Origin of the sequence: Aeromonas sp. BIGb0405 (genome assembly GCF_024807335.1) — a bacterium.
GTDB lineage: Bacteria > Pseudomonadota > Gammaproteobacteria > Enterobacterales > Aeromonadaceae > Aeromonas > Aeromonas rivuli.
On sequence record NZ_JANUEP010000005.1, the window covers coordinates 56356 to 113088 of the forward strand.

Genomic DNA, 56733 nt, shown 5'->3' on the forward strand with positions numbered 1-56733 from the left:
ACATCAGATAGCGTCTTCGTTCTCTTCGCCGGTGCGGATGCGGATCACCCGTTCAACCTCACACACGAAGATCTTGCCATCCCCTATCTTGCCGGTGCGGGCCGTGTTCTGGATAGCCTCGATGCAGGCATCCAGCTCCTCGTCTTGCACGATCAGCTCAACCTTGACCTTGGGCAGGAAATCCACCATGTATTCGGCACCGCGATACAGCTCGGTATGACCCTTCTGGCGTCCGAAGCCTTTGACCTCGGAGACCGTCATGCCGTTGATGCCGATCTCGGCCAGGGCTTCCCGTACATCGTCCAGCTTAAATGGCTTGATGATGGCTTCAATCTTCTTCATGGTGACTCCTTACCAGTTCTGTTTGCCAAACCCGGATGTGATGGGGTAACGGCGATCCTTACCAAAATTACGGGGCGAGATACGTGGCCCCACCGCGGCCTGACGGCGCTTGTATTCGTTGATGTCCACCAGCCGGATCACCTTGCGCACCGTGGCTTCCTCAAAGCCCTCCGCCACCATGTCGGCGACCGAAGCATCTTGCTCCACATAGCGTTGCAAGATGGCATCGAGGATCTCATAGGGGGGCAAGCTGTCTTGATCCACTTGGTCAGGGGCCAGCTCTGCCGAAGGCGGCCTATCGATGACCCGCTGCGGGATCACATAATCGACGCTGTTGCGGTATTCGCAGAGTTGGAACACCAGCGTCTTGGGTACGTCCTTGAGCACATCAAAGCCGCCCGCCATGTCACCATACAGGGTGGCATAACCCACGGCCATCTCACTCTTGTTGCCGGTAGTCAGCACGATGCGGCGCCGCTTGTTGGAGAGCGCCATCAAGAGCACACCGCGGCAGCGCGCCTGCAGGTTCTCTTCCGTGGTATCTCGGGCGGTGCCCTCGAACAGGGGGGCAAGCTGAGTCATGAAGCCCTCGAACATGGGCTCGATGGAGATGATGTTGAATTCAACTCCCATTCGCTCGGCCTGCTCCTTGGCATCTTCCACGCTCATCTGGGCCGTATAGCGGAACGGCATCATCACTGCCTGTACCTTGTCATTGCCAATCGCATCGCCGGCGATAGCGAGGGTCAATGCCGAATCGATACCGCCGGACAGACCCAGCACGGCGCCCTGGAAGCCATTCTTGGTGATGTAATCACGTACCGCCAGCACCAAAGCCTGATAGACCTCGGCCAGGGGAGCCAGAGGCGCCGCAGGCTCGCGCTCCTTGCGGGGCTGACCATTGTCAAAATGAACCAGCGCCAGCTCCTCTGCGAAGGGAGCCAATCTGTGAGTCAGCTCCCCCTGGCCGTTGAACACCTTGGAACAGCCGTCGAACACCAGCTCATCCTGACCGCATACCTGATTGAGATAGACCAGCGGCAGGTCAGTCTGGCCGCAGCGCTCCGCCATCAGCTCGCGACGGATCCAGGGTTTGTCCTTGTCATAGGGCGAGGCATTGATGGTGAGCAGCAGCTCGGCACCCGCCGCCTTGACGGCCATGGCCGGACCCGGTTGCCACAGGTCTTCGCAGATAAGCAGGCCCAGTTGATGGCCTCGCAAGTTCACCACACAGGCCTCGTTGCCGGCGCTGAAGTAACGCTTCTCGTCAAAGACCCCGTAATTGGGCAAGTCTTGCTTGAAATAGCGGACGAGCAGTTCACCGTTATCGTACAAGGAAGCGGTATTGTAGAGTTTGCCATCCTCGCGCCAGGGATGGCCCAGCAAGATGGCACAGGAGCCCTGCCAGGCGGCAACGCGAGCCAGGGCCGCCTCGACCCGCATCATGAGATCGGCGCGCAGCAAGAGATCTTCCGGCGGATAGCCGGTCAGGGCCAGTTCGGAGCAGACCAGCAGATCGGCCCCTTGTGCTGAGGCTTGCTCGGCAGCGGCCAGAATTTTGTCACAGTTATCTTCGATGGCGCCTACCGTCAGGTTTAACTGGGCAAGCATCAGGGAGAGGGCTTTTGCCATGGCGATGATTCTTTCAACCGAAATGATGGGGAATGATAAAGAAAAGGCGCTGGCTGTGCCAGCTCAACCCTTGTACTTTGCCTGGCACTCTGGCGTGAAGCAGATAAGCTGTAGTCAATCAGCGGAGATTTCATCCATGGAAAGGCAGATAAAGGGGTTTACCTTGCTTGAACTGATGATAGCCGTCAGTCTGGGGGTCATTCTGCTCGGTATCGGTGCTCCCGCCCTGTCCAGCCTGGTAAATGAGAATACCCTCAAGTTTGAATCCCGCACGTTATTGAAGCACCTGCGCTTTGCTCGCAGCCAAGCCATTGACAATCAGTTCTCGGTCACTGCCTGCCTGGCCGATGCCAACGACAGTTGCGTCCTCGCCAACCCGACCCAGATGCTGATCTTTATTGATGATGATGCGAGCAATGCCTTCAATGGAGGAGAGCTGTTGCTCGCCAGGAGTCACCCCTTCCCGGGCACCATGACCATCGTCAATAACAGGCGTACCACACTGTTCAGCCCCGATGGTACCAGCCTGGGTACAAATGCAACCCTCAATCTCTGCGCTCAAGGCATGGCTCAGATTAATCTGGTCATTGCCCCATCAGGACGCTCCACTCAGGCTACCCAGAACAACATCTGTCCTTAACGCTACCTCAGCTGATTCGCATCCTGCAGCTTCGCTTCTTTCGACTGAAAGACCTCCCCCAAAGGCAGGCACTCCAACACCTTGTTCACAGGTTGAATGACACCATTGACCTCGTATCCCTTGCCCTTGAATTTTTCCTGTATTGCCATGGGGGACGCGTCCCCCATAGTGCCCTGTAACACCACTCGCTGGCCGCTGGCCAACTCGACATAACACTTCATATCGGCAGCCAGCGCTCCTACCGGCATGCTCAGACCAAGCGCCACCATCCAAGAGAGAAGCCTCATTGTGTTTCTCCTTCATACAGGTAGATTTTCTTGGGCGACATATCCATCTCGGCTTCTTCCGCCCCCTGGACACATTCGCCAGCTCCGGTACAGCGCTCTGGTTCGCCGCTGCCATCATCTTTCAGGATAACTTCATCGCCAGTACCACCTCCAATGATCCGAATTTTGGCGTCATCCCCTGCATGCACCACCAGATCATCGGCCACCTTGTTTTGCACTTCGACATACCTTTCTGGCGTCTTATTGCCATCCAGGTCGACCACATATTTAAATGAGGTGCCGTAGTGCATATCCACCATGTACTGACGAGCGGCCCCGATGGATTGAATGGTGCATTGCTGGAAAGACTGAACTTGTGGCAAGAAGGAAGTGAAGTAGAGTTTTCCCTGCAGAACCACACCGGCACCCATGGATTTCTCGCCCGGCTCATTGAGCCAATTTACCCACCCCTTGGCACTGGTGATCCCCGCTTTAACTGTCAGTATGCCGTCATCTGTGGTCTGTGCTGACAAGGGATCGTTCGTCACATCATAAAGATTGGAGACGAGAATGGGAGCAGGCACGGCACTAGTAGAACTTCGCACGGCCACATCATAGTCACGCAGCATAAAGTAACCATTGTGGACCGTTGACTCCGATGAGGGACGGTTACGGTCACCACTGCCGATCAACACAGCATCGAAGGGACGATCCTGATAGGAGTATCTAGGGTCTCCTCCCACAACGGTACGGGTGACCTGCTTATTGATGGTTCGCACTACGATAGGTTGAGTAAAGAAACGACGATCATCGGCCTGGACATTGTCGGACCCCAAGTTTGCCAATTTGATCACACTGAGCCGGCTGAGGGTCAACGCCGCCTGTGGGTTGTTGGCATCGGTGAATATATCCATACGCCAGATATTACCGCCGGTGTCGCCCACATAGACTCTATCTATCTTGCCATCACCGTCACTATCCAGTGTGGCAACAGAGCCAGGCATACTATCGTCCATACCTGACACCTGAAGGTTTTTAGTCGACGTCACACCAGGTGTGGCACTGAATAGCAAGTTGCCATTGGTCGAGTCCACGATATAAATCCCGCGCCCCAGGCTATCGCCACTTCCCAAGCCCAGCTCGTCCTTATTCACGTCATATCCACCTGCAAAAATCAGCACTGGATCCGTGACCCCTGGAATAAAGGCAACCTCCGGCACAGACCATGTCAACCCTAATCCGCCAAAGCCTGCTGTTTGAGCATTAATATTCCATTTCAGACTTGGCGTATCTGGTGAGGATATATCGAACGCATAATAGGCATTACCACCACTGCGCAGTCCGGTGAAAAGCCAGACAAAATCCCCCTCCGATGATTTCAGAACACCATTTCTATTGGCATCTTTTATCAAGGCCACAGGGGAAGAATCAACACCATAAATATGCTCTGCCGATTCAGCGTTGATTCGCAGGGCTTGCTGGTTTCTCATAAATTCATAAGGGATGGTCGCCCAGCTTTCATCTACTGTTCTCCCCATATCTTTAAACATGTGCAGGAAGCCGGCATTTGTACCAAACAGAATCCTTAAGTCAGGGGCATCGCTAGGATTACCGGATTGGGGGCCATAGTTCAAAACCAAAGGACGAGAGTGGAGGGGGTCACCCATAATATGGCTTCGAATAAGGGTCGATGAATCAAAATCCTCATCATCGACATCAGACCCTTTGGACCAGTTAATTAACTTATCTAACTCAGTAGTATCACTGACCTCCATAAAGCTCATCAATGCAGCTTCACTACCCGCTTGCGCTACCAGATTAGCTTTAGTGAGCGAATCCAGCCTGCCTTGTCCTTTATTGATGACATAAAGGTTTCGATTGCTCTTGGCCGCTAACATCTCCTGAGCCCCACCCTCGGCGACTTTGTTACCATCTCTTCCAGATGACCAGAAGGTTTGTGCACTATCAATAATAGTTCCATCCGCTTTAATGGCTGGCAGCCCTCTACTGTCCACCACATAGCCATCGGCAGAAAACTCCAGTTTTTTGAGATTACCACGCCATCTGGGGCCATCATCTGGTTCGAACATGGCATAGTAAATATTGTTCAGACTTCGGGTACGGTCAAAGTTATTACTGGCGATAGCCGGTGACACTAAAGATGTATTTATACGAAGGATGGCCAACAAAGATGATTTAAGTGCATCCGTTAATGCTGACGCATTGGTCGCGGGATAGTACTCACCACCACCTCTTCTCGCTGCCTCGGCCAGTAAATTCCCCGCACCGGTAATCGCCTCATCACCAAACCCAACAGTAAAGGTCGTTACTGTTTGAGTTCCGGGTGACACACTATTAACATCCTTGTGCTTCATATAACCAGCCAAAGCAGCTAAATAACTACTCCTTCTGTTATTCCCTGAACCATAAGAAACAGTAGAGCCATAAGCCGCTTTCTCGTCGGCTGTGAGTGTGTTTACCAACCCCTGAACGAAAGTATCTGAAGAGGTATCTTGGGTCGGTTCACCGTCGGTGATATAAATAACATAACCATTATTTGAACAGTTATCATAGGGTGCCTCATAGGTTCCCTCTGGATTCTCGGCAGACTTATCTCGAGTTCCTCCTTGCAAGCCATATACGACTGACTTACCACCAAAAAACTGATATGCCTCACGCAACGTTTCACACAAAGGTGTATTGGTACTAGCTGTCAATTCTTCCACTCTATCCAGCAAATCTTGCTCACCCGTTTTACCATTTGCCAAGGTTATCTCGTTCCCTAGGATATCCCGTAAAATACGGCCACCATTGTTATCACTATCATCATTTCGATTGAACACCGCCAGACCGAAATCAACACCGGGCGTGGATGATATCAGCCCACTCACCGCATCTTTGGCAATGCGCAGCCTCGATTGAATAGAAAAACCTGTGGGCCCATAATACCAGCGAATATAATTGGCAGAATAGAGTAGCACGCTAGTGTTGCTGGCGTTATCATAGTTATTTATATTTGTGGTATAAAACCAAGTTCCGCTATTATTACCTGTTTTATCAACTGGATATCCACTCCCAACGGACCAGCTCCCTGTGTAAGGATTTGCAGGGTTACTGGCAAGAACGTCCTGTTTGCAGTCGACCAAATATATACTGCTTTCCCGATAACTACTGATTGAATTCCAATCACCTCGACCACGTCCAGGCGGGGTGCCGTTGTTGACCTCGTATGTCCAAACTTGCGATTGAAAATAGCCTATGTTAGCCAATGGTGTTTTTGATGTAGCGCAAGCATTTATCTTATCGGAAAAACGCTTGGTGCTGGTTATTTCTGGCACCGAACCATCTGTCGAAAAATATATATATTTTTTACTGCTATTTGTATCTGGATCACTGGAGAGAGGGGGGTAGGTTGTCGCTGGATTATAAGACTCTTTCACCTGCTCCATGGTTTCGCTCATGCTGCCGGAATTATCAAATATCAGCAGCACCTTGGGTCTGAAGTCACCAGCTTTATTGAAGTCATAGATAAACAGTTCGGTATCATCCGCCCTGACGGTCGTTGCACACAGCACCAGACAGCTCCAGCACAATGCCACTCCAGCTTTGCGTAACCACATATCTTTGCTCCTATTTGGTGAGCAGTGGTTGCTCAACCCCGACAGTCCAATCCATTGGTCGAGCATGCTTGCCATAATTCAGCTCCGCTTGCATCTCAACATATTTACAAGCGGGGATCACATTCTGGCTGCTGGCATCGAACTTGCGCTTGCACACGGTTTCGGCGCGATCGATCAAGGCAACGGATGCCGAGACATTGCTGCTGTTTACATTGACGGCCGCACTGGCGCCCATATTAGCGATCAGAGTCGAGACATTGTTACTTCGCATGGCAGCCTCAATGACTCCCTCCAACTGATGTTCGGCCTGGCGCAAGCTGGCGGCAGAGCCCGCCATCTTGAGATCTTGGCCTGATGACTGCATGACCACCACGGCAATCAGGGTCAACGGCAGCAGGATAAAGAGTGCAACAATCAACGCCACACCACGCTGGGTTTTCATGCCCCTCCCCCTAAGATCATCGCCGGGTTACGCAAGGAGACACTCGTCTCCAACAACAGCCGACGAAAGCCATCGCCATTCCCTTGTACGCTGACGCTGCCAACCTGATAGATATTGTTATTTACATAATTGGTCGAAGCGCGCAGCGATCGCACCAGAATAAAGACTCTGGCGGCAATAACACGCCCCTCACTCCACTCTTGGTCAGTCACATTATTGGTCGCTACATATCGCTCAATAGTTCCGTCCGGTACCAAGCTATCATCGACCCCAAACAGCACACTCAGCCTCTCGATCCCTTCGGCCATGGCACCACCAATGAGAAGTGACCCACCATTTGCAGTCAGGTAGCGCTTTCTCAGCTCTGGATTACCTGTCGCTGTATTTGGGGAGAGATAGTAGACAAAATGCTGGTATTCCCATAGCTGACGCGCTGGCATGGCCGCATCACTAGGCACAGCCTCACCCCCTTTAAACATCTGGGCCGCTTGGGTGGTTGTCGCAAGGTAGAAACGGTTTCCCGTGGCAACCCCATCAGCTAGAGGGCGCCCGATCAGTCTCTTGATGCTGATCACATCTGTATTGGCCATACGTGACGCTGCAGGTATGCAGGCAAAGGCGCCACCTGTGATCACTTTACTGTTATCAACCCTAGTCACCCAGAGTGGGCGGATTGAGCCTGCACTAGCTGGCAAACTGCCGCGTCCCAACTCATCCAAGCAGTCATCTGAACCCGCAATCGCAGCACCACTGCTAAGGGTCACCCCTTGCCCAACCGTCATGGGCAGACCAGTATAATCTCCCCAGAAGCCAGCCCACTTTAGATCCTGAGTCAACAAGCGCATTGCCACCCGGCCATTTTCCTGCAGTTCACTCTGGTCAAAGGAGTCTTCGGTAGTGGATCGAGACACCACAAAGATACTCAGTCCGCCGCCCACCAGAAACACGCCAATCACCATGGCGATCAGCCACTCAATCAACGTGAATCCCCCGGACTTCATAGCGTCGTCGTCAGGACAAACTGACGCCTTTGGTTATCTGCCACATCATCCACCCCACAGTCGTCCCGAACATCGGCCACGGCACTGGCTCCATCGGACAGCGCCTCCTTGCCACGCCAGAAGATACCGACAGTGAGACTATTGTTAGCACCCCGTATTACGCAGCCTACAGGGACCTGCAAGGAAGAGGCTGCCCCCGATACCCCGGCGCCCAATAGCGACTGTTGCCAGTAAAAGAGGTCTAGGTTGCGCAAGTCGCTGCGGCTGCACGCGGCCATGGTGCCATCAGCGTTGGCGCATCCAGGCAGGGCCTGATTAGTGCTTCCGGAGATCAGGTCAACTGTTTGACCCGACCAGCTATCTTTGTTGATCCTCACCCTCTCGACCAGATCGTTGGCGAGCCAGCTGGCAATAGTGCGTTGACGGGATTCGTAACTGGAGAATTTGGCAGTGGCCTGCATGGCAACCAGCCCCAGCAGACCAAAGGAGAGCACCACGGCGGCGATCATCACTTCCAGCAGACTAAAGCCATGCTGGAGTTGCCGCCTCCTCAGAGGTGTGGTGGCTAACATTGTCTCTTACCAGCATTCATCGTTTTGATTCCCGGCCAAATTTTCTGCCTGTGTGGCTCCATCTTGATCGAGGGAAAAGATAATACAGTCGCTGTCTTGCCCCTGAGCACCTGATGCCGTCGCAAACAGAATGTAGCTATTTGCTGCGGCAGAGATCACCAGATGGTAGTAGCCGGAATCAGAAACGTCAGGCATGTTGAGAGGTCCTGCCGCCGATGCGTAGCTGTTAAAGTCCATAAAATAGGTTTCTTGCCGGTTAGCGGCATCCAACAGCATCTTTTTGGCTTCAACACGGTGGCTAGACAGCACATAGCGCTGATAAGAGGGGTAACCAATTGCACCGAGGATCGCCACTATGGCGACCACGATCATCAGTTCAATGAGAGAAAAACCTCGAAAAGACCCAATCATGACCCATCCTTGGCGATTGAATATTTCTTAGTCTAACGCCAGATTTGTCATTGCAACAAACCTGGCGTCAGTATCTTCACACTTTGTTCTTAAGCCTGATCAGGGCTAACTAAATAATTCTAAGTTCAGGGGGAACTTCGAACACCACATTCTCTTCGCGGCCCGGGTGTTCGGCTACGATTTTGCCCCCCAGCTCACGCAGCCGGGCGATGACATTCTTCACCAGTACCTCAGGCGCCGAGGCACCCGCCGTCACACCTATGGTCTTGACCCCCTCCAACCAGACTGGCTCTATCATGGTAGCGTCGTCGATCAGGTAGGCACGGGCCCCCACTTTCTCGGCCAGCTCACGCAAACGGTTGGAGTTGGAGGAGTTGCGCGAACCGACCACCAGCATGGCATCCACCAGCCCGGCCATTTCCCGTACCGCATCCTGGCGGTTCTGGGTGGCGTAGCAGATATCGTCCTTGCGCGGCCCCTGGATCTTGGGGAACTGCTTGCGCAGGGCATCGATGACATCCGAGGTCTCATCCACGCTCAGGGTGGTCTGGGTGACAAAGCAGAGATCGTCCGGGTTCTTCACCTTGAGTTTGGCTACATCGTCCGGCGTCTCCACCAGGTACATGCCGCCCTCAGGGTTTTCATACTGCCCCATGGTGCCGATCACCTCAGGATGGCCTGCGTGGCCAATCAACACGGCTTCTGAGCCCTTGCGGCTGGCACGGTGGACTTCCATGTGCACCTTGGTCACCAGCGGACAGGTGGCATCGAATACCTTGAGGGCACGGGACTTGGCCATCTCGCGCACTGTCTTGGCCACGCCATGAGCGGAGAAGATGACGATGCTGTCATCGGGCACCTCATCGAGCTCCTCGACGAACACGGCTCCCGCATCTTTCAGCTTGTTCACCACGTAGCGGTTGTGTACCACCTCGTGACGCACATAGATGGGGGCACCGAATTTTTCCAGCGCACTCTCGACGATGCTGATCGCACGATCGACACCGGCACAGAAGCCACGGGGATTAGCCAGTAGAATATCCATCAGATCACCTCACTCATGCTGAGGGCACCATCGACATCAACGCGACAAAAGCCACGGGGGTTAGCCAGTAGAATATCCACTATCCATGCACCTCTTCCACGTCATCGACGGCCAGGATCTCCACCTCGAAGGTGACGGTATGACCGGCCAGAGGGTGGTTGAAATCGACCGTGACCGACATGCCTTCCACCGCCCGCACTATGCCGGGCAGCTCGCCGCCATTGGGCTGGTCGAAGACGATGATGGCGCCGACGGTGGGCTCCACATCCGCACCGAATTTGGCTCGGTCCAGATGGTAGATGTTGTCCGGGTTGGACAAACCAAATGCCTGCTCCGGCGCCAAGGTGAAGCTCTTGGCCTCCCCTTGCCGCAGGCCCAGCAAACACTGCTCGAAGGTATCGGTCAGGCTGCCATCCCCCATCGTCAGACGGGCCGGTTTGCCGTGCAACTGAGTGCTGTCGGCGACGGAGCCATCTTCCAGCTTGATGGTGAAGTGGAACAGCACAGTGCTGTCATGGCTGATGAGCTTGCTCATACCGACTCCTTGCCGTGCTTGTTCGCCGCCTTTTCGCTTCGAAAACCTTCCAGCACTATCATGGTCGCACCGATGAAGATGAAGCTGTCGGCCAGGTTGAACGCAGGCCAGTGGGAACGCTGCCAGTAGAAATCGAGGAAATCGACTACATGGCCCAGCACCAACCGATCGAACACGTTACCAAGGGCCCCGCCGATGATGAGCGAATAGGCGATACCGCTCCAGCGCATGGTCACCGGCTGCTTGCGCAGCCAATGTATCAGCAGGCCACAGATAGCGAAGGCCAACAGGGCGAAGAACCAACGCTGCCAGCCCCCCTGCTCGGCCAGGAAGCTAAATGCCGCGCCCTTGTTGTAGACATGCACCAGATTGAAGAAGGGGGCGATCTCCACCCCCGGGTAGCCAAACGGCAGCATCTTGACCACAGCCAACTTGGTCGCCTGGTCAAGGATGAAGGCCACAACCGCCAGCCACAGCCAGCGCAGGCCACTCTTTTCATGAGTCATCTTCATCAAGCAAATTGACGAGCTTCGCCGTCACCCTCAACGTTGCTGACGCAGCGGCCACAGATCTCTTCGTGACCTGCTATGGCGCCCACGTCTTCCACATGGTGCCAGCAGCGATCGCACTTGGCGGCCGCAGACTGGGCTACATTCAGCCACAAATCGTCACGCTCGGTCGCAACGCTGCCTTCCGGCATGCTGTCTGCCAGGACTACGTTGGCCTTGGAGGTAAGCAGCACGAAACGCAGCTCGTCGCTCAGGGCATTGAGACGCTCGGCCAGAGCCGGCTTGGCGAACAGGGTCAGCTCGGCCTGCAAAGAACCGCCGATACGCTTCTCACCACGGGCGGCTTCCAGGGCCTTGTTCACCTCACCGCGCACGGTCAGGATCTCGGCCCAGAACTCATCCCCCATCTGCTCACCGGCAGCCAGGCCATAGAGGCCGTCATACCACTCTTCGGTGAACACGAACTCGGTCCGCTCACCCGGCAGCAGCGCCCAGATCTCATCGGCGGTGAAGCTCATGATGGGCGCCATCCAGCGCACCATGGCCTCGGCGATGTGATACAGCGCGCTCTGGCAGGAGCGACGGGCCAGACCATCAGCCTTGGCGGTGTATTGACGGTCCTTGATCACATCCAGATAGAAGGAGCCCATCTCGATGGAACAGAACTGCATCAGCTTCTGAGTCACCCCATGGAAGTTGTAGGACTCATACGCTTCGATGATCTCGGCTTGGACAGCCTGAGCACGGCCCACGGCCCAGCGATCCACCACCACCATGTCGGCAGGTGCCACCATGTCGGTTGCCGGGTTGAAGCCGCTGAGGTTGGCCAGCAGGAAGCGAGCTGTGTTGCGGATGCGGCGATAGGCATCGGCACTGCGCTTGAGGATCTCGTCGGAGACGGTCATCTCGCCGGTGTAGTCGGTGCTGGCTACCCACAGACGCAGTATGTCGGCACCCAGTTTGTTCATCACATCTTGCGGGCTGACCACGTTACCGATGGACTTGGACATCTTGCGACCCTGACCATCGACGGTGAAGCCGTGGGTCAGAACCTGGTTGTAGGGCGCCTTGTTATTCATGGCCACCCCTATCATCAGGGAAGACATGAACCAGCCACGGTGCTGATCCGAGCCTTCCAGATAGAGGTCGGCGGAGTGGCCGTTGAACTCGGGGCGTGCAGCGACCACAGAGGAGTGGGTCGAGCCCGAATCAAACCAGACATCCAGGGTGTCAGGCACCTTGTCGTAGTTGTCGGCGTCGGCTCCGAGCAGCTCGGCCTTGTCCAGATCCCACCAGGCCTGGATGCCTTCTTGCTCGACCCGCTTGGCAACTTCGTGCATCAGGCGCACGGACTCCGGGTGCAGCTGCTGGGTCTCTTTGTGGACGAACAGGGAGATGGGCACACCCCAGGTACGCTGACGGGAGATACACCAGTCCGGGCGATTCTCGACCATGGCCTGGATGCGGTTCTTGCCCCAGGCCGGTACCCAGCCGCTCTGACCCTGCTGCGCGATGCCATCTTGTTCGATGCGCTCAATCTCGGCCAGCGCCTGCTTGCGCAGCCCTTTCTGTTCCATGCTGATGAACCACTGGGGGGTGGCACGGAAGATGATTGGGGTCTTGTGACGCCAGCAATGCGGATAGGAGTGATTGAACATCTTGTGATGGAGCAAGGCACCATGAGTCTTGAGCACTTCGACCACTGCGGTATTGGCCTTGAACACATGCTGACCGGCGAACAGCTGGGTATCCGGCAGGTAGACGCCGTTGCTGCCAACCGGGTTAGCCACTTCCAGACCGTACTTCTGGCCGACCACGAAGTCTTCCTGACCGTGACCAGGTGCCGTGTGCACGGCGCCGGTACCGGCATCCAGGGTGACATGATCACCCAGTACTATGGGCACATCAAAGTTGTAGAACGGGTGCTTGAAGCGCAGCAGATCGAGGGCTGCGCCCTTGGCATAGCCCAGATTGTGGAACTTCTCGATACCGGCTCTGTCCATCACGTCCTTGACCAGATCGGCGGCCAGGATCAGGCGCTCCGGGTGCTCACCTTCAACCTGGACCAGGGCATAGTCCAGATCCGCATGCAGCGCGACGGCACGGTTGGCCGGTAGGGTCCAGGGGGTGGTCGTCCAGATAACGACGGCGAGCGCGCCACGACCAAAATGACCCTCGGCACAGTCGAACTTGGCCGCCACGTCAGCCTCATCGACGGCCCTGAAACGCACATCGATGGAGGGGGAGTCCTTGTCGTAATACTCCACTTCGGCTTCAGCCAGGGCGGAGCCACAGTCGGTACACCAGTGCACTGGCTTGGAGCCCTTGTGCAGGTGGCCGTTGTCGACGATCTTGGCCAGGGAGCGGATGATGTTGGCTTCGGTGCCAAAGTCCATGGTCAGGTAGGGTTTCTCCCAATCCCCCAACACGCCCAGACGGACGAAGTCGGTCTTCTGGGCCTCAATCTGGGTCTTGGCGTACTTGCGACACTCGGCGCGGAATTCGGCAGCGGAAACCTTGACGCCAGGCTTGCCAACCTTGCCTTCCACTTTCAGCTCGATGGGCAGACCATGGCAGTCCCAACCCGGCACATAGGGGGAGTCAAAACCGGACAGCCCCTTGGACTTGATGATGATGTCTTTGAGGATCTTGTTGACCGAGTGACCGATGTGAATGCTGCCGTTCGCATAGGGAGGGCCGTCATGCAGGATAAATGAAGGCTTGCCCGCTTTGGCGCGGCGAATCGCCCCGTAGAGATCCTGATCGTACCAACGCTTGAGCATACCGGGTTCGCGCTTGGCCAGATCGCCACGCATCGGGAACTCGGTTTCCGGAAGATTCAGGGTGTGTTTATAGTCGCTCATCAGTCCTGGGTTCCCTTCTTTTCTAAAAGAGTGCTGGGTAAATTGAATAACGGCAGCCCAAACCAGGCTCGGGCTGCCTGGGCATCTCGTTCGATCTGCTCTTTCAAGGCGGAGAAAGAGGCAAATTTTTGCTCTTCGCGCAGTTTGTGGCGAAGCAGCACCTTGACCTGTTGACCGTAGAGATCGCCAGAAAAATCAAATAAATGTACTTCCAATCTGGCCTGCGAGCCGCTCAACGTCGGCCTCACACCCACATTGGCGACACCGGGGAATAGATTGCCGGAACATACCACTTCCACCGCAAACACGCCACCGACCGGGCTGACCCGGCGCTTGAGGGCAAGGTTGGCCGTCGGGAAGCCGATGGTGCGCCCCAGCTTGTCACCATGAGCCACCCGGCCAGTGATAGCATAGGGACGACCGAGCATCAGTTCCACCTCGGCCATGCGCCCCGCGCTGAGGGCTTCCCGCACTAGGGTGCTGCTGACCCGCTGGCGGGCAAGCTGGAAGCTCTGGGTGCTGACCACCTCGAAACCGTGACGGCGTCCGGCTTGTTGCAGCAGTTGAAAATCCCCTTCCCGGCCCTTGCCGAAGCGAAAATCATCCCCCACCACCAGGTAGCGAACCCCCAGTTTCTCGACCAGCAGCTGCTTGATAAAGGTGTCGGCTGACTGGGCGGCAAACTCGCGGCTAAAGTGCACGCAAAGCAGGCGGTCTATGCGCAGCGCCGCCAGCGCCTCCACCTTCTCTCGCAGGCGGGAAAGGCGGGCGGGTGCGTCATCCCCTGCAAACAGCTCCAGAGGCTGAGGCTCAAACAGCATGACGCAAGCTGGCAGCCCAAGCGCCGCAGCCTTCTCCTGCAAGCGCGTCAACACAGCCTGGTGACCCTGATGGACCCCATCAAAGTTGCCAATGGTCAACACACAGCCCTGGTGACGGGGCTTGAGATTGTGAATACCGCGGATAAGCTCCATCAGTGCCTTGTGTTCTGCTGCTGTCGAAATCGCCGGATTATATATCAGGCGGCGGTCTGGATCAGCCCTCGCGGCTGGATTTCAGGTGTCGTGGCCGAATTCCGAGCACAAGCAGGCAGATCCCGTAGACGCCGCCCCCTATCAGCAGCAGCAGCGTCAGCTCCCAACTGGCCTTGGCCATGCTCCAGGCTCCCCATTGAGCGAGATCCGGTGACAGGTAGCCAAGCAGCCCCCCCATCATCAGGGTCGCCGCCAATAACTTGAGGCAGAAGAACCCAGTCTGACGGGATGGGCGATAGACGCTCTGTTGATACAAGCCTTTGAATAACAAGGCGGCATTCAGGGTCCCGGCACAGGCAGTGGCCAGCGCCAATCCCACATAGCCGAGGGGGTAGATGAAAATGAGGTTGCACACCATGTTGGTCACCATCGCCATGATGCCGATCCGCACCGGAGTCTTGGTGTCCTGGCGGGCGTAGTAACCGGGAGCCAGCACCTTGATCAACATCAGTGACAACAGACCCGTGGTAGAGGCCAGCAGACTGGCACTGGACATGGCCACCTCATGCAGACCGAACTCACCACGCATGAACAGCACCCGCAGTATGGGCTCACGGAGCATGGCAATCCCGATCATGGCGGGCAGGCCGAGCAGCATCACCATGCGCACCCCCCAATCCATGGTGCGGGAAAAATCGGCAGGATCTGAATCCACATGTTTTTTGGCCAAGGCAGGCAAGATGACGGTGCTGATGGCCACCGCAAACAGCCCGAGCGGAAATTCCAGCAGCCGATCCGAGTAGTAGAGATAACTGATGGCACCGGTGGCCAGGAAGGAAGCGAGCATGGTGTTGATCAGCAAGTTGATCTGGCTGACCGAGACGCCAAACAGCGCCGGGATCATCAGGGTACGGATCTTGACCACCCCGGGGTGATGCCAGCCCCACTTTGGCCATACCAACATGTTGATTTGGCGAAGGAAAGGATACTGGAATAGAAACTGTACCAAGCCGCCCAAGAAGACCCCGATGGCCAGGGAGAGCTCGGGCCTCTCCATCAGCGGCGCTATCCACCAGGCCGACGCTATCATGGTGATGTTGAGAAAGACGGGGGTAAAAGAGGAGACGGCGAAGCGGCCGAAGGTGTTGAGTATGGCCCCCGCCATGGCGGTAAAGGTGATAAACCAGAGGTAAGGGAAGGTTATCTTGAGCATCAAACTGGCCAGCTCGAACTTCTCGGCGGCCGGACCACCATGTAACCAGTCCCAGAACCAGCCCCAGCCAAACAGCGCCGTCAGCACACCGGAGCCCAGCACACCGAGCAGAGTCACTATGGTCACTATGCCGCCAAGGGTCCCCGCCACCGCCGCCAGCAGCTCGCGTACCTCTCGCTCATCGCCATTTTTTTTGTACTCGGTCATGACGGGGACGAACGCCTGGTTGAAAGCACCTTCGGCAAAGAGCCGCCGCAGGAAGTTGGGAATACGATTGGCAAAGAAGAAGACGTCGGCAGCCGCGCCGGCACCGAGCAGATTGGCGATAACCACATCGCGAACCAAGCCCATCACACGGGATACCAGTGTCATTGAGGACACTATCATACCGGATTTGATCAATTTCTTACTCAAGACGAGGCCTCTGGAACTGTCAGAATGGAAAGAATGCTGCTAGAATCGGCCGACAGTTTAACCGCCTCCCAACTGACACACCACCGGGGGGCGGTGTTTATTTGCACAAATCATTTGACAATATGTGGTTGAGAAGGCATATTTCCGGGCCTTTTCAATACACTCGCTAAGACAGTTTTAGGAGTTTTACCTTGGCTAATATCAAATCTGCTAAGAAGCGCGCGATTCAGTCAGAGAAACGTCGTCAACACAACGCCAGCCGTCGTTCAATGACCCGTACCTATCTGAAGAAAGTAATTGCTGCCATCGCTTCTGGCGACAAAGCTGCTGCCGTTGCTGCTTTCGCTACCGCTCAGCCGATCATGGATCGCATGGCTACCAAAGGCCTGATCCACAAGAACAAAGCTGCTCGTCACAAGAGCCGCCTGTCTGCCCAGATCAAAGCTATGGCTTAATCAGCTTCGGCTGAATAAAGCAAAAAAACCGGCCTCTGTGCCGGTTTTTTATTTATCTGTCGTGCAGTAAAGTGTGTGCAACAAACCTATCATCTCGCGCACCTCATGGCTGCGCAGCGAATAATAGACCGTCTGGGCCTCTTTTCGCGTCTCCACCAACTCATCCCGCCGCAGTACAGCCAGGTGTTGTGACAACGCAGACTGGCTCAAGCCAAGTACTTCATTCAATTCGCCCACCGACAACTCCTTGTCTAGCAGCTGACAAAGAATGAACAGCCTTCTCTCGTTGGCCAGCGCCTTGAGCAAGGCTACCGCCCTGCCTGCATTCGCCTCCATCTCCTCCAGTACCATGGCGCTCTCCTCTGACGTCAATGGCGATAATAGCTTGATTGGCCTCAATTTAAAACGACAGGGTCGCTGGCTGTATGGTGGAAAAGTTCTCCTGCCCGGCAAACAGGAAAGAGAAGTCACTCTCGCATACCCGCTTGACCGCCGGGTGCTGGATCATCCGCTCGGCAAAGATGACGTAATACTCCTCCATCAAGTCCTGGGTCTCGCCGATCAGCATGACCCCCTCCCCTTCCAGTATCTCTTCCCGGTAGATGGTGGGCGCCATAAAGATACCCTGGTTGAAGAAACCGAACGCTTTCATCAACGCCGCGTCATCGAATTCGCCCAAAATGCTGGGGGAGATGCCTTGCTGCTCGAACCACTGGGTCAATTGACGCCCCATGGCGGTACGGCGACCCGGAATGAGCAACTTGCGCTCCTCCAGACAGGCGGGAAAGGGTTTCTCAGGCAGTGGTGCCTTGCAGAAGAAGCTGACCCCACAGCCGCCGAGCCGCTTGGAGAGCAGGCCGGCATGCTGGCTGGAGTCCACAGGACAGTCGGAGAGGATCATGTCGAGCTTGTGCTCGCTCAATTGCTCGAGCAGCAACTCGTGGGTCGATTCGAAACAACGCAGATGGATGGAGCCATCATTGGGAATGACGGAGAGCAGTACCCGGCTAGCCAGGCGCTTGGAGAGCGCATCGGCGATACCGACGTCGAACAGTATCTGGCTCTCCTTGCGGTAGTTGACGATATCCAGCATCTCGTAGGAGAGGCTGAACATCTTGTCGGCATAACGAAACACCAGCTGGCCCAGCTCGGTGGCCTCCAGAGAGCGTCCCTTGCGTTTGAGCAGCTTGCCCCCCAGTCGATGCTCCAGCAGCTTGATCTGGCCTGTGACCGTCTGGGGAGTGAGGAAGAGTGCCTCCGCCGCCTGCGTGACGGAGCCCTTCTTCTGAGTCATCCAAAAATAGTAGAGGTGGTTGTAATTAAGGTGTGACATCCGATGGGGTTTCCGCGCTGCGCGGACTCCGGTAGCAGCTGAGTTCAACCGCCAGAATGTCATACATGTCGCTGACCGAGTCAACCTTGTTTGCCGCGAACTGGTTAATCAGGGTCTGTTTCAACTTGACGGCATCGGGTCGGCGCTGGTCACAGTAGCGTTTGTTGTCATGCTTGAGTCGCTCACCGACCCGGCTGCGCAGCGCTCGCTCCTGGAAGGTTTCCCCAAAGCGGGCGCGGGCCTGTTGATCGCCCATGCCCAGGGCGCCATCCACTACGCCATCGAGATAGGCAGAGCAGTCAGGCGAAACGGCATCCTGCTTGCATTGTTCCAACCCGCTGGCCCATGCCATGGTCGGCCCAAGCAGCATCAACATCACCACTATCTTCCTCATAACCCCTCCGTACTCTGATTGGCGATCCCCTTGGGCAGGGACAAGCGCAGGGCGACATAGCCCACCACGGCGGCCAGGGTAGAGCCGACCAGTATGCCCAGACGCGAGTAGCTGCCGTAATCCATGCCGCCGTGCTCGAATGCCAGGGAGGCAATGAACATCGACATGGTAAAGCCTATGCCGCACAGAATGCTGACCGCAAAGATCTGGCGGAAGTTAACCCCAGGTGGCAGCTGAGCGATGCCCAGACGCACCGACAGCCAGCTGATGGTGAATACGCCCAATGGCTTGCCCACGAACAGACCCAGCATGATGCCCATTGGCACAGGGCTCAGCAAGGTATCCAACCCTATGCCATCGAGGGAGACACCAGCATTGGCAAAGGCAAACAACGGCAAGATCAGATAAGCACTCCAGGGATGGAGCTGATGTTCCAGGTGCTTGAGCGGCGAGACATGGCGCTCCCCCTTGAGGGGGATCAGGAAACCAACCACTACCCCGGCAAGGGTCGCATGGACACCTGACTTGAGCACGGCAACCCAGAGCACCAAACCGACCAGCATGTAGAGGGAGATGCGATCCACTCCCCGGCGATTCATCCACACCAGGATCAGCGTGGCCACCAGACCCACCGCCAGCGCCGTCAGTGACAGCTGCTGGGTGTAGAAAAGGGCAATGATGATGATAACCCCCAAGTCATCCATGATGGCCAGCGCCAGCAGGAACACCTTGAGGCTGGTCGGTACCCGCTTGCCGAGCAGCGCCATGACACCGAGGGCAAAGGCGATGTCGGTAGCCGCCGGTATGGCCCAACCTGCCCGGGTCACGTCGTCCGAATAGTTGAAGAAAGAGTAAAGCAGGGCAGGCACCAACATGCCCCCCACTGCAGCAATGGCCGGGAAGGTCGCCTGCTCCCTGGAAGAGAGTGCCCCTTCCATCATCTCCCGCTTCACCTCCAGACCGACCAGCAGGAAGAAGATGGCCATGAAGCCATCGTTGATCCAGAGCAGCAGGGGCTTGTGGATATCCAGTGCAGAAATACGCACCTGAACCGGGGTGTTGAGAAAGGCTTGATAGGCATCAGCCAAACTGGAGTTGGCGAGCAAGATAGCAACCAGTGCCGCCAGGATAAGAATAATCCCCGAAGCGGACTCCAGTTTCAGAAAGCGTTTTAATACATCACTCATGGTCAAGCTATCCCCCAAAAATCCTATTGGATTCAGTCTAGACAGGGATGGGAACAATGAAAAATCGTTTCTTACAGCCTAAACCAACGGAAAAACCGAAGGCAAAATCTTAATGAGCGGCTATAAGCATATATCAAGCCACTGGGCACTAGGTCGAACCGGCACTCTATCAATGAATAGTTACCTTCATATTTGCATATTTTGCATATAAAGAAGAGATGAAAAAGGCGCCCGTAGGCGCCTGAGTATTAGATGGCGACGGGCGCCTTGATGCCAGGATGGGGATCGTATCCCAGGATCTCGAAATCCTCGAACTGGTAGTCGAAGATGGAGCCCGGCTTGCGTTTGATTGCCAGTTGCGGCAGGGCGCGAGGTTCCCGGGAGAGTTGCAGCGCAGTCTGCTCCATGTGATTGGAGTAAAGATGTACGTCGCCGCCGGTCCAGACGAAGTCGCCTACCGCAAGATCGCACTGCTGGGCCATCATGTGGGTCAACAGGGCATAGCTGGCAATATTGAACGGCAGACCCAGGAACACATCACAGCTGCGCTGGTAGAGCTGGCAGGAGAGCTTGCCGTCCGCCACATAGAACTGGAAGAAGGCGTGACAGGGGGCGAGCGCCATCTTGTCCAGCTCACCCACGTTCCAGGCCGAAACGATGATGCGGCGAGAGTCCGGGTTGTGCTTGATGTCATCGATGGCCTTCTGGATCTGATCGACCACGGTGCCATCGGCCGCCGGCCAGGATCGCCACTGAGCACCATAGACAGGGCCCAGATCGCCATGCTCATCGGCCCACTCATCCCAGATGCTGACGCCATGTTCCTTGAGATAGGCAGTATTGGTATCGCCATTGAGGAACCAGAGCAGCTCGTGAATGATGGAGCGCAGGTGGCACTTCTTAGTCGTGACCAAAGGGAAACCCTCGGCCAGATTGAAGCGCATCTGATGACCGAACAGAGACACAGTCCCCGTACCGGTACGATCAGATTTGACCGTGCCCTCATCCAGAATTTTCTGCATCAGGTCTAGATAGGCCCTCATTTGGCCTCCTTGGGGGCATTACCAAACAGGCGAGGCTGCTTGTAAGCGGCCCAGACCATGAGGGCACCGGCCAGTATCATGGGGGTAGAGAGGATCTGTCCCATGCTGATCTCCTGGAAATAGAGACCAAGCTGGGCATCCGGCTGGCGGACAAACTCCACCAGGAAGCGGAACAGACCGTAGCAGAACAGGAAGAGGCCCGAGATGGCACCACGGGGCGGCTGCTTGCGCCAGAACAGATTGAGGATGATGAACAGCACCACCCCTTCCAGGGCAAACTGGTAGAGCTGGGATGGGTGGCGCGGCTCGGGGCCAGCCTCCGGGAAGATGATGGCCCAGGGCACATCGGTGACCCGGCCCCACAGCTCGCCGTTCAAGAAGTTGCCGATGCGGCCAACGCCCAGTCCGAACGGGATCAGCGGCGCCACAAAATCTGCCACCGTGAAGAAGTGACGCTTGGTCTTGTGGGCAAACCAGACCATGGCGGTGATGACACCAATCAGGCCACCGTGGAACGACATACCGCCGGTCCAGATCTTGAACAGATAGAGGGGATCGGCCAGGAAGAGGTCGAAATTATAGAAGAGTACGTAACCGACTCGTCCCCCCAGGATCACCCCGAGGAAACCGTAGAACAGCAGATCCGAGACCTCATCACGAGTCCAGCCACTGTTGGGACTGTCGGCGCGGCGGCCAGCCAGCCACATGGCGAAGGCAAAACCGAACAGGTACATGAGGCCATACCAGCGTACCGACAACGGCCCCAGGCTGAATGCGACGGGATCAATCTGTGAGAAAACCCAATATCCATCGTGCTGCATAAGCGTCTCTGTCAAACGAAAAGCCGCATTTTGCGATGAATCTCGCAGGGGGACAAGGTTTGATGTTAATCAGTTAAGGCTTATGACCGGCTCGCAGCAGACCACCCAGGCCCTGTTCTTCCAGATAGCGGGCGAACAGACCGCGCAGCACATGGGGGTTGTCATGTTTGAGCCCCTCGGCCAACAGGCTGCTCAGCTCGCTCAGCCTTGATTGGCGCAACACATACTTGATGCGGGCTATGTTGTGGGTGTTCATGCTGAAGCGGCGATAGCCCATGGCCAGCAGCAGCAGCACGCCGACCGGATCCCCAGCCAGCTCGCCGCAGACCGACACCGGCTTCTTGTATTGATGGGACGCATCGACCAGCAGTTGCAGGGCCCGGATCACCGCCGGGTGGAAGGCGTCATAGATGTTGGCCACCCGGGCATTGTTGCGATCTACCGCCAGCAGATACTGAGTCAGATCGTTGCTGCCCACGGACCAGAAGTCGATGAGGGGGGCCATCTCCGGCAGGATGTAAAGGGCGGAAGGCACCTCTATCATGGCGCCAAGGCTGGGATAATTGATGGTGGCGCCGCGGGTGGCCGCCTCTTCCGAGACTTCCCGCCAGGCCTGATCAAGCAGACGACGGGAGGCTTTTATCTCCCCCACGCTACTGATCATCGGCAGCATGATGGTGAGGTTGTCCAAGCCTTCGCTGGCGCGCAGCATCGCCTTGAGCTGCACCAGGAAGAGCTCAGGGTGATCCAGGGTGAGCCGGATCCCCCGCCAGCCGAGGAAGGGGTTCTCCTCAACGATGGGGAAGTAAGGCAGGGGTTTATCGCCGCCGACATCCAGGGTGCGCATGCAGACGGGACGGTCGCGATAGGTTTCGAGAATGCCGCGATATCGCGCCGTCTGCTCCATCTCCGAGGGGAAACTGTCTTGCAGCATGAAGGGGATCTCGGTGCGATAGAGTCCCACCCCGTCGGCCAGCTGATTGAGGGATATCTCGGTGTCGGCGCTGAGGCCGGCGTTGAGCAGCAAGGAGACCTTGACGCCATCCGCCGTCTCGGACGGCAGGCTATCGACGCTGCGCACCAGGGTATCGAGGGCCCGCTCCTCATCGAGCAACTGGCGATATTCGGTCAGCAGCAGGGCGCTGGGTTCGATGAAGAGATCGCCGCTGTAGCCGTCCAGAATGAGCGGACGACCGCCAATGTCACCGAGGGGCAGCTCGACCCCCATGATGGCGGTAATGCCCATGGCCCGTGCCAATATGGCGGCGTGGGAGTTGGTTCCCCCCTTGAGCGACACCACCCCGCTCAGAAACTCTCGCGGGATCTCGGCCAATATGGTGGCGGTCACCTCATCAGCCACCAGGATAACGGGTTCACCTATGGTGAAATGTTCGGGTTCATTCTGCACCAGACGGCTGATGAGCCGCTGGGCTATGTCCTTCACATCGGTGGAGCGCTCCCGCAGATAGGGATCTTTCATGCTCCGGAACTGATCGATCAGCCGATCGCTGACCAGCTTGACCGCCGAGACCGCAGTCCAGTGCTCCTTGCTGACCTTATGACGGATCGGCTTGATGTAGCTGGGATCATCGAGCAGATGCAGATAGATGTCGAAAATGGCGACCGAATCCTGGCTGTAGCTCTCGCGAAAGCGCAGCGCCAGACTCTCCAGATCGTGACGCACCTCTTCGACCGCCTCATCGAGACGGACCAACTGAGCCTGGTGATCCTCATCCTTGCGTGGATTGATGGTGTTGAGCGCCTTGCGCGGGCGCCAGACCCAGGCCTTGGCGATAGCAATGCCACTGGCGCCAGCGATGCCGCGCAGTGGTTTGCTCCAGTCGGTTTTCTGCAACCAGCCCTTGGTCTGGGCATGGGCGATCCGTGCCGCCAGTTGGGCGGCCAGCGTCACGAGGAAGGACTCCTCGCTCTCATCAAACAGCCGGCTCTCTTTTTGCTGCACAACCAGGATGCCCACCACTTGGCGCTGATGCATGATGGGAGCGCCGAGGAAGGAGCGAAATGCCTCCTCGGCCACATCGGGCAGAAACTTGAAACTAGGGTGGGAGGGGGCATCGGCCAGGTTGATCAGCTCTTCGCGCTGACCCACCAAACCGACGATACCCTGTTCGAACGGCAGCGTGGTCTTGCCTACCGCAGCCTGTGCCAGGCCGTCAGTGGCCGCCAGCCGGTAGCAGCGAGCCTCGGGTTCGGAGACGTAAACAGAACAGCAGGATACCTGCATGGCGAGCCGGGTCTGGCCCACCAATGCTTCCAGTGCCTGTTCGAGGGTGTTGGCCTGGGCCATGCTCTCGACGATACGCCTCAATTCCGTCAGCAAATACTCTGCTCCTTAGCGAGAACGGTGGCGCCGTCCTTCCTTCTTGTTACTCACCTGCTGCACCACTGGCATAGCCAGCGGAGCAAACTCCTTCATCACCCTGCGATACACCTCCCGTTTAAAGGAGACGACCTGCCGCACCGGATACCAGAAACTGACCCAGCGCCAGTCATCAAACTCAGGATGACCATAACAGCCAAATTGAATGTGCGACTCGCAACCAGCATTCAACTGCAGCAGAAACCATTTCTGTTTTTGGCCAACACAGACCGGTGAACTGTCCCAACGGACAAGACGTTTGGGTAAGCGATATTTGAGCCAGTTACGGCTGATAGCCAGTATGGTCACATCCTCGGGCTTGAGGCCAATCTCCTCATACAATTCCCGAAACATGGCCTGCTCTGGTGTCTCACCCTCATCCACTCCCCCCTGGGGAAACTGCCAGGAGTGCTGTCCATAGCGCTTAGCCCACAGAACTTGTCCTTCGCGGTTACAGATCACGATGCCGACATTGGGACGAAACCCGTCACCATCTATCACGTGACCACCTTATAAAGGCTGAATCTATAAGGAGATTGTTCCACATTCACCCCTTGGCAGCAAACGGCGGTTACATCCCGCAAATCATGAATAACTTTCAATTTCAACCCAAGTTATAAACAAACTCAGGGTTCCTCATCCAGGAGTTGCTCACGCTAACTGTGTATAACACTGTGAGCAAACGGGTATACCCCCACATACTAGCAAACGAGATCCCGAACGAACAGTCATATCCACCTTGGAACAGTTAAGAATAACTTCTTTAAATACATATAAATAACCATAAACAACTGGATCAAGATCCATGACTTTATCGCCTCAGGATCCCGGATCCAGATTGTGAACAAGTCTGGGTGCTCAAAGATCCATCAAGAGGAAATTATCCACAAGGCCTGAGCTCTTTCTCATCAGGATCCCGGCTGAAAAAGCGGTCAGATCACATTTTTTTTCTCCCAAAGTGGGAACTGATCCCCATGGGGATCAGTTATCCAAGTTTTCTGTGGATAACTATGTGTAACAAGCAGGGCAAACCCTTGGACAAGTTCAAGGCCTGAGGATCCTGATAACAACAAAGCCAGATTTCCTCATCAAAATCATTTAAAATCATGGTGATAAGTAGCAGCGTCCCATTAAGAGTCCCCCACTTTTCCCGTTCAGCCCACTGCTGATAAAATCAGCAGATCCAGATCTGGGGCGCGGATCCCAACCCTTTCAACCACAGGAGAAGCTATGCCTATGCCCATGCCACCCCAGTCAGAGCAGGAGCTGCTGACCCGTGCTCATGCCATCGCCGGGTTCACCCTGGCCCAACTGGCAGCTGAGGCCGGCATCAAGGTGCCCCGGGATCTGCGTCGGGACAAGGGCTGGGTAGGTCAACTCATCGAGTGGCAGTTGGGCGCCAGTGCTGGCAGCAGACCGGAGCAGGATTTCCCCGAACTGGGCATAGAGCTCAAGACAATACCGGTGGATCCCAGAGGCAAGCCGCTGGAAACGACCTTCGTCTGCGTGGCGCCGCTGGTTGGCATCAGTGGCCAGCACTGGGAGGCATCGAATGTGCGCAACAAGCTCTCCCGGGTGCTCTGGATCCCGGTCGAAGGCAGTCGCGATATCCCGATAGGAGAGCGCCGGGTTGGCATGCCGTTGTTGTGGATCCCCAGTGCCGAGGAGGATGCCTTGCTGCGCCAGGACTGGGAGGAGCTGATGGACATGATAGTGCTGGGAGAGGTCGAACAGATCAGCGCCCGTCACGGCCAAGTGATGCAACTGCGCCCCAAGGCCGCCAACAACAAGGCACTGACCCGCGCCATTGGTAGAGCTGGCCAGCCGATCATGACCCTGCCCAGGGGCTTCTATCTCAAGATCCCCTTCACCCACGCCCTGCTGATGCGCCATTTCGCCTTGCCCGAATGAGACTTTATCTATCGTCTTGTCATGAATTGGTATAAAAATAACCAGCCTGGTTTCTTCATAGCCAATGACAAGGAGGCGTCATGCCTATCAACAAGCAGTTCCTCAAGTCCCGTCCGGAAGTCAAGGTCACCTTCGAAGTGGAGAAAGCCGCCGCAGAGGGGGCTGAGCAGGTGTTACTGCTGGGGGAGTTCAACCAGTGGCAACCGATCGAGCTCAAGCGCATGAAAAGCGGCGAGTTCAAGGCGACCCTCAATCTGCCCACCGATGGCCCCAGCCACTTCGAGTACTGTTATCAGCTGGTTCACTCCGATGGAGAGAGCCGCTACGACAACGACTGGGCGGCGGATGCCTATGTGCCAGGCCCGTTCGGGCGTGACAACTCGGTGGTGCGAGTCAGCGCCTAGGCCGCACCCCAGCAACAAAAAAGGCTCGCCATTGGCGAGCCTTTTCACTATCCGTCGATAAATCGACACCAATTCGAATCGAATTAGTTGAGCTTCTCTTTGATACGAGCAGCTTTGCCGGACAGGTTGCGCAGGTAGTACAGTTTGGCGCGGCGAACATCACCACGACGCTTCAGTTCTACACTGTGGATCAGCGGAGAGTGAGTCTGGAATACACGCTCAACACCTTCGCCGTTGGAGATCTTGCGAACGGTGAAAGCAGAGTGCAGACCGCGGTTACGCTTGGCAATAACGATGCCTTCGAAAGCCTGCAGACGCTCTTTGCCACCTTCTTTAACACGCACTTGAACACGTACGGTATCGCCCTGGGCAAAAGCCGGGATGTCGCTACGCAGTTGCTCTTGTTCAAGCTGCTGAATAATCTTGCTCATTGTCTTTCCTTACCTAGGATAAACTGAAAACTCTACTAAACGTTGTCACGCACTTCGCGGACATACTCGGCAAGAAGTGACTCTTGCTCGTCAGTCAGAGCTAGGTTGTTAATAAGTTCCGGCCTACGTTGCCAGGTTCGTCCGAGCGATTGCTTGAGCCGCCAGCGTCGAATCACTTCGTGATTGCCGCTTGTCAGCGCCTCCGGCACCGCCAATCCATCCAACACCTCTGGCCGAGTGTAGTGGGGATGATCCAGCAAGCCATCCGTAAAAGAGTCCTGCTCGGCACTGGCCTGATCCCCCAATACCCCTGGAACCAGACGCGAAACCGCATCGATCAGGGTCATGGCAGGCAACTCGCCACCACTTAGCACGTAATCGCCGATAGACCACTCTTCGTCGACTTCGGTTTGTATCACGCGCTCATCGACACCTTCGTATCGACCTGCGATCAGAATAAGCTTCTGATCCCTTGCCAGCTCGGTTACGCCCGCTTGAGTCAGCTTGCGTCCCTGAGGGGAGAGATAGATGACTTTCGCCCCGTCTCCCGCCGCTTGCTTGGCCGCATGAATCGCATCACGCAGCGGCTGAACCATCATTAACATGCCGGGCCCACCACCATAAGGACGATCATCGACCGTACGGTGTTTGTCGTGGGTAAAGTCCCGGGGGTTCCAGCACTCAATCTGCAGCAGGCCACTCTTGACGGCCCGACCCGTTACCCCGTGTTCGGTAATGGCTCGGAACATTTCCGGGAAGAGGCTAATCACCCCAATCCACATAAGAAACCTCCGATACTCTGTTACCGCGGGAAACTAGAAACCAGGATCCCAATCAACTTCGATTGTGCGAGCAGTCAGGTCAATATGCTTGACCACCTGCTCTTCCAGGAACGGAATCAACCGCTCCTTTGCGCCAAAGGCATCTTTTACATTGGCCTCAACCACCAACACATCGTTGGAGCCGGTTTCCATCAATTCGGTCACCTTGCCAAGGTCATATCCTGTGGTGGTCTTTACTGCACAACCTATGAGGTCGCGCCAGTAGAACTCACCATCGGGCAGACTCGGCAACTGATCGGCGGGTACGCCAATCTCGACATTGGTCAATGCCAGGGCATCCTCGCGCACATCGATACCATCGAGTTTGCAGATCAGACCCTTGTTGTGACGCTTCCAGGCCGAAACCTTGATTTCACGCCACACCCCGTTCTGATTGATCAGCCAGGGTTTGTAATCGAAAATCGCTTCGGCAACATCGGTGAAGGAGTTCACTTTCAGCCAGCCCTTGATGCCGTAGACGGTACCCAGGGTGCCCAGAACTATAGGTTTATCCACCTTAACTCCCTACCGTTTGACTGATTAAGCAGCTTTAGCAGCGTCTTTGATCAGCTTGGCAACACGGTCAGAAACAGTGGCACCAGTACCAACCCAATGCTCGATACGAGCCAGGTCCAGATTCAGCTTGTCAGCGGAACCAGAAGCAACCGGGTTGAAGAAACCAACACGCTCGATGAAACGACCGTCACGAGCGTTACGGCTGTCAGCAACTACTACCTGGTAAAACGGACGCTTTTTCGCGCCACCACGTTGTAAACGAATGGTTACCATATCGTCCTCATTAACATCTAATGAACAGGGCCCGCAAACACGCGAACCCTAGCTTAAAATAAGCCGCGTAATACTACTTGAATTCATGCTAATTGCAACTGAACCAGCCAATTTTTGCGCAGCTTGCAGACAAAAGAGGCTCCCTCGAGAGGAGCCTCTTGCAACAGAGGGGATGATACCGATTAGAAGGGGCCGCGGCCACCGCCACCGAAGCCCGGCGGCAGCATGTTCTTCATCTGGCCCATCATCTTGCGCATGCCGCCCTTGCCGGACATCTTCTTCATCATGCGCTGCATCTCGGTGAACTGCTTGAGCAGCTTGTTCACGTCCTGCACCTGCATGCCAGAGCCTGCGGCGATGCGGCGCTTGCGGGATCCCTTGATGAGATCGGGATGAGCTCGCTCCTTCGGGGTCATGGAGCTGATGATGGCCTCCATGCGAATGGTGAGCTTGTCATCCATCTGATCTTTCACGTTGTCCGGCAGACCAGACATGCCCGGCAGCTTGTCGAGCATGCCCATCATGCCGCCCATGTTGCGCATCTGGGCCAGCTGCTCGCGAAAGTCCTCCAGATCGAAGCCCTTGCCACTCTTGACCTTGCTGGCCAGCTTGGCCGCTTTCTCTTTGTCGACGGTGCGTTCCACCTCCTCGATGAGGGAGAGCACATCGCCCATGCCAAGAATGCGCGACGCCAGACGATCGGGGTGGAAGGGCTCGAGCGCGTCGATCTTCTCCCCCATGCCGATGAACTTGACCGGCTTGCCGGTGATGTGACGCACGGACAGCGCGGCACCACCACGGGCATCGCCATCGGCCTTGGTGAGGATGACGCCGGTCAGCGGCAGCGCCTCATTGAACGCCTTGGCCGTATTGGCGGCATCCTGACCGGTCATGGCATCGACCACGAACAGGGTCTCAACCGGCTTGATGCTGGCATGGAGATCCCGGATCTCGTCCATCATGGCGCCGTCGACGTGCAGGCGACCGGCGGTATCCACGATCACCACGTCATAGAATTTTTTGCGGGCCTGATCGATGGCGGCAGTGGCAATGGCCAGCGGCTTCTGGGTCGCGTCGCTCGGGAAGAAGTCGACGCCGACGTCCCCGGCCAGGGTCTCCAACTGCTTGATGGCGGCGGGGCGATAGACGTCCGCACTGACCACCAGTACCTTTTTCTTGCTGCGCTCTTTCAGGAGCTTGGCGAGCTTGGCCACTGTCGTGGTTTTACCGGCGCCCTGCAGACCGGCCATCAATATGATGGCTGGCGGCTGGGCAGCCAGGTTGAGCTGCTCGTTGGCCTCGCCCATGACGGAGACTAACTCCCCATGCACTATCTTGATGAAGGCTTGGCCCGGGCTCAGGGACTTGGCCACTTCCTGGCCAACGGCTCTCTCTTTGACCCGCGCCACGAAATCGCGCACCACGGGCAGCGCCACGTCCGCTTCGAGCAGCGCCATGCGCACCTCGCGCAGAGTCTCTTTGATGTTCTCTTCGGTCAGTCGCCCACGGCCACTGACGTTGCGCAGGGTGCGCGAGAGTCGTTCTGTCAAATTCTCAAACATGACGCTTTCCGGTTCTTGGCATGGTAAATGGCGGCATTATACCTCAGCCATTGCCTGAGGACGATTATTCGCCGCAGCGACTGCGACGACCTGCTCCCTATATATGGGCAGATTGCCGATTGCACAACTGGCGAGCACCTCACCCGCAGGGTATACTGCCTCTCTTGTTCACCTAACTGCTTGTTCAACAACGACCTGGTTATGATCGTGATCTCTGTTCTGGCCCTGGCGTTTTACCTGCTGGCCATCATCGCCTCTCTGCATCTGTTGCTGAGCGCCAAGCCTGCGGGGCAGCACAAGCTGTTCGCCTGCGTGGCGTTCGCCCTGCTCGCCCACGGCATCACCCTGGGTGCCGAGGTGACTCAGACCAACTCGGGCCAGAATCTCAGCATGTTGAACGTGGCCTCGCTGGTGAGCCTCATCATCAGTACCTTCATGACCTGCGCCGCTCGCCGCTTCAACGGCTGGATCCTGCTGCCCGTAGTCTATGGTTTTTCCGCGCTGCTGCTCACGGCAAGCGCCCTGATCCCGAGTCGCTACATCACCCATCTGGAAGCCCATCCCCAGTTGCTGCTGCACATCGGCCTGGCGCTGATGGCCTATTCGGTGCTGATGATAGCCTGCCTGTTTGCCTTGCAGCTGGCCTGCCTCGACCGCCAGCTCAAGTCCCGCAAGCTCAGCCAGCTGCCGGCCATGCCGCCACTGATGACGGTGGAGAAACGGCTGTTCCAGCTCATCTCCGCCGGTCTGTTCCTGCTCACCCTCTCCATCGCCTCCGGCCTCTTCTTCCTGGAAGACATGTTCGCCCAGGGCAAGTCCCACAAGGCAGTGCTCTCCATTCTGGCCTGGTGCGTCTATGCGTTTCTGCTCTGGGGTCATCATACCCGTGGCTGGCGCGGCCGCCGGGTCATCAGTCTGAGCCTGATAGGTTCAGCGATACTGACCCTCGCCTATTTTGGCAGCCGCTTCGTCAAAGAAGTTCTGCTCAACTGAATCACTCATAAACCAGCACCTGTTAGGAGCCCTTTTTGGACAGCATATCAACGAGCACGTTATTGATTGTTCTCGTTATTCTGATCTTACTATCCGCGTTTTTCTCGAGTTCCGAAACCGGCCTGATGTCGATCAACCGTTACAAGTTGCGCCATCTGGCACAGACCAAGCACAAGGCTGCCCGTCGGGTAGAGCGCTTGCTGGCGCGTCCGGATCGCCTCATCGGCCTCATTCTCATCGGCAACAACCTGGTCAACATCCTGGCATCGGCCATCGCCACCATCGTCTGTATCCGGCTATTTGGTGACTTCGGGGTAGCCATTGCCACGTTCGGCCTGACCATAGTGGTGCTGATCTTCGGCGAAGTGACGCCCAAGACCCTGGCGGCCATGTACCCGGAGAAGATTGCTTATCCGGCGTCCTGGATCCTCAAGGGGCTGATGGTGCCCCTCTACCCCTTCGTCTGGCTGATCAATGGCATCACCAGCAGCCTGCTCAAGCTGCTCAAGATTGCTCCCAAGCAGCGCGACTCCCTCAACACGGAGGAGCTGCGCACCATAGTCAACGAGGCGGGCAGCATGATCCCCCAACGTCACCAGGACATGCTGCTCAGCATCCTGGATCTCGACAAGATGACGGTGGAGAACATCATGGTGCCGCGCAACGAGATCTATGCCATCGATATCAATGACGACTGGAAAACCATACTCCGTCAGCTGGTGCACTGCGCCCACACCAAGATCCTGCTCTACCGGGGCAGCATAGATGATGCGGTCGGTTTCCTGCATGCCCGCGATGCCCTGCGCCTCATCGCCAAGGATCAGTTCAACAAATCGAGCCTGCTGCGGGCGGTCAAGGAGATCTATTTCATCCCGGAGGGGACTCCTCTCAATGTCCAGCTTGCCAAGTTCCAGCGCAACAAGGAGCGGATCGGCCTCATCGTCGACGAATATGGCGACATTCAGGGATTGATCACCCTGGACGACATACTCGAGGAGATTGTCGGTGACTTCACCACCTCCATGACGCCCACGCCGAGTGACGAAGTCCACCCTCAGCCAGACGGCTCCTTCCTGGTCGAGGGCTCGGTCAGCATCCGCGAGCTCAACAAGGAGATGAACTGGCACCTGCCGACCGACGGCCCCCGCACCCTCAACGGCGTCATCCTGGAGTATCTCGAAGAGATCCCCCAGCCCAACATCAGCATACGGCTGGCGGGTTATCCCATCGAGATCCTCGAGGTAGAGCAGAACATGGTCACCATGGCGCGCATCATGCCGCAGTTCTACCGCAGCACCGCATCGGACGAGGATGACGACGACTGATGCCAGCCGCGCCCTGACTGCCAAAATGAAGAAGGGCTGCCCGCGGGCAGCCCTTCTTCATTTTGGAGAGCAACTCAGAAGTCGTTATCGTCGGCGGGGATGTTGAGGGTCGGGATCAACTGGCCGAACACCTGCTCCAACTCGTCGCGGTTGGCCAGCAAGTCCTGCAGGCTATAGCCATCCATCACGGCCAAGAAAGCATTCATGGCATCCTTCAACGCTCCCTTGAGCAGGCAAACCGAGATGATATGGCAGACGGGCGAATGACAGTCGATGCCATCCAGGTTCCCTTCCAGCTCGCGGATCACTTGACCGATGTTGATGGTATCGGGGGCACAGGCCAGCCGTATGCCGCCATGCTTGCCCCGCTGGGATTGCAGATAACCCAGTTTCACCAGCTGATTGACCACCTTCACCATGTGGTTGCGGGAGACGCCATACAAGGCAGATACCTTGGCGACACTCGACAACTCACCCTCCGGCAGCGTTGCCAGATAGAGCAAGGCTCTTAATCCAAAATCCGTATAACTTGTCAGTCTCATAATGCCTGTTTAGCGCAAAGCGAAAGAGGGAGGGTTGATCCTCATCAAATAAACATCTAGGATGCCACTTATAAAATGACATTCTGAATGCTCAATTAGAGAGGTCCTATGTTAGATCAAGCCACCATCGCCGTCATCAAAAGCACCATTCCCCTGCTCGAATCGGCCGGGCCTGCCCTGACCGAGCACTTTTACCAGCGCATGTTTCGCGATAACCCCGAACTCAAGGATGTATTCAACCTGGCTCATCAGCGCAGTGGCGGCCAACCGCTGGCACTGTTCAATGCCGTGGCGGCCTATGCCCGAAACATCGACAACCTGGGTGCCCTCGCTGGCGCCGTGGAACGCATTGCTCACAAACACACGGGTTTCCTGATCCAGCCAGCACAATATCACATTGTGGGTAGTCATCTGCTGGCCACCCTCAAAGAATTGGGCGGTGAAGCGGTCACCGAGGAGATACTGACCGCCTGGGGCAAGGCTTACGGGGTGCTGGCCAATATCTTCATCGGCCGGGAGAGCGAGATCTACCAGGAGAAGGCCGAGCAGCCCGGTGGCTGGCAAGGGGGCCGCCCCTTCGTCATCACACACAAGCAAGCCGAGAGCGACACCATCACCTCCTTTGTCCTGACGCCTGTCGATGGGCTGCCCGTCCTCGACTTCCAGCCAGGTCAATACCTCAGCCTCAAGCTGGCGCACCCTGACCTGAGCTATCAGGAGATCCGCCAATATTCTCTCTCCGATGCGCCCAACGGGCACAGTTACCGCATCAGCGTCAAACGCGAGTCCCGGGGACAAGTCTCCAATCTGCTCCATGACAAGCTGCAGCAAGGGGATCGATTGGAGGTGATGCCGCCGGCGGGGGACTTCGTACTGACGGCCAGGCCCGATCAGGCCGTGGTACTCATCTCGGCCGGTGTGGGCCAGACTCCCATGCTCAGCATGCTCAATCAGCTGCTGGCGATGGGCCATGGCGCCGACATCCGCTGGCTCCACGCCTGCGAGCAGGGCGCGCTGCATGGCTTCAAACAGGATATTCACACCAAGTCTCGCCAACATGAGCGACTGCTCAGCCGGGTCTGGTATCGCGCCCCGACCGAGCAGGATCAACAGGGGGAGGACTATGACTTCACCGGCACCATGGTATTGGCGCAGGTGCAGGAGTTGTTGCCCGTTGACGCTCATTACTACTGCTGTGGCCCCCTGCCCTTCATGGCCAGTATCAAGCAGCAGTTGCTGGCCCTCGGGGTGAGTGGCGAGCGCCTTCATTACGAAGTATTTGGCCCTCATCAAGATCTATAACAACCGGCTATCCATACCAATGAAGGGGAAACAGCCTGCACGGCACGGCGGCTGACCTCCCCATAACAAGAGGGCCCCTGCTGCAAACAGGGGCCCTCTTCTCATCACTGGGAAAAAGGCGTCAACCCATGGCCTTGGCCCGCGCCACGGCATTGGCGGGCATGCGACCGGCAAGACGCGACAGCAGGCTGGCCGCCCGACCATGGAGCGCCTTGTCGCCAATCACGGCCCCGTGCAGCAAATGGTAGGCTTCTTCATAATCGAGAGGGCTGCCGAGTCCCGCCAGCAACATTTCGACCCACTCCAACTGCGCCTTGAGCAGACCCTGGCTCGCCGCCTCCCGCATCAGGGTCTCGGCACGCAGCAGATCCTTCTGCACCAATATCCCCTTCCAGTAGTAGCGGCCCAGTTGTTCCAGCGCGGGCGCCAGGCCTTGATCCGCCGCAGCCCACAGGTACTTGACCCCCTGCTCGGCATCGGGCTTCACGCACACGCCCCAGGCCAGCATGTCCCCCCACAGAAACTGGTAGGAGGGGATCTTCATCACATTGGCCCGCGCCTCTATGTCCTGAGTCAACTGGCACCTGTCCTGCTTGACCTGTTTGAGGTGACGGCCCTGTTCAATCCAGTCGAGCAGCTCGTCCTGACGATAGAGGGGGACAACCTGCAGGGGTGCCACCGAGACCGGGGGCAGCTGGACCGCAGGATCCACCACTTCGACCAGGGTAGCGGGCGCCGCCGACACCTGGCCTGCGGGTGTCGGCCACTGGGGCAGGCCCGCACCGGGCAGAGCGGATGGCGTGGCAGCCTTGGCCTGGGTGGCCGGCAACCCTGGGTTGGATGCCGCGGCGATCTCGGCAGACTGCACCGCCCCCTTGACTGGTTCAGGCACCGGCGCAGGTACAGATGCGGCCGCCAACATGGGATCGGCCACACCGGTGTCAATGGGTTCTGCATCAGCCTGAGCGGCCAGCAAACACGTAAAGATAATGAGGGGGAAGAGGTTCATCATGGGTTCTCCTGCTGCTCTCCTGTATCGGCCACAGGAGCAATCCCTTAAGTCAGGATGAAATCCGGATGGAAAATGGCCGCAGCCAGGATGACAAAAGGGGAGCCTGAGCTCCCCTTTTCAACCGTCATGCGTCTTACTTGACGAAGTCGACACCCAGCTGGATGTCGGCTTTCAGGGTGGCCAGCATGCCATCCATCGCTTCCTGCTCGAAGGCACTCAGCTTGCCGTAGTCCAGTATGGTCTCGACGCCGTGCTTGCCCAGCAGTATGGGTTGTGCGAAGAAGCTGGCGTGCTCGCCATTGCCTTCCACGTAGGCGCACTCGATGACGTTGGCTTCGCCCTGCAGACCCTTGATGAGGGAGAGGCCGAAGCGGCAAGCCGCCTGACCCATGGAGAGGGTCGCTGAACCGCCACCGGCTTTGGCTTCAACCACTTCGGTACCGGCATTCTGGATGCGCTTGGTCATGGCAGCCACTTCCTCGGCAGAGAAGTTGGCACCCTCAATCTGGGATAGCAGCGGCAAGATGGTCACGCCGCTGTGGCCGCCAATGACGTTGACGCGTACTTTATCAACGTTCAGCCCCTTGGCCTCGGCCACGAAGGTCTCGGCACGGATCACGTCCAGGGTGGTGATCCCGAACAGGCGACGCTTGTCATAGACACCGGCTTTCTTCAACACTTCGGCGGCGATGGCGACCGTGGTGTTGACCGGGTTGGTGATGATGCCGATCAGCGCCTGCGGGCAGGATGCGGCACACTTCTCGACCAGGTTCTTGACGATACCGGCGTTGATGTTGAACAGATCGGAGCGATCCATGCCGGGCTTGCGCGCCACACCGGCGGAGATCAGCACGACATCGGCGCCAACCAGAGCCGGGCTCGGGTCTTCGCCACAAAATCCTTTTACTTTCACGTCAGTCGGGATGTGGCTCAGATCGACGGCAACACCCGGGGTCACGGGGGCAATGTCATACAGGCTCAATTCGGAACCAGCAGGCAGGCGATTCTTCAGCAACAGGGCAAGGGCTTGGCCTATCCCACCGGCGGCACCCAGAACGGCAACTTTCATGATCAACTCCATGTTTAAGCAGGTTTAAGGTTGTTTCTTGTTGTGCGCCCAACCTTAAAGGATCCCCCCCTAAAAAACAATCTGATAACAGTTGCGATAACAGGTTCTGTGAGCTACGGAACAGCCAGCGCCGAAAGCGGGGGGGAAATGTGAAAAGTGGAAGGAGAAGCACAGATTTTCTGTGTTTCTCCTTCCATCAGAGGGTCAATATCTGGTGTTTAGCCTTGGAAAGCCAGGGCTCGGCGCTCGCACCAGCGAAAGCCAATTGTTAACAAACCATTCATGCAGAGGTAGAGGGCCCCCGCCACGGTAAACACCGCCAGGGTGTCATAGGTCTGGGCATTGAGACGCTGGGCCAGCCCCATGATATCCATGATGGTGATGGTGCTGGCAAGGGAGCTCCCCTTGAGGACCAGGATCACCTCGTTGGAGTAGGCAGGAACCAGGCGACGGGCGGCGTGACGCACCTTCATCCACAGGGTTTGGCCCGGCGTGAAACCCAGGGCACGACAGGCTTCCACCTCCCCCGCCGGAATCGCCTCCAACGCCCCCTTGAACAGGCGGGTCGAATAGGCGGCCGTATTGAAGCCAAGGGCCAACACGGCGCAGAACCAGGGTTGCTTGAGCAGGGGCCAGAGTGGCCCGCTCTTGAGCCACTCGAACTGGCCGGGCCCGTAATAGATAAGGAAAATCTGGATCAGCAGAGGGGTACCGGTGAACACCAGCACCCACAGTTGCACCAGCTGAGTCGCCAGCGGGATACGGCGCTCCAACACCCAGGTCATCAGGGCCGCCATGGCCACCCCGAGCAGCAGGCTCAGGGCGGTCAGCTGCAAGGTGGTACCAAGTCCACCGAGCAGAGTCATCAGATAGTCTTGCATCCCTAACCTCCGTAGCGCCGGCTATAACGGGACGCCTGCTTGAGCCCGAATTCACTGACCAGGCTGATCGCCAAATAGATGAGGGCCGCCGTGGCGTACCAGGTGAAGGGCTGGTAGGTACTGGCCGACGCCATCTGTGCCTGACGCATCATCTCGTTCACCCCGATGAGGGAGACCAGGGCGGTATCCTTGAGCAGCACCAGCCACTGATTGCCCAGCCCGGGCAGGGCGTGACGCCATGCCTGAGGCAGCACGATGCGAAAGAAGGTCCGCCCCCGTCCCAATCCCAGCGCCTCGGCGGCCTGCCGCTGACCGATCGGCACCGCATTGAGGGCGCCGCGCAGGGTCTGGCAGGCATAGCTGGCAAACAACAAAGAGAGTGCCAGCACACCACAAGCGAAGGGGCTGAACTCCACATACTCTCCGGTGATGAGGAACAGCACCTGGGTCGAGCCAAAGTAGATGAACAGCACCACCAGCAGCTCGGGCAGGCCGCGGATCAGGGTGGTGAGGGTGGCAACGGGCCAGCCGAGCCAGGGCTTGCCGCTGAGTTCAGCCACGCTGAATGCCAGCGCCAGCACCATACCCCCAACCAGAGAGGCCAGGGCCAGCCCCAGGGTCATCCAGGTTGCGTCGAGCAGCAGACTCAGCATGGCTTACTGCGCGAAGTACTTGTCAAAGATCTGCTGATAGGTGCCATTGGCCTTGATCTCGGCCAGCCCCTTGTTCAGCTGAGCCAGCAGCTCTTTATTGCCTTTGGCCACGGCGATGCCAAAACCCGTGCCGAAGTACTTGGCATCGGTCACAGGCTTGCCCATCACCACATACTCTTTGTGCTGTTTGAGCCAATCGGCGGCCACGGCGGTATCGGCAAAGACGGCATCGGTACGACCGTTCATCATGTCGAGGAAGGCGCTCTGATAGCTGGCGTAAGGCACGGTGAGCAGGCCCTTGCTGACCCAGTTATCCACCAGATAGGACTGATGGGAACTGCCGTTCTGGACGCCGACCGTCTTGTCGACCAGCTCTTCCGGGCCCTTGAAGGCATCCTTCTTGGCCACGAATACGGCGGAGTTCTCGTAATAAATGTCGGAGAAATCGACCTGGGCGGCACGCTCCGGGGTCACGTCCATGGCGGCGATGGCGGCATCGAAGCGATGGAACTTGAGGCTGGGGATCAGGCTGTCAAACGCCTGGTTATGGAAGCTGCACTCCAGCTTGGCCTGCGCGCAGATGGCGCGGGCCAAGTCGATGTCGAAGCCCTGAAACTCGTTCTTGTCATCCAGATACTCGAACGGGGCATACGTTGCCTCGGTGACAAATTTGATCTCTTTGGCCACAACGGTCGTGCTCAGCAGTCCCATGGCCACGGCCAGCAATATGCTCTTTTTCATGTGATTGTCCTTGTCAAAATGAAGGGATTCAGTGATTCAGAAACTCGGCAAAACGACGGGTTCGGGGTGAGGTGAAGATCTCGGCGGAGCCGGATTCCACAATCTGACCCCGCTCCAGGTAGATCACCTGGCTGGCCACCTTGCGGGCGAAATCGACCTCGTGGGTCACCACCACCTGGGTGATCCCGGTCTTTGCGAGACCACGAATGATCTGGGCGACCTCCTTGGTTATCTCGGGATCCAGCGCCGCCGTCGGCTCATCAAACAGCAGGACCTCGGGGTCCATCATCAGGGTACGGGCGATGGCCACACGCTGCTGCTGACCACCGGAGAGCCGGGCCGGCCAGGCGTCACGCTTGTCGGCGAGCTGCAACTGGGCCAGCAGGTAGCCGGCCTTGTCGATGGCCGCCTGCTTGCCCATGCCGAGCACCTTGATGGGCGCCTCGATGAGGTTTTCCAGCACGGTGAGATGGGGCCAGAGGTTGTATTGCTGGAACACCATGCCGACTTTGCGACGCAGCGCCTGGGCTTCGCGGGCAAAGTCCCCCTTGGAGAGGGCCGACGGGAAAGAAAATTCACTCTTGCCGATGCGCAAAGTACCGGCATCCGGGGTATCGAGCAGGTTGAGCATGCGCAGCAACGAGCTCTTGCCCGCACCGCTTGGGCCCAGCAATACCAAGGTCTCGCCGGGATTGGTGCAAAAGGAGACCTGTTGCAGAACCTGCTGTTTGTGCCAGGACTTGTCGATAGCGTTTAATTCAATACCCATACAACCCGATTGAATAAGTTTTCAAAATTTCGTCCTGATTTTAATCTCAACATGGGTATATGCAAGCTAAACTTGCATCGATATGCAGTACAAACCGCAGTTCCTTGCCAAAAAAGGCATATGAATGCAAAATGGCCATGCTGAACAGCTGCCGCCTGCGTACCACAGGCCGCCACCCTCCCTCATTCGTGAGTCCAAGATGAAGCATAACGACAAGCAAGAAAAACTGGCGAAGGCCTTTAAAGCCTTGCTGAAAGAAGAAAGATTTGGCTCCCAGGCAGAGATAGTCACGGCCCTGCAAGAGATGGGTTTTGAAAACATCAACCAGTCCAAGGTATCGCGCATGCTGAGCCGTTTCGGCGCCGTTCGCACCCGCAATGCCAAGATGGAGATGGTCTACTGCCTGCCGGTCGAACTCGGCGTGCCCACCACCTCCAGCCCCCTCAAGAATCTGGTACTGGATGTCGACCACAACGGCGCTCTGGTGGTCATCCACACCAGCCCCGGTGCCGCCCAGCTGATCGCCCGCCTGCTCGACTCCCTCGGCAAGGCCGAAGGGATCCTCGGCACCATCGCCGGGGATGACACCATCTTCATCACCCCGACCAGCGATACCGATATCGAAGAGCTATACCTCTCCGCCCTCGAGCTGTTCGAACAGACCCCTTAATCGCTCTGGCTCCGCTACGGCTGGGCTCCCTGAACGAACAATGGAACGAAAAATCCCGGCCTCGGCCGGGATTTTTGTTCATGCCTTGCCGGGATGCTCCTCGATGGGCTTATTGTCCCTGGCCCTGCAGGAACTCGACCGAGGGAGCGAAGAAGGCAGCCCCGGTCACAGCGCGGGTGAAGCGCAGCAGGTGATCGAAGTGGCCACCCTCGCCCTTGTACATGCTGGCCAGCATGGCATTGAAGTGCAGCGGGGTGCGGCAACAGGAGATGAAGTAGAGCCCCTGCTCACGCATGGTGCCCCAGGGCATGCTCTGGCGCAGTATCTCCATGGACTCCCCCTTGGGGGTCTTGAGATTGACCCTCTTTATATGAGCCGTGAGCGGCTTGGCGGCAGACTCATACTCCAGGTTGTCGACCTTGGTGCGGCCTATGATGTCCTCTTGCTCTTTGAGTGACAGCCGCTCCCAGTCGCTCATGGCATGTAGCCAGCGCTGCACATGGACATAAGAGCCACCCGCAAACTCGCCACCGGCCAGCAGCGCCACTTCTCCCCTGTGTTCATCCTGAGGATTCTCGGTGCCATCGACGAAACCGGTCAAGTCACGGCAATCCTGATTGCGGAAACCCCGCACCTCTTCCACCAGCTCAACCTGGCCACCCAGCAGCGCCATCAGCCGTTGACCGGCATGATGCAGCACATCGACCCGGTCGGCGCGCAGTTGCACGAAGAGATCGAAGGGGGTGTGGGGCGCCTGCTGGCCATTGGCCTCCTGGGCAAGGAAACTGCGAAACTGGGGAGGGCGCGCCATGGGATAGAGACCATCCCAGGTTTCGGATCCCACCGCCAGCAGACCAGAGAAGCCGGCGTCCGGAAAGTCGGCGGTGACGGATTGCCACAGCGTTGGCACCTTGGCGAGGCGGCGAACCAATTCGGCACTGTCACCGACCCGGTTGAACATCAGATAGAGGGCATGCAGATTAGGCTCTGCGCAGATCCCGGTTTGGGCATTCATTCATCTCTCCCATGTGTGAGCATTGGTCGATCATAAAGTCGCCTGATTATAAAGCAATGGCCGATGGGATCCTTGATGTGACCCGGCACCTTGGCTCATCAGAGCGCGAACAGTACCAGAGGGTGTGGCGCCACCTGCACCCTGGCCTGCGCGGGGATCAGGGGTTCGCTGATACTGGCCTCCAGTGTCAACTCGCCACAGGCCAGCTGCACCCGGCAGTGATGGCCGAGAAACTGCTGATCCACCACCCTGAGCGGCCCCTCTTCATCCCCAATAAGCTGCAGCTGCTGGGGTCTGAGCATGAGTTGACGCCGCTCTCCCTGGGCCAGACCATGGGGCTCGCTACCGCGGATCAGGCCAATGGCGGTCTGTACGCTATCGGCATCCACCACCTCGGCGGCCAGGTAGTTGACGCCACCGAGGAACTCGGCCACGAAGGGATTCTGCGGGCGACGATAGAGCTGCTCCGGCTCGCCCACCTGCTCGATGTGACCGGCACGAAACAGCGCCAGCCGATCGGCGAAGGCAAACGCCTCCTCCTTGCTGTGACTGACAAAAACGGCCCCTATCCCCTGCCCCTTGAGCAAGGCACGGATCTCCAGGATCAACTTCATCCTCACCTGGGTATCAATGTTGGAGAAGGGCTCGTCGAGCAGCATGAGACGCGGCTTGCACACCAGCGCCCGGGCGATGGCGACACGCTGTTGCTGGCCGCCGGAGAGTTGATGAGGGTAGCGTTCCCCCAGCCCTTGCAGGTTCACCAGCTGGAGCGACTCCTCCACGGTCTGGCGGCGCTCGCTGCGCGCTTGCCTTCCCAGGCCGAAGCCGATGTTCTCGGCCACGGTCAGATGGGGAAAGAGGGCGTAATCCTGAAAGATCATGCCAATGTTGCGCGCCTCGGGAGGAACGCTCACCCCGGGGCCCTCCAGCAGATGCTCCCCGAGCCGGATCTCGCCCTCTGCCAGGGGCAGCAGGCCGGCGATGGCCTTGAGCAGCGTGGTCTTGCCGCAGCCACTGGCCCCCAGCAAGCAAACTATCTCGTTGTCAGCCACTGACAAGGAGAGCTGCTCCAACACGTTATGACCGTTATAACGGCAGCTCACTTTCTCTATTTGCAAGCAAGACACGACTCAAATCCTCTTGTGTGAGAGTGGCCAGGGCACCTCATTCAAATTGGCTCAATGGCCCTGGCTATCCAGGCTGCGGTTGACCCAGATGAGCGGCAGCAAGCCCACCAGTACGATGACGATGGCGCCAAGCGCCCCGCGCTCCAGCATCTCGTCCGAGACGAACTGATAGACATGGGTCGCCAGGGTCTCGAAGTTGAACGGCCGCAGCAGCAAGGCGGCGGGCAGCTCCTTCATGGATTCGATAAAGACCAGCATGGCGCCGGCGAACAGGCCCCGTCGCACCAAGGGCAAATGCACCCGTCTGAGCATACCGCCCGCTCCCTGCCCCAGGGAGCGGGCCGCCATGTCGAGACTGGGGGAGACCTTGCCGAGGCTGCTCTCCACCGAACCGATGGCAATGGCGACGAAACGCACCAGATAGCCGAACACGATGGCGGTGAGCGTGCCGGTCAGCAGCAGGCCTGGCCCCTGAAGCCCAAGCCACTCGGCCAGATCGTTGATGCCAAAATCCAGGGCCGTGAGTGGCACCAGCACACCGATGGCCAGCACTGTCCCCGGCATGGCATAGCCCAGGGCGGCAAGACGCAGGGGGATCAGACTCTTGACCCCACCATCGAGACGGCGGAAGAAACCGAGCAGCAGGGCCACCCCCATGGCAAGCAGCGCCGTCAGGGCCGAGATGAGCAGACTGTTGCCGGCGAAGCGCACAAACTCCGGAGTCCATGACAGTGCAAAATAGCGCACCCCATAGTCGAGCAGTATGGCGAATGGCAAGGCAAAACCGGCCAGTACCAGGCCCCAGCACCAGAGCCCGGCCAACCAGCGCAGCCCTCCCTTGAGCGGGTAGCGCAGCGGCGGCTCATGGCCCATGGATTTCTGGAAGACCTGCTGACGACTCCGGGAGCGGCGCTCAAAGGCGATCAGCAAGACAACCGCCAGCAGCATCAGGCAGGAGAGCTTGGCCGCCGTGGCCAGGCTGCCATAGCCGAGCCAGGTATCATACACGGCGGTGGTCAGGGTATTGATGGCAAAGAAATGCACGGTCGCAAAGTCAGCCAGGGTCTCCATGGCCACCAGGGAGACGGCCACCATGATGGCGGGTCTGGCCAAAGGCAGACTGATGCGGCGAAAACTCTGCCAGGGCGAACTGCCGAGCAGCCGACTGGAGTGGATCAGGCTGACCGACTGCTCCAGGAAGGAGGCTCGCGCCAGCAGATAGACATAGGGGAACAACACCAGGGCCAACACCCAGGCAGCCCCGCCGAGGGAGCGGATAGCCGGGAACCAGTAGTCGCCAGGCCCCTGCCAGTCGAACAGGGTGCGTAGCCCCGCCTGCACCGGACCGGAGTAATCAAACAAGTCCGTATAGACGTAGGCAACGATGTAGGAAGGCATGGCCATGGGCAGCATCAGCGCCCACTGCAAGGCCCGGCGACCCGGCACCTGGCACATGGCGACCAGCCAGGCGGTCGGTACCCCGAACAGCAGGCTGAGCGAGACGACGCCCAGCACCAGCAGCAGGGTATTGACGAGGTAGGTGGAGAGAACGGTATCGGCCAGATGGACGAACAGATCCCCATCCGCCGAGAGCGCAGAAAACAGCAGTGCCAGAACGGGCAAAACCAGCAGCAGGGCACAGGCCCAGCCGCTGGCTATCCAACCAAATTTTTTCATGAGTCCACAAAAATGGATGGGGCCCCTGGCCCCATCTGATTACAGATCGAACTTGACTTCGTCGAGCAGCTGCAGCGCATCCTTACGGTGCTTGGCATAGTCGCTGACCGGCAGGGCATCGACCTTGAAGCTGCCCCAGGATTTGACCATGGCGGACGGCTCAACACCCGGCTTGACCGGATACTCGGCATTCACCTCGGCATACATGTGCTGAGCCTGATCACCGGAGAGGAACTCCATCAACTGCTGCGCTTGCACCTTGTTTTTGGCGTACTTGGTCATGGCCACACCGCTCACGTTGACGTGGGCGCCACGATTGGTCTGATTCGGGAAGTTGATCTCGACCGCCTCAGCCCAGGCCTTCTGCTCCGGATCCTTGAGCATGGCGCCCAGGTAGTAGCTGTTGCCCAGGGAGACATCACAGATGCCATCCTTGATCGCCTTGACCTGATCCCGATCGTTACCCTGAGGCGTGCGCGCCAAGTTGGCCTTGACCCCTTCCAGCCAGGTCTTGGTATCCGCCATGCCGTGATGAACGATCATGGAGGAGATCAGGGCGACATTGTACTCATGCTTGCCGCTGCGGGTACAAATTTTGCCTTTGAATTCTGGCTTGACCAGATCTTCGTAGCTGATCTCGGCAAGTTTGCCCAGACGCTCTTTGCTGGAGTAGATGGCCCGCACGCGAGTGGTCAGGGCAAACCAGCGATTATCCGGGTCGCGGTAGGCGGCCGGGATATTCTCCTGCAGCAGCTTGCTGTCTACCGGTTGCACCAGATCCTTGTCGACCAGATCGGTCAAACGGCTGATGTCCACGGTCAGCATCAGATCCGCCGGGGAGAGTTTGCCTTCACGCTCCAGGCGCTCGTTGAGCCCCTCTTTGGCAAAGACCACATTGACCTTGATCCCTGACTCCTTTTCGAACTGCTGGATGATGGGCTTGATCAGCTCATCCTGACGGTTCGAATAGACATTTACTTCCTGTGCAGCCATGGCGGCGGGAGCAGAAATGGCCGTCAATGCCAGCGCCAATAGTGTCTTCTTGATCATGGAGTCAATTCCTTGGGATGAACGCGAATAGTGAGAATTATTGTTGTTTGCATTCTGCCTGAGGAAATTGCCATATCGCAAGCCGATTACCGCATCCGCATCACAAATTTACTCAACGATAAATAAAAGGGCCGGATGGAATCCCATCCGGCCCTTTCAGCTGAGTTAACCGTCAATTAATGGCTGCTTTTCACCGTCACAAACTCCGGATAAGCATCCACACCACACTCGTGCAGATCGACACCCATCATCTCTTCCTCTTCGCTGACCCGGATCCCCAGGGTCGCCTTGAGCAGGAGCCATACCACCAGAGATGCGAGGAACACCCAACCGAAGATGACAGCCGCACCGAGCAACTGAGCGCCAAAGGTGGTTGCTTCATTGCTGAAGGGTACGACCATCAGGCCGAAGAAACCGCAGACGCCGTGCACCGACAAGGCGCCGACCGGATCATCAATCTTCAGCTTGTCGAAGCTGACGATGGCATAAACCACCAGGCCACCGGCCAGGACACCGATCAGGCTGGCAAAGAGCGGGCTGGGTGAGGCAGGGTCGGCCGTGATGGCGACCAGACCGGCCAGCGCACCGTTCAATACCATGGTCAGGTCAGCCTTGCCCCAAGTCAGCTTGGTCACCAGCAGGGCGCCCAGGGCGCCGGTGGCGGCAGCGGCGTTGGTGTTGACGAACACCTTACCGATGGCACTGGCGTTGGCCGCATCGGACAACATCAATTGCGAACCACCGTTGAAGCCGAACCAACCCATCCAGAGGATCAGGGTGCCCAGGGTCGCCAACGGCAGGTTGGAGCCGGGGATGGGGTAGATCTCGCCATTCTTGCCATATTTGCCACGACGCGCCCCCAGTACCAGTACGGCGGCCAGGGCGGCGGCGGCACCCGCGAGGTGCACGATGCCAGAGCCGGCAAAGTCGGAGAAACCAGCCTCTTTCAAAAAGCCGCCACCCCAGGTCCAGTAACCCTCAACCGGGTAGATGACCCCAGTCATCACCACGCAGAACAGCAAGAAAGACCAGAGTTTCATCCGCTCGGCCACGGCGCCGGAGACGATGGAGGTCGCCGTTGCCACGAACACCACCTGGAAGAAGAAATCAGACTCGAGCGAGTGACTTGCCCCCTCGGCCTGAGTACCGAGCAAGGTGCCAACACTCGGCAGCCAACCACCGGCACCGTTGTCGACGTACATGATGTTGTAACCGATCAGCAGGTACATCACGCAGGCGATGGTATAGAGCAGGACGTTCTTGGTCAGTATCTCCGTGGTGTTCTTGGCGCGCACCAGGCCCGCTTCCAACATGGCGAAACCGGCGGTCATCCACATGACCAGGACCCCGGACATCAACAGATAAAAGGTATCCAGCGCAAAACGCAGCTCACTGACACTCTTGGCTAACTCTTCCATGACAATCTCCTAACAGCTTCCCTAATTCCAATGACTCACAGCGCTTCGTCGTCTGTCTCGCCGGTGCGGATCCGCACCGCCTGCTGCAGCTCATAGACGAAAATCTTGCCATCCCCAATCTTGCCGGTGTAGGCCGCCTTGCAGATCGCCTCGATCACGCTCTCCACGTTGTCGCTGATGGTGGCAATCTCCAGCTTGACCTTGGGCAGGAAGTCGACCTGATACTCGGCGCCACGGTATAATTCGGTATGTCCCTTCTGACGGCCGAACCCTTTGACCTCGGAGACGGTCAATCCCTCGACGCCGAGATTGGCAATGGCTTCACGCACATCGTCCAACTTGAAGGGCTTGATAATCGCAGTAATCAATTTCATCTGGTTGCTCCCAATCCATGGTGTGTCGATATAGTGCAATCAATTCTTGTGCCAAGAATTTTTATTGTTATATTTCAATAAGATAAAATAAACATGGCCTAACCCCTCTCCGCAGACTCTCCAAGGGGGAGCAGAGCGCCCCACGATGAGGCACCATCCTTAAACAAGGTTAAAAAATGCACCAAATTGGTTCAGTCACTCCATGCTAGTCATCTCGGAACACGTCACCCTGCCCTGGCATGAGTTGCAGTTTCAGGCGATGCGCGCCCAGGGCGCCGGGGGGCAACACGTCAACAAGACAGACTCGGCGGTCTGGTTGCGCTTCGATTACCGAGGCTCCCCCAGCCTGCCAGAACTCTATAAAGAGGGGCTGGACAGGCTCAGTGACAGCCGGGTACATGACGGCTTCATCCTGATCCGGGTCGAGACCCATCGCAGCCAGGACATGAACCGCAAGGAGGCCATGAGCCGACTGGTGGAACTGCTGACCAAGGCCGCCTGGCGACCCAAGGCCCGCCGAGCCACCAAGCCGACCAAGGGCTCCCAGCGCCGCCGAGTCGAAGCCAAGAAGCGCAAGGGCGACATCAAATCCGGACGAGGCAAGATAGCCCTGGATTGACACCGGCTGGCTGAGTGAGGAGTGATCTCCCTTCCAAAAGAGAGGGCTTTGCGGCGAAAAGATGAACATCAGATGAAGGCCACTCTCAGAAGTGCTTCAGAAGAGCGGGGGCATGATGAGTGCGTACCTGGATGGACATCACCCATGCACGTGCACCCATGTGACACTTCCAATCTGTTTTCTCGCGCCTCTTCCCTGGGGCGCTTTTTTTGTGCCCTCTTCCCTGGCTAACCCGCCTCATGACATGGGCAACATCCGGGAACAAAAAGGCCCGCCGAGGCGGGCCATGACCGGAAGGTGCTAACTTCGGGGGTCAATCAGATAGCGAGGAACAGACCTGCCAGGGCGGCGCTCATCAGGTTGGCGAGCACCCCGGCCAGTATGGCCCGCATGCCGTAGCGAGAGATGAACGCCTTGCGCTCCGGCACCATGGATCCCAGGCCGCCGATCAGGATCGCCATGGAAGAGATGTTGGCGAAACCGCACAGGGCGAAGGTGACGATGGCCTTGCTCGACGGGTCCAGGGTCTGATCCTGCACCAGCGCGATGAACGCCACGAATTCGTTGATGACGACCTTGGTGCCAATCAGAGCGCCAGCAGCCTGAGCCTGATCCCAGGGCACACCGATGAGCCAGGAGACAGGGGCAAACAGCCAGCCCAGGATCAACTGGAAGCTCAGCTCCCAACCCAGCAAGCCACCGGCCCAGCCAAGCAAGCCGTTGAGCAGGGCTATCACACCGACGAAGGCCAGCAGCGTGGCCCCCACGGCGACCGCAATATTCAGACCTGACATGGCGCCATCGGCGGCGGCTTCAATCACGTTGGTCGCACGAGGGATCTCCACATCCTGATGATGATCCTGTTCATCCGCTGCCGGCGGCACCAATATCTTGGCCATGGCCAGACCGGCCGGGGCAGACATGAAGGCCGCCGCGATCAGGTACTTGAGCTCCACTCCCAGGCTGGCATACCCCACCAGGGTGCCGCCCGCCACGGAAGCGAGGCCACCGCTCATCACCGCGAAGAATTGCGAGTCGGACATCTTGGCAAGGTAAGGTTTGACCACCAGCGGAGCCTCGACCATGCCGACGAAGATATTGGCGGTGGCTGAGAGGCTCTCGGCCCGGCCAGTGCCGAGCAGCTTTTGCAGACCGCCGCCGAGCAGGGCGATGATCCTGGTCATCAAGCCGATGTGATAGAGGATGGCGATCAGCGCCGAGAAGAAGATGATGACCGGCAGCACATTGAAGGCAAAGATGAAGCCGAGTTTGAACTTGGCCAGGTCCCCAAACAGGAAGGCGATCCCCTCCTGGCCGTAACCGATGACGCTGCTCACGCTGTCACTGACGGCATTCAATACCCGCTGACCGGCGGGAAGCCAGAGCACCAAGGCGGCGAATACGATCTGCAGGGTGAGGGCGCCGCCCACTGTTCTCAGTGGGATACGACGGCGATTGTCAGAGCAGAGGGTGGCGAGCGCCAGTATGCAGAGCATGCCGAGCAGGGCTATCATGGGGACTCCATCGGGGGGATTTCAGATGGGCGCGGATTCTGCACCCCTCCCCTGATGACTGCAAGCTGGCAAGGTTATCAGTCTGTTACCAACCACCTCTGCGCCAACCACCCGGATCCAAGCACTTGATTCCCCTCGTCTTATTTCGCTCCCACCCACAACTGTTTACTCATGGAAACAATCATTCCTCCAGGCCGGACAATGCTTGTCCCAACCAGGGCGCCAGACGCTGTTGCCAATAGGGTGGCGTACCGAATCCCTCTTTGAGGAAATCGATGAAGAGGCGGATCTTGGGATCCAGATGTTCTCGGCGGGCATACACGGCATGGACCGCCATCTTCTGGCTCGGACGCCACTCGGGCAGCAGCGGGATCAGGGCGCCGGATTGCAGCTCCTTGTCGAGCAGATAGTTGGCGATATAGGCCACCCCCAGCCCGGCCAGCGCGGCGTCGCGTACCGCCTCCGCCAGATCGACCCTGTAGTTGCCCGCCACCTGCACGCTCTGGCGCTCCTTCTCCTTGCGAAAGTGCCACTCCTGATAGCGCCGCTCCCGGCTCTGATAGGTGATGCAATTGTGGTCTAGCAGATCTCGCGGCGTGAGCGGCGTGCCGTGGCCGAGCAGGTAATCGGGGGAGGCCGCCAACACGAAGCCGATATCGGCCAGGCGCTGGCCTATCAGCCCCTGGGGCTTGTCTTCATAGGTGGTGATCCAGAGATCCAGTCCCTCATCCACCAGATTGGTTCGGTGATCGAACAGGGAAACTTCCAGCTCCAACTCGGGATAGCGCTGCTGGAAGGCCTTGAGGCGGGGGATCACATGCAATCGGCCAAACGACTGACCCACCCCTAGATGCAGTACGCCACTCACCTTGCCGCGCCTGTCCGCCACCATGGACTCCGCTTCCTGCGCCTGGGCCACCAGGGCGCGGCAGTGGCGGGCATACTCCTGCCCCAATTCGGTCAGGGCGAAACGGCGGGTGGTGCGCTGCACCAGTTGGGCACCGAGATCGGCCTCAAGCTGGGCCAGCTGCTTGCTGATGTGGGACTTGGAGACGCCGAGCCGCCGGGCGGCGGCCGAGATGCCCTGTTCGCGGACCAGGGCATCGAAGATCAACATTTGCGGGAGTCGGTGCAGCACGATATGACCTGAACAAGGGAGCGGGGCACCATTATTCCAGAGCTGCCGCTCAGGGGGTAGCGGCGAGTGCCTGCCGTAGCTGCGCGAGCAGAGGATCCTCATCCGGGCGCTGACGCGATCCATAACTCGCCAACAGCTGGCCATCCCGCCCGATCAGATACTTGTGAAAATTCCAGGCTGGCGCCTCGTTGGCCGCCAGCGCCAGTCCCTTGAACAGAGTGATAGCCTGATCGCCACGCACCGAGACCCGGTTGAACATGGGGAAAGTGACCCCATAGTCCCGCTGGCAAACTGCGGCCGTCTCCCCCTCCTCCCCCGCTTCTTGCTGGAAATCATTGGAAGGGAAGCCGAGGATCAGCAACCCCTGGTCACGATACTCTTGGTTGAGTGCCTCCAACCCCTTGAACTGTTTGGTGTAACCGCAATAGGAGGCGGTATTGACCACCAGCACCACCTTGCCTTGGGTGAGCTGGCACAGGTTGTGGCGCTGGGTGCTGTTGAGCTCGCGCTGCTCCCCGGAAAAATAGTCGGGGCAGCCAGCCAGGGCAGAGTGACCCCAGAGCAGCAATATGAGTGCGATTCCCTTCATGCTCTTCTCCTTTTTTCATCTGACCCCGGGCTGCTCACCAAGAGCGGGCCAGTGGTTATGGTCAGCCTCTGAACTCTCTACGCTGCAGGCGGGGCTTTGGCTCAATCCACCCATGACTCAGCGTAGTGCCATGCCGGTCAGCCAGCCGTGCCCCCCGAAGATCAGTACGACTGTGGCCACCAGGCCCAGACCCAGGCTAGTCAGCGTCCCCTGCCAGCTTGCCTCGGGACGCGCCACCCTGCCCCAGTCACGGATCGATATCCAGACGATGCTGACCAGCGCCCAGAGCCCCAGGCCGCCAAACAGGATCAGAGAGCGGGCCTCGGCATTGACCAGCAGGTGAGCGCCACTCCAGATCAGGACACCGAGCAGCTGGGGATGGCGCAGCCAGCGCCGGAAATGGTTCGCCCCCAGGCCCGAGCAGAGCAGGATCATCGCCAGGGGCATCAGCCCCTGTACGGCCGCCGGCCCCCAGGAGGGCGGGAAGTAGAGCGGCATCGGGTAGAGGCTGCGCCAACCGGCCACGATGCAGCCGATAGCGACCAGCAGCAGCAGGGAAAACATCCCCTTATAACGACTCTCCCCCAAACGCGCCCTGAGCCGAACCCTGTGGGCCTGGGCAAAGCAGGGGTAGAGATGCACCAGGGCGAACAGCAGCACTCCCAGCATCAGCAATAGCATGGCGACCTCCTTGAATGTCTGGGAACACTATGACGCAAACGGGCCTGATGACCTATAGAAACAGCCGTCGGCTCCGTGGGGGATTGAGAAGGAAAAGGGCGGATAAAAAGATGCCGGCCAGGGGCCGGCATTGAAAATGTGCCGCATCCGAGGATGCTGCAACGGGATCAGAGCTTCAGTTGGTAAAGAGCCGCCACGTTACGGGAGGTCAGCATCAGATTGGTACTGGCGGTTTCCAGCGCCTCCGGCAGCGACATGGCCCGGTTGACCACGGCGAAGACGGCATCTATGCCATGTTCGTGGACCACGCCACAGTCATCGGTCAGGCAACCGGCGATGCCGATCACCGGCTTGCCAAACTGCTTGGCGCAGCGCGCCACCCCCATGGGGGTCTTGCCATGTATGGTCTGGCTGTCGATGCGACCCTCGCCGGTGATGACGAGATCCGCATCTTGCAGCACGCTGGCCAGATCCAGGGCCTCTATGACGATCTGGATGCCCGGCTTGAGCTCGGCGCCCAGCAGACCCACCAGCGCGGCGCCCATGCCACCGGCGGCACCTGCCCCCGGGATATCCTTCACCTGGCAACCCAGGGCCGCCTCGATGCAATCCGCGTAGTGGCTCAGGTTATTGTCCAGTTGCACCACCATCTCGTAGTTGGCGCCCTTCTGGGGACCAAACACGGCCGAGGCCCCCTTGGGACCGCAGAGCGGGTTGTTCACATCGCAGGCCACCTCTATGGTGAGATCCGCCAAACGCGCATCCAGCCCACTCAAGTCGATCGTCGCCAGCTCGGCGAGGGCGGCGCCCCCGAAGCCAATGGCGCTGCCGTCTGCCTTGAGCAGTTTGCCGCCCAGCGCCTGGATCATGCCAGCGCCGCCATCATTGGTGGCGCTGCCCCCTATGCCGAGGATGAGGTGAGTCACCCCCAGATCCAGGGCGGCCAGGATCAACTCACCGGTACCGACGCTGGAGGTCAGCAGGGGGTTGCGCTGCTCGGGCGCCACCAGATGCAGGCCGGAAGCGGCTGCCATCTCGATGACGGCGCGCTTGCCATCCCCCAGCAGGCCGAGGAATCCCTCGACCTTGTTACCGAGCGGGGCCGTCACTTCGGCGGTCACTATGCGACCGTCGGTGGCATCGACCAGGGAACGCACCGTGCCCTCGCCACCATCGGCCATGGGCAACTTGACATAGGTCGCATCGGGCAACACCTGTTTGAAACCCGCCTCGATGGCGTCGGCCACTTCCATGGCACTCAGGCTTTCCTTGAAGGAGTCAGGGGCAATTACAATTTTCATATCAATTCCTTAGGCAACACCAAGTACGCCAAACATCAGGGTAGAGACAACTGCAATGGTCAAACCGACTGCCGTTTCGTAAGGGATAAGCTTCAAGCGCTCGCTGATGCCCATGTGGACGCTGCCGCCCGTTGCATGGAAGAAGGAGCCATGGGGCATGTGGTCGAACACTGTGGCACCGGCGTGGATCATGGCGGCACCCGCCAAGCCACTGATGCCGAGTTCGAGCAGGGTCGAACTGAAGACGTTGGAGGCGACCACAGTCCCGGCGGTGGTCGAGGCGGTCGCCAGGGACATCAGGGCACCGGAGATGGGGGCCAGCAGGTAGGAGGGCAGACCCGAGGCAGTCAGGCCGCTGATCAGTACATCCTTCAGCCCCGAGTTGGCGATGATGCCTGCCAGGGTACCCGTACCGAGCAGCATGATGGCCACAGGTGCCATGCGGGCCAGACCCGAGACGGCAAACTGGTTCACCTTGCTGAATTTACCCATCATCAGGGCGCCGACCAGGCCACCCAGGGGCAGGGCGATGAGGGGATCCACCACTATGCCAGCCACGGGACGCAGGGCCAGCAGCAGTATGGCCACCAGGGGCGCACTGATGGCGGCGGCAAAGCCGGGCAGAGCAGCCTTGTCGACGCTGACCACTTCCTCGGCGGTGACCTTGGTACCCTTGTTGTTCAGACGCTTGGCCAGCCAGTAGGCCATGACCAGACCGAAGATACCGGGGATGATGCCAGCCGCCATGACGGAGGTCAGGGGCAGATGGAAGGCGTCCGCCGCCGCGATGGCGTTGGGATTGGGGGACATGACGTTACCTGCCTTGCCACCGCCTATCATGGCGAGCAGTATCGCTGGCTTGGAGAGGTCGGCGCGCTGGGCAATGGCCAGCGCGATAGGCGCCACTGTGATGACGGCGACGTCCACGAAGACGCCGACCGCGGTCAGGATCAGGGTCGCCAGGGCCAGGGCCAGCAGGGCCCGGGTCTCTCCCAGTTTCTTGATGATGGTCTCGGCGATGGTGGTGGCCGCCCCCGATTCAATCAGGACGCCAGCCAGCACACCGGCGGCCAGGATGCGCATCACCGCTGTGGTGATCCCCTGGGCGCCGCCTATCATCAGGGCAACGGTCTGGGTCAGGTCGGCGCCGCCGATCAGACCCCCCGCCAGGGCTCCCACTATCATGCCGTAGGCGGGCGGGACCCTCTTCAGGATGAGAAAGATGGCGATGGCGAGCGCCGCTAGGGCGCCGATGGCGGTAACTGGGATCATGACAGGCACCTTTTTATGTGTGGGGTTCAGGTGTCGTCATTATCGGGAAATCAACCGGAAATACTTTGTAAAAAAAGACAAAGACAACGGTTTTACATTGGTCTTATTTGTACATTACGACAAATTCACTCTCCGAGACTGAAACCGAGATAGAGTAAAAACTTATCATCTAACTTGTTGATATTTAAACCTGTTATCTGCTCGATCCGGGTCAGCCGATAGCGCAGGGTATTAGGATGAATGAACAACAATTCCGCCGTACGATGCAGATCACAATCCTGCAAGAAATATTGGCGCAGCGTCTTGTACAGGACTCCCTTGCTGTCCTGTTTCGCCAGGGCGCGCAGGGGTGCCAGCAGCTGAGTCGCCTGCCAGGAGTCCGCCAGACTACCGAGCAGTACCGGCAGGCGGTAATCCTCGAAGAAGTAGACCTGCTTGCGCGGCGCCTGCCGGCGACCCCGGCGCAGGGTATCCCGGGCAGTCTGGTAGGAGAGCACCAGACCCTCGATGCCAGGGAAGTAATCCCCCACCCCGATGCGCACCTTGAAGTCCGGGATCCGCGCCAGTAGCTGCTTGATGCGGGTCCGCTCCTGACTCGATTGCCAGACCCCATCGTTCAGTTGAGCGGGCTTGAGCACCACTATCTCGTCCAGACCATTGATGGCCACCAGGTTGTCCCGCTCCGGGTATTCGAGCAGCTGCACCAGCTCCCGTAGCCGGGCAGGATCGGCCTCTTCCAGGCTCAACACGGCCACCACCCTGGGCTTGGCCAGGTCCAGCGCGAGAAAATGGGCCGCCTGTTGCAACTGATCCACCCGCCCCTCCCCCCGAATGAGTTGCAGCACCAGCTCCTCCTTGTGGCGCTTGTCCCACTGCAGCTGCTCGGTGAGGGCGGCCTGTTCGAGGATCAGCTCAGCCGTCATCCGCACCAGCTCGGCATAAGCACGAACGATGTCCGGGTCACCGGAGATACCGATGACACCGATGAGCGCCCCCTGATAGGCGATGGGCAGGTTGATGCCAGGCCTCACCCCCTTGAGCTGCTGGGCGGTCGCCTCGCTGATCTCCACCACCCTGTTGTCGGTCAGGGCCAGCACGGCCCCTTCGTGGCGCTGATGCAGACGCTCCGGGTTACCGGAGGCAATGATCAAGCCCTGTTCGTCCATGACGTTGACGGAAAAAGAGAGAATTTTCATGGCCCGGGTCACGATCTGGCGGGCGAGCTGCTCATTCAATTGCACGGTAGGCTCCTGTGGATGGCTCCCCCGGAAGGATGGTCTGGCTGCATCCATTGTCACATCATCAAGACAAGCGAGGGGGGGATCGCTAGAATAGGCCACTTTACTCGATGTGAGCCTCGAGGTGGTGTCCCAATTCGGGCACCTGTCTGGTCTCCATCCGAGCGCCAAGCTGACGAGAACCTCTTTTATGGACTATGAATTTCGACGCGATCCCTTCGGTGGCTATCGCGCCCGCTTCTCCATGGGCCATGAGGCCATAGGCCAGTGGCTGATCGACGAAGTGGGCAAGGATGAAGAGAAGCTCGACGAGCTCTTCGGCGTCATCGACCAGCTCTCCAATCGCACCCTGATGGAGTACAAGATGCTGGGCGGCGACTACTCGCTGCTGCTGACGATAGAGGAAGCCGAGGTCAAGGCCAATGTCCTCAACATAGCGCTGGATGAGGATCTCGACGACCTGGCCTACTACGATGATGAACAGCTGGCCATGTGCGGGCTGGAAGATTTTGCCCAGGTGCTCAGCTCCTGGCGCGCCTTTATCCGTAACGAGGATATGGGCTGAACAAACCGATCAAGGGCGAGCGTGCCCTTCGTAACCCAACAGGATTGACTATGTCTATTTACGATTTTGATGACGAATTGCCGGAAGAAGAAGATCAGGAAGAGAGTGGCAAGAAGCCTGCCGCTCCTGCCAAGAAGAAGGGCAAGCAGGTCATGAACACCCAGGTGAACCTGAGCCCCCGTGATGCCAGCCGCCTCAATGGCATGCATATCGAAGCCATCTCCACCCTGGACGATGTCAGCCTGCCGAAGAACGTCATCTTCAAGGCGGGCCTCATCGCCCTGGGCGAGCTGGCGCCGACCAAGCGGGCCGATATCATAGCCCGTGTGATTGCCGAGTCCGGCCGCTAAGCCGCGCCCTGCCTTCACCCATAAAAAGACCGGCTCAGGCCGGTTTTTTTATGGGTAGCCGTGCCCCCTGTCTCTCCCCCTGTAACCAAAACCCCTCTGCCCCGGTCTGTGTTATTGATTGCCAGGACCACCAGAGGAGTTCCCCATGCCCGGTATTTCCCCCTGTTTTGCCCTGATATTGTGCACCCTCTCGGCCACCGCCGGTGCCGCCAGCCTGATCGTTGAGAACGGCCTGCCCTCTCCCCTTATTGGCTGGCCCGAAAAATCGTTTCAGGGGCACACCCGCTACAGCGACGTCGAGGAAGCAGGGAGCATAGTGCTGCGGGCCGAGGCCGATGGCAGTGCCTCCGGCAAGTTTCTGGATCACACCATCGATCTGAACAAGACCCCTATTCTGAGCTGGCGCTGGAAGGTGGCCACCGTCGCCGACGGGAATGCTGACGAGCGCAGCAAGGCGGGGGATGACTACCCGGCTCGCCTCTATCTGGTGGTCAAACGCGGCCTGTTCGGCCTCTCCAGCAAGGCCATCAACTATGTGTGGTCTGCCCATCAGCCCCTGGGCAGTCATTGGCCCAATGCCTTCACCGAGCAAGCCATCATGCTGAGCGTGGAGAGCGGCCCGGCTCATGCGGGGCAATGGGTCAGCTACCGCCGTGATGTCCGCGCCGACCTCGCCCGTCTGCTGGGGGAGCCGATCGACCAGATAGACTCCATCGCCATCATGACAGACAGCGACAACGGGGGCGGCCTGGCCCGAGCCTGGTACGGAGACATCCGCTTCTCGGCCAGATAGGCAGGCCAGCTCGGACGAGCGCCACGCCATTCACCCCATCTTTA

60 protein-coding genes (1 of these 60 only partly in view) are annotated in these 56733 nt (G+C 58.1%); 12 read left to right on the forward strand and 48 right to left on the reverse strand.

Annotated features, from left to right (window positions below; genetic code table 11):
* The 3 genes in view from M2366_RS13220 to M2366_RS13230 are tightly spaced (at most 9 nt apart) and all read right to left on the reverse strand, a layout consistent with a single transcriptional unit that may run on beyond the window.
* On the reverse strand, window positions 1-4 hold the 5' portion of the coding sequence (locus tag M2366_RS13220; RefSeq protein WP_042044188.1) for a transglycosylase SLT domain-containing protein. 593 nt of this gene lie to the left of the window's left edge; the window shows 4 of its 597 coding nt (coding positions 1-4); it begins with the start codon at window positions 2-4; the stop codon falls past the left edge of the window.
* Window positions 4-342, reverse strand: a complete 339-nt coding sequence (gene glnB, locus M2366_RS13225) for a nitrogen regulatory protein P-II (protein ID WP_005895417.1) — start codon at window positions 340-342, stop codon at window positions 4-6. Before glnB ends, M2366_RS13220 begins: the two co-directional genes overlap by 1 nt.
* Before the next feature lie 9 nt (window positions 343-351).
* A complete protein-coding gene (locus M2366_RS13230; protein WP_259269928.1) occupies window positions 352-1974 on the reverse strand; it encodes an NAD+ synthase in 1623 nt (540 codons plus the stop codon).
* Between M2366_RS13230 and M2366_RS13235 the strand changes: the two genes are divergently transcribed.
* Entirely contained in the window at window positions 1973-2614 is a 642-nt protein-coding gene (locus M2366_RS13235; RefSeq protein ID WP_259269929.1) for a GspH/FimT family pseudopilin, read from the forward strand. The genes M2366_RS13230 and M2366_RS13235 overlap by 2 nt on opposite strands.
* Window positions 2615-2616: 2 nt before the next feature.
* Here M2366_RS13235 and M2366_RS13240 read toward each other — a convergent pair whose 3' ends face one another.
* From M2366_RS13240 to murJ, 12 genes are all read right to left on the reverse strand, one after another.
* Complete coding sequence (locus M2366_RS13240) at window positions 2617-2901, reverse strand: TapY2 family type IVa secretion system protein (protein WP_259237019.1); 285 nt, start codon at window positions 2899-2901, stop codon at window positions 2617-2619.
* Entirely contained in the window at window positions 2898-6500 is a 3603-nt protein-coding gene (locus tag M2366_RS13245) for a PilC/PilY family type IV pilus protein (protein ID WP_259269930.1), read from the reverse strand. The genes M2366_RS13240 and M2366_RS13245 overlap by 4 nt, the downstream gene beginning before the upstream one ends.
* A gap of 10 nt (window positions 6501-6510) precedes the next feature.
* On the reverse strand, window positions 6511-6942 hold the full coding sequence (gene tppD / locus M2366_RS13250; RefSeq protein ID WP_224431301.1) for a type IVa pilus pseudopilin TppD: 432 nt from the start codon (window positions 6940-6942) through the stop codon (window positions 6511-6513).
* Entirely contained in the window at window positions 6939-7922 is a 984-nt protein-coding gene (locus M2366_RS13255) for a PilW family protein (protein ID WP_310504072.1), read from the reverse strand. The genes tppD and M2366_RS13255 overlap by 4 nt, the downstream gene beginning before the upstream one ends.
* A 17-nt stretch (window positions 7923-7939) precedes the next feature.
* Window positions 7940-8515, reverse strand: coding sequence for a type IV pilus modification protein PilV (pilV, locus tag M2366_RS13260; RefSeq protein ID WP_259237016.1), 576 nt, complete (start codon window positions 8513-8515; stop codon window positions 7940-7942).
* A gap of 6 nt (window positions 8516-8521) precedes the next feature.
* The gene (locus M2366_RS13265; protein ID WP_259237015.1) at window positions 8522-8926 is read right to left on the reverse strand and encodes a type IV pilin protein; all 405 of its coding nucleotides are present in this window, start codon (window positions 8924-8926) and stop codon (window positions 8522-8524) included.
* Between the two features lie 109 nt (window positions 8927-9035).
* Entirely contained in the window at window positions 9036-9971 is a 936-nt protein-coding gene (gene ispH / locus M2366_RS13270) for a 4-hydroxy-3-methylbut-2-enyl diphosphate reductase (protein ID WP_259269931.1), read from the reverse strand.
* Between the two features lie 79 nt (window positions 9972-10050).
* Window positions 10051-10506: an FKBP-type peptidyl-prolyl cis-trans isomerase gene (gene fkpB, locus M2366_RS13275; protein ID WP_259269932.1), complete on the reverse strand. Its 456-nt coding sequence runs from the start codon at window positions 10504-10506 to the stop codon at window positions 10051-10053.
* The gene (lspA, locus tag M2366_RS13280) at window positions 10503-11018 is read right to left on the reverse strand and encodes a signal peptidase II (RefSeq protein WP_042044196.1); all 516 of its coding nucleotides are present in this window, start codon (window positions 11016-11018) and stop codon (window positions 10503-10505) included. The genes fkpB and lspA overlap by 4 nt, the downstream gene beginning before the upstream one ends.
* Window positions 11018-13879: an isoleucine--tRNA ligase gene (ileS, locus tag M2366_RS13285; RefSeq protein ID WP_259269933.1), complete on the reverse strand. Its 2862-nt coding sequence runs from the start codon at window positions 13877-13879 to the stop codon at window positions 11018-11020. The genes lspA and ileS overlap by 1 nt, the downstream gene beginning before the upstream one ends.
* Window positions 13879-14853 carry a bifunctional riboflavin kinase/FAD synthetase gene (gene ribF / locus M2366_RS13290; protein WP_259269934.1) on the reverse strand — a complete coding sequence of 325 codons (975 nt, stop codon included), beginning with the start codon at window positions 14851-14853 and terminating at the stop codon, window positions 13879-13881. The genes ileS and ribF overlap by 1 nt, the downstream gene beginning before the upstream one ends.
* 61 nt (window positions 14854-14914) lie before the next feature.
* A complete protein-coding gene (gene murJ, locus M2366_RS13295) occupies window positions 14915-16480 on the reverse strand; it encodes a murein biosynthesis integral membrane protein MurJ (protein WP_224431308.1) in 1566 nt (521 codons plus the stop codon).
* Between the two features lie 191 nt (window positions 16481-16671).
* On the opposite strand from murJ, the gene rpsT reads away from it, so the two are divergent.
* Window positions 16672-16935 (forward strand): 30S ribosomal protein S20, encoded by a 264-nt coding sequence (gene rpsT, locus M2366_RS13300; RefSeq protein ID WP_005892298.1) that lies wholly within the window; start codon window positions 16672-16674, stop codon window positions 16933-16935.
* A 48-nt stretch (window positions 16936-16983) separates the two neighbouring features.
* Here rpsT and M2366_RS13305 read toward each other — a convergent pair whose 3' ends face one another.
* From M2366_RS13305 to rppH, 8 genes are all read right to left on the reverse strand, one after another.
* A complete protein-coding gene (locus M2366_RS13305; RefSeq protein WP_259237010.1) occupies window positions 16984-17286 on the reverse strand; it encodes a metalloregulator ArsR/SmtB family transcription factor in 303 nt (100 codons plus the stop codon).
* 49 nt (window positions 17287-17335) lie between these two features.
* A complete protein-coding gene (gene nhaR / locus M2366_RS13310) occupies window positions 17336-18268 on the reverse strand; it encodes a transcriptional activator NhaR (RefSeq protein ID WP_042044201.1) in 933 nt (310 codons plus the stop codon).
* Window positions 18255-18644 carry a hypothetical protein gene (locus tag M2366_RS13315; protein WP_370736623.1) on the reverse strand — a complete coding sequence of 130 codons (390 nt, stop codon included), beginning with the start codon at window positions 18642-18644 and terminating at the stop codon, window positions 18255-18257. The genes nhaR and M2366_RS13315 overlap by 14 nt, the downstream gene beginning before the upstream one ends.
* A gap of 14 nt (window positions 18645-18658) precedes the next feature.
* A complete protein-coding gene (gene nhaA / locus M2366_RS13320) occupies window positions 18659-19849 on the reverse strand; it encodes a Na+/H+ antiporter NhaA (RefSeq protein WP_042044203.1) in 1191 nt (396 codons plus the stop codon).
* A gap of 248 nt (window positions 19850-20097) precedes the next feature.
* Window positions 20098-20892 carry a thymidylate synthase gene (thyA, locus tag M2366_RS13325; protein WP_259269935.1) on the reverse strand — a complete coding sequence of 265 codons (795 nt, stop codon included), beginning with the start codon at window positions 20890-20892 and terminating at the stop codon, window positions 20098-20100.
* Window positions 20889-21713 carry a prolipoprotein diacylglyceryl transferase gene (gene lgt / locus M2366_RS13330; protein ID WP_042044205.1) on the reverse strand — a complete coding sequence of 275 codons (825 nt, stop codon included), beginning with the start codon at window positions 21711-21713 and terminating at the stop codon, window positions 20889-20891. Before lgt ends, thyA begins: the two co-directional genes overlap by 4 nt.
* 73 nt (window positions 21714-21786) lie before the next feature.
* Entirely contained in the window at window positions 21787-24054 is a 2268-nt protein-coding gene (ptsP, locus tag M2366_RS13335) for a phosphoenolpyruvate--protein phosphotransferase (RefSeq protein ID WP_042044206.1), read from the reverse strand.
* A 12-nt stretch (window positions 24055-24066) separates the two neighbouring features.
* Window positions 24067-24594 carry an RNA pyrophosphohydrolase gene (gene rppH, locus M2366_RS13340; protein ID WP_084218272.1) on the reverse strand — a complete coding sequence of 176 codons (528 nt, stop codon included), beginning with the start codon at window positions 24592-24594 and terminating at the stop codon, window positions 24067-24069.
* 735 nt (window positions 24595-25329) lie between these two features.
* Here rppH and mutH point away from each other — a divergent pair.
* Window positions 25330-26004: a DNA mismatch repair endonuclease MutH gene (gene mutH, locus M2366_RS13345; protein ID WP_259237060.1), complete on the forward strand. Its 675-nt coding sequence runs from the start codon at window positions 25330-25332 to the stop codon at window positions 26002-26004.
* A gap of 80 nt (window positions 26005-26084) precedes the next feature.
* Window positions 26085-26408 carry an isoamylase early set domain-containing protein gene (locus tag M2366_RS13350; RefSeq protein WP_042044208.1) on the forward strand — a complete coding sequence of 108 codons (324 nt, stop codon included), beginning with the start codon at window positions 26085-26087 and terminating at the stop codon, window positions 26406-26408.
* Between the two features lie 83 nt (window positions 26409-26491).
* On the opposite strand, the gene rplS is transcribed toward M2366_RS13350, so the two are convergent.
* The 5 genes from rplS to ffh all read right to left on the reverse strand — a co-directional run bounded on the left by rplS (window position 26492) and on the right by ffh (window position 30011).
* Complete coding sequence (gene rplS / locus M2366_RS13355) at window positions 26492-26839, reverse strand: 50S ribosomal protein L19 (RefSeq protein ID WP_005892418.1); 348 nt, start codon at window positions 26837-26839, stop codon at window positions 26492-26494.
* Window positions 26840-26874: 35 nt separating this feature from the next.
* Window positions 26875-27621, reverse strand: a complete 747-nt coding sequence (gene trmD, locus M2366_RS13360) for a tRNA (guanosine(37)-N1)-methyltransferase TrmD (protein ID WP_042044209.1) — start codon at window positions 27619-27621, stop codon at window positions 26875-26877.
* Window positions 27622-27654: 33 nt separating this feature from the next.
* Entirely contained in the window at window positions 27655-28176 is a 522-nt protein-coding gene (gene rimM, locus M2366_RS13365) for a ribosome maturation factor RimM (RefSeq protein WP_259269936.1), read from the reverse strand.
* Between the two features lie 24 nt (window positions 28177-28200).
* Window positions 28201-28449, reverse strand: coding sequence for a 30S ribosomal protein S16 (gene rpsP / locus M2366_RS13370; RefSeq protein ID WP_005892422.1), 249 nt, complete (start codon window positions 28447-28449; stop codon window positions 28201-28203).
* Window positions 28450-28631: 182 nt separating this feature from the next.
* The gene (ffh, locus tag M2366_RS13375) at window positions 28632-30011 is read right to left on the reverse strand and encodes a signal recognition particle protein (protein WP_042044211.1); all 1380 of its coding nucleotides are present in this window, start codon (window positions 30009-30011) and stop codon (window positions 28632-28634) included.
* Between the two features lie 201 nt (window positions 30012-30212).
* Here ffh and M2366_RS13380 point away from each other — a divergent pair, with 201 nt between their 5' ends.
* Complete coding sequence (locus M2366_RS13380; RefSeq protein WP_224431315.1) at window positions 30213-31004, forward strand: inner membrane protein YpjD; 792 nt, start codon at window positions 30213-30215, stop codon at window positions 31002-31004.
* Between the two features lie 35 nt (window positions 31005-31039).
* The gene (locus M2366_RS13385; RefSeq protein WP_042044212.1) at window positions 31040-32329 is read left to right on the forward strand and encodes an HlyC/CorC family transporter; all 1290 of its coding nucleotides are present in this window, start codon (window positions 31040-31042) and stop codon (window positions 32327-32329) included.
* Between the two features lie 74 nt (window positions 32330-32403).
* Here the strand turns inward: M2366_RS13385 and M2366_RS13390 are convergent, their stop codons facing one another.
* Entirely contained in the window at window positions 32404-32871 is a 468-nt protein-coding gene (locus M2366_RS13390) for an Rrf2 family transcriptional regulator (protein ID WP_042044214.1), read from the reverse strand.
* 108 nt (window positions 32872-32979) lie between these two features.
* Between M2366_RS13390 and hmpA the strand changes: the two genes are divergently transcribed.
* Window positions 32980-34173 carry an NO-inducible flavohemoprotein gene (hmpA, locus tag M2366_RS13395; RefSeq protein ID WP_259269937.1) on the forward strand — a complete coding sequence of 398 codons (1194 nt, stop codon included), beginning with the start codon at window positions 32980-32982 and terminating at the stop codon, window positions 34171-34173.
* 121 nt (window positions 34174-34294) lie between these two features.
* Here hmpA and M2366_RS19855 read toward each other — a convergent pair whose 3' ends face one another.
* The 6 genes from M2366_RS19855 to M2366_RS13425 all read right to left on the reverse strand — a co-directional run bounded on the left by M2366_RS19855 (window position 34295) and on the right by M2366_RS13425 (window position 39298).
* Complete coding sequence (locus tag M2366_RS19855; RefSeq protein WP_198135322.1) at window positions 34295-34843, reverse strand: tetratricopeptide repeat protein; 549 nt, start codon at window positions 34841-34843, stop codon at window positions 34295-34297.
* A 475-nt stretch (window positions 34844-35318) separates the two neighbouring features.
* On the reverse strand, window positions 35319-36254 hold the full coding sequence (gene mdh / locus M2366_RS13405; protein WP_005904838.1) for a malate dehydrogenase: 936 nt from the start codon (window positions 36252-36254) through the stop codon (window positions 35319-35321).
* A gap of 218 nt (window positions 36255-36472) precedes the next feature.
* Complete coding sequence (artM, locus tag M2366_RS13410; protein ID WP_042044217.1) at window positions 36473-37135, reverse strand: arginine ABC transporter permease ArtM; 663 nt, start codon at window positions 37133-37135, stop codon at window positions 36473-36475.
* A gap of 2 nt (window positions 37136-37137) precedes the next feature.
* Entirely contained in the window at window positions 37138-37788 is a 651-nt protein-coding gene (gene artQ, locus M2366_RS13415) for an arginine ABC transporter permease ArtQ (protein WP_259269939.1), read from the reverse strand.
* A gap of 3 nt (window positions 37789-37791) precedes the next feature.
* Entirely contained in the window at window positions 37792-38529 is a 738-nt protein-coding gene (locus M2366_RS13420; RefSeq protein WP_042044219.1) for a transporter substrate-binding domain-containing protein, read from the reverse strand.
* Window positions 38530-38557: 28 nt separating this feature from the next.
* Window positions 38558-39298: an ATP-binding cassette domain-containing protein gene (locus tag M2366_RS13425; RefSeq protein ID WP_259269940.1), complete on the reverse strand. Its 741-nt coding sequence runs from the start codon at window positions 39296-39298 to the stop codon at window positions 38558-38560.
* 199 nt (window positions 39299-39497) lie between these two features.
* Between M2366_RS13425 and argR the strand changes: the two genes are divergently transcribed.
* Window positions 39498-39968 (forward strand): transcriptional regulator ArgR, encoded by a 471-nt coding sequence (gene argR / locus M2366_RS13430; RefSeq protein WP_005308670.1) that lies wholly within the window; start codon window positions 39498-39500, stop codon window positions 39966-39968.
* A gap of 109 nt (window positions 39969-40077) precedes the next feature.
* On the opposite strand, the gene M2366_RS13435 is transcribed toward argR, so the two are convergent.
* The 6 genes from M2366_RS13435 to glnK form a co-directional block, all read right to left on the reverse strand.
* Entirely contained in the window at window positions 40078-40983 is a 906-nt protein-coding gene (locus M2366_RS13435) for a Dyp-type peroxidase (protein ID WP_259269941.1), read from the reverse strand.
* 98 nt (window positions 40984-41081) lie between these two features.
* A complete protein-coding gene (locus M2366_RS13440; RefSeq protein WP_042044222.1) occupies window positions 41082-42110 on the reverse strand; it encodes an ABC transporter ATP-binding protein in 1029 nt (342 codons plus the stop codon).
* Between the two features lie 51 nt (window positions 42111-42161).
* On the reverse strand, window positions 42162-43787 hold the full coding sequence (locus tag M2366_RS13445) for an iron ABC transporter permease (RefSeq protein ID WP_259269942.1): 1626 nt from the start codon (window positions 43785-43787) through the stop codon (window positions 42162-42164).
* A 39-nt stretch (window positions 43788-43826) separates the two neighbouring features.
* Window positions 43827-44834 carry a Fe(3+) ABC transporter substrate-binding protein gene (locus M2366_RS13450; RefSeq protein ID WP_224433047.1) on the reverse strand — a complete coding sequence of 336 codons (1008 nt, stop codon included), beginning with the start codon at window positions 44832-44834 and terminating at the stop codon, window positions 43827-43829.
* Between the two features lie 179 nt (window positions 44835-45013).
* Window positions 45014-46255: an ammonium transporter gene (locus tag M2366_RS13455; protein ID WP_224431321.1), complete on the reverse strand. Its 1242-nt coding sequence runs from the start codon at window positions 46253-46255 to the stop codon at window positions 45014-45016.
* A gap of 35 nt (window positions 46256-46290) precedes the next feature.
* A complete protein-coding gene (glnK, locus tag M2366_RS13460; RefSeq protein ID WP_005904813.1) occupies window positions 46291-46629 on the reverse strand; it encodes a P-II family nitrogen regulator in 339 nt (112 codons plus the stop codon).
* A 202-nt stretch (window positions 46630-46831) separates the two neighbouring features.
* Here glnK and arfB point away from each other — a divergent pair, with 202 nt between their 5' ends.
* On the forward strand, window positions 46832-47248 hold the full coding sequence (arfB, locus tag M2366_RS13465; protein ID WP_042044226.1) for an alternative ribosome rescue aminoacyl-tRNA hydrolase ArfB: 417 nt from the start codon (window positions 46832-46834) through the stop codon (window positions 47246-47248).
* Between the two features lie 317 nt (window positions 47249-47565).
* On the opposite strand, the gene M2366_RS13470 is transcribed toward arfB, so the two are convergent.
* From M2366_RS13470 to M2366_RS13500, 7 genes are all read right to left on the reverse strand, one after another.
* A complete protein-coding gene (locus M2366_RS13470; protein ID WP_259269943.1) occupies window positions 47566-48762 on the reverse strand; it encodes a NupC/NupG family nucleoside CNT transporter in 1197 nt (398 codons plus the stop codon).
* Window positions 48763-48943: 181 nt separating this feature from the next.
* Complete coding sequence (locus tag M2366_RS13475) at window positions 48944-49879, reverse strand: LysR family transcriptional regulator (RefSeq protein WP_259269944.1); 936 nt, start codon at window positions 49877-49879, stop codon at window positions 48944-48946.
* Window positions 49880-49949: 70 nt separating this feature from the next.
* On the reverse strand, window positions 49950-50489 hold the full coding sequence (locus tag M2366_RS13480) for a glutathione peroxidase (RefSeq protein WP_259269945.1): 540 nt from the start codon (window positions 50487-50489) through the stop codon (window positions 49950-49952).
* A 117-nt stretch (window positions 50490-50606) separates the two neighbouring features.
* A complete protein-coding gene (locus tag M2366_RS13485; protein WP_259269946.1) occupies window positions 50607-51170 on the reverse strand; it encodes an NnrU family protein in 564 nt (187 codons plus the stop codon).
* A 167-nt stretch (window positions 51171-51337) separates the two neighbouring features.
* A complete protein-coding gene (locus M2366_RS13490) occupies window positions 51338-52471 on the reverse strand; it encodes a glycerate kinase (RefSeq protein WP_259236995.1) in 1134 nt (377 codons plus the stop codon).
* Window positions 52472-52480: 9 nt separating this feature from the next.
* Entirely contained in the window at window positions 52481-53743 is a 1263-nt protein-coding gene (locus M2366_RS13495; RefSeq protein WP_259269947.1) for a GntP family permease, read from the reverse strand.
* A 125-nt stretch (window positions 53744-53868) separates the two neighbouring features.
* Complete coding sequence (locus M2366_RS13500; protein ID WP_259269948.1) at window positions 53869-54984, reverse strand: sugar diacid recognition domain-containing protein; 1116 nt, start codon at window positions 54982-54984, stop codon at window positions 53869-53871.
* A gap of 187 nt (window positions 54985-55171) precedes the next feature.
* Here M2366_RS13500 and M2366_RS13505 point away from each other — a divergent pair, with 187 nt between their 5' ends.
* From M2366_RS13505 to M2366_RS13515, 3 genes are all read left to right on the forward strand, one after another.
* The gene (locus tag M2366_RS13505; protein WP_042044234.1) at window positions 55172-55546 is read left to right on the forward strand and encodes a YacL family protein; all 375 of its coding nucleotides are present in this window, start codon (window positions 55172-55174) and stop codon (window positions 55544-55546) included.
* Between the two features lie 50 nt (window positions 55547-55596).
* A complete protein-coding gene (locus M2366_RS13510) occupies window positions 55597-55896 on the forward strand; it encodes a hypothetical protein (protein ID WP_005905686.1) in 300 nt (99 codons plus the stop codon).
* Window positions 55897-56041: 145 nt separating this feature from the next.
* Complete coding sequence (locus tag M2366_RS13515; protein WP_259269949.1) at window positions 56042-56689, forward strand: DUF3047 domain-containing protein; 648 nt, start codon at window positions 56042-56044, stop codon at window positions 56687-56689.
* The last annotated feature ends 44 nt before the right edge of the window (window positions 56690-56733 follow it).

Excerpts from the sequence above, each read along its gene's own strand:
- M2366_RS13305 (WP_259237010.1), bottom strand. The coding sequence starts at position 17,286 with ATGGTACTGGAGGAGATGGAGGCGAATGCAGGCAGGGCGGTAGCCTTG.
- nhaR (WP_042044201.1), bottom strand. The coding sequence starts at position 18,268 with ATGTCACACCTTAATTACAACCACCTCTACTATTTTTGGATGACTCAG.
- M2366_RS13485 (WP_259269946.1), bottom strand. The coding sequence starts at position 51,170 with ATGCTATTGCTGATGCTGGGAGTGCTGCTGTTCGCCCTGGTGCATCTC.
- lspA (WP_042044196.1), bottom strand. The coding sequence starts at position 11,018 with ATGAAGATGACTCATGAAAAGAGTGGCCTGCGCTGGCTGTGGCTGGCG.
- ribF (WP_259269934.1), bottom strand. The coding sequence starts at position 14,853 with ATGGAGCTTATCCGCGGTATTCACAATCTCAAGCCCCGTCACCAGGGC.
- glnK (WP_005904813.1), bottom strand. The coding sequence starts at position 46,629 with ATGAAATTGATTACTGCGATTATCAAGCCCTTCAAGTTGGACGATGTG.
- M2366_RS13265 (WP_259237015.1), bottom strand. The coding sequence starts at position 8,926 with ATGATTGGGTCTTTTCGAGGTTTTTCTCTCATTGAACTGATGATCGTG.
- argR (WP_005308670.1), top strand. The coding sequence starts at position 39,498 with ATGAAGCATAACGACAAGCAAGAAAAACTGGCGAAGGCCTTTAAAGCC.
- M2366_RS13230 (WP_259269928.1), bottom strand. The coding sequence starts at position 1,974 with ATGGCAAAAGCCCTCTCCCTGATGCTTGCCCAGTTAAACCTGACGGTA.
- M2366_RS13380 (WP_224431315.1), top strand. The coding sequence starts at position 30,213 with ATGATCGTGATCTCTGTTCTGGCCCTGGCGTTTTACCTGCTGGCCATC.
- M2366_RS13470 (WP_259269943.1), bottom strand. The coding sequence starts at position 48,762 with ATGATAGCCCTGCTCGGCATGCTCTGCATACTGGCGCTCGCCACCCTC.
- ffh (WP_042044211.1), bottom strand. The coding sequence starts at position 30,011 with ATGTTTGAGAATTTGACAGAACGACTCTCGCGCACCCTGCGCAACGTC.
- tppD (WP_224431301.1), bottom strand. The coding sequence starts at position 6,942 with ATGAAAACCCAGCGTGGTGTGGCGTTGATTGTTGCACTCTTTATCCTG.
- trmD (WP_042044209.1), bottom strand. The coding sequence starts at position 27,621 with ATGTGGATTGGGGTGATTAGCCTCTTCCCGGAAATGTTCCGAGCCATT.
- M2366_RS13510 (WP_005905686.1), top strand. The coding sequence starts at position 55,597 with ATGTCTATTTACGATTTTGATGACGAATTGCCGGAAGAAGAAGATCAG.
- M2366_RS13240 (WP_259237019.1), bottom strand. The coding sequence starts at position 2,901 with ATGAGGCTTCTCTCTTGGATGGTGGCGCTTGGTCTGAGCATGCCGGTA.
- mutH (WP_259237060.1), top strand. The coding sequence starts at position 25,330 with ATGCCCATGCCACCCCAGTCAGAGCAGGAGCTGCTGACCCGTGCTCAT.
- M2366_RS13435 (WP_259269941.1), bottom strand. The coding sequence starts at position 40,983 with ATGAATGCCCAAACCGGGATCTGCGCAGAGCCTAATCTGCATGCCCTC.
- M2366_RS13480 (WP_259269945.1), bottom strand. The coding sequence starts at position 50,489 with ATGAAGGGAATCGCACTCATATTGCTGCTCTGGGGTCACTCTGCCCTG.
- M2366_RS13475 (WP_259269944.1), bottom strand. The coding sequence starts at position 49,879 with ATGTTGATCTTCGATGCCCTGGTCCGCGAACAGGGCATCTCGGCCGCC.
- M2366_RS13445 (WP_259269942.1), bottom strand. The coding sequence starts at position 43,787 with ATGAAAAAATTTGGTTGGATAGCCAGCGGCTGGGCCTGTGCCCTGCTG.
- M2366_RS13420 (WP_042044219.1), bottom strand. The coding sequence starts at position 38,529 with ATGAAAAAGAGCATATTGCTGGCCGTGGCCATGGGACTGCTGAGCACG.
- artQ (WP_259269939.1), bottom strand. The coding sequence starts at position 37,788 with ATGCTGAGTCTGCTGCTCGACGCAACCTGGATGACCCTGGGGCTGGCC.
- M2366_RS13425 (WP_259269940.1), bottom strand. The coding sequence starts at position 39,298 with ATGGGTATTGAATTAAACGCTATCGACAAGTCCTGGCACAAACAGCAG.
- M2366_RS13455 (WP_224431321.1), bottom strand. The coding sequence starts at position 46,255 with ATGGAAGAGTTAGCCAAGAGTGTCAGTGAGCTGCGTTTTGCGCTGGAT.
- pilV (WP_259237016.1), bottom strand. The coding sequence starts at position 8,515 with ATGTTAGCCACCACACCTCTGAGGAGGCGGCAACTCCAGCATGGCTTT.
- M2366_RS13245 (WP_259269930.1), bottom strand. The coding sequence starts at position 6,500 with ATGTGGTTACGCAAAGCTGGAGTGGCATTGTGCTGGAGCTGTCTGGTG.
- thyA (WP_259269935.1), bottom strand. The coding sequence starts at position 20,892 with ATGAGGGCCTATCTAGACCTGATGCAGAAAATTCTGGATGAGGGCACG.
- rpsP (WP_005892422.1), bottom strand. The coding sequence starts at position 28,449 with ATGGTAACCATTCGTTTACAACGTGGTGGCGCGAAAAAGCGTCCGTTT.
- M2366_RS13515 (WP_259269949.1), top strand. The coding sequence starts at position 56,042 with ATGCCCGGTATTTCCCCCTGTTTTGCCCTGATATTGTGCACCCTCTCG.
- M2366_RS13235 (WP_259269929.1), top strand. The coding sequence starts at position 1,973 with ATGGCGATGATTCTTTCAACCGAAATGATGGGGAATGATAAAGAAAAG.
- M2366_RS13490 (WP_259236995.1), bottom strand. The coding sequence starts at position 52,471 with ATGAAAATTGTAATTGCCCCTGACTCCTTCAAGGAAAGCCTGAGTGCC.
- M2366_RS13390 (WP_042044214.1), bottom strand. The coding sequence starts at position 32,871 with ATGAGACTGACAAGTTATACGGATTTTGGATTAAGAGCCTTGCTCTAT.
- hmpA (WP_259269937.1), top strand. The coding sequence starts at position 32,980 with ATGTTAGATCAAGCCACCATCGCCGTCATCAAAAGCACCATTCCCCTG.
- M2366_RS13315 (WP_370736623.1), bottom strand. The coding sequence starts at position 18,644 with ATGTTGATGCTGCTTGGGCCGACCATGGCATGGGCCAGCGGGTTGGAA.
- arfB (WP_042044226.1), top strand. The coding sequence starts at position 46,832 with ATGCTAGTCATCTCGGAACACGTCACCCTGCCCTGGCATGAGTTGCAG.
- nhaA (WP_042044203.1), bottom strand. The coding sequence starts at position 19,849 with ATGAGTGATGTATTAAAACGCTTTCTGAAACTGGAGTCCGCTTCGGGG.
- M2366_RS13350 (WP_042044208.1), top strand. The coding sequence starts at position 26,085 with ATGCCTATCAACAAGCAGTTCCTCAAGTCCCGTCCGGAAGTCAAGGTC.
- M2366_RS13505 (WP_042044234.1), top strand. The coding sequence starts at position 55,172 with ATGGACTATGAATTTCGACGCGATCCCTTCGGTGGCTATCGCGCCCGC.
- ispH (WP_259269931.1), bottom strand. The coding sequence starts at position 9,971 with ATGGATATTCTACTGGCTAATCCCCGTGGCTTCTGTGCCGGTGTCGAT.
- rplS (WP_005892418.1), bottom strand. The coding sequence starts at position 26,839 with ATGAGCAAGATTATTCAGCAGCTTGAACAAGAGCAACTGCGTAGCGAC.
- mdh (WP_005904838.1), bottom strand. The coding sequence starts at position 36,254 with ATGAAAGTTGCCGTTCTGGGTGCCGCCGGTGGGATAGGCCAAGCCCTT.
- ileS (WP_259269933.1), bottom strand. The coding sequence starts at position 13,879 with ATGAGCGACTATAAACACACCCTGAATCTTCCGGAAACCGAGTTCCCG.
- fkpB (WP_259269932.1), bottom strand. The coding sequence starts at position 10,506 with ATGAGCAAGCTCATCAGCCATGACAGCACTGTGCTGTTCCACTTCACC.
- lgt (WP_042044205.1), bottom strand. The coding sequence starts at position 21,713 with ATGCAGCACGATGGATATTGGGTTTTCTCACAGATTGATCCCGTCGCA.
- M2366_RS13495 (WP_259269947.1), bottom strand. The coding sequence starts at position 53,743 with ATGATCCCAGTTACCGCCATCGGCGCCCTAGCGGCGCTCGCCATCGCC.
- artM (WP_042044217.1), bottom strand. The coding sequence starts at position 37,135 with ATGCAAGACTATCTGATGACTCTGCTCGGTGGACTTGGTACCACCTTG.
- glnB (WP_005895417.1), bottom strand. The coding sequence starts at position 342 with ATGAAGAAGATTGAAGCCATCATCAAGCCATTTAAGCTGGACGATGTA.